The 57,671-nt window shown below is 41.9% G+C and carries 53 protein-coding genes and 5 tRNA genes (2 of these 58 cut by a window edge); 38 read left to right on the top strand and 20 right to left on the bottom strand.

All coding sequences use genetic code 11. The features are described 5' to 3' along the window. Nucleotides 1–1,883, bottom strand: partial view of a YgiQ family radical SAM protein gene (locus tag B6K83_RS09465; protein WP_085284671.1) — the 5' portion only. The gene continues 421 nt to the left of window position 1, outside the view; 1,883 of the gene's 2,304 nt are visible here — the first part of the coding sequence; its start codon is at nt 1,881–1,883; its stop codon lies off the left edge, out of view. 378 nt (nt 1,884–2,261) lie between these two features. On the opposite strand from B6K83_RS09465, the gene B6K83_RS09460 reads away from it, so the two are divergent. Together B6K83_RS09460 and B6K83_RS09455 are read left to right on the top strand one after the other, a co-directional pair. Continuing rightward, nucleotides 2,262–4,727 (top strand): S9 family peptidase, encoded by a 2,466-nt coding sequence (locus B6K83_RS09460; protein WP_085284670.1) that lies wholly within the window; start codon nt 2,262–2,264, stop codon nt 4,725–4,727. A 168-nt stretch (nt 4,728–4,895) separates the two neighbouring features. Continuing rightward, nucleotides 4,896–6,389, top strand: coding sequence for an FMN-binding glutamate synthase family protein (locus B6K83_RS09455; RefSeq protein ID WP_085284669.1), 1,494 nt, complete (start codon nt 4,896–4,898; stop codon nt 6,387–6,389). A gap of 33 nt (nt 6,390–6,422) precedes the next feature. On the opposite strand, the gene rrtA is transcribed toward B6K83_RS09455, so the two are convergent. Then, nucleotides 6,423–7,055 carry a rhombosortase gene (gene rrtA, locus B6K83_RS09450; RefSeq protein ID WP_233143905.1) on the bottom strand — a complete coding sequence of 211 codons (633 nt, stop codon included), beginning with the start codon at nt 7,053–7,055 and terminating at the stop codon, nt 6,423–6,425. A 104-nt stretch (nt 7,056–7,159) separates the two neighbouring features. Continuing rightward, the gene (locus B6K83_RS09445) at nt 7,160–8,179 is read right to left on the bottom strand and encodes a sensor domain-containing diguanylate cyclase (protein ID WP_085284668.1); all 1,020 of its coding nucleotides are present in this window, start codon (nt 8,177–8,179) and stop codon (nt 7,160–7,162) included. A 174-nt stretch (nt 8,180–8,353) separates the two neighbouring features. Between B6K83_RS09445 and B6K83_RS09440 the strand changes: the two genes are divergently transcribed. Then, nucleotides 8,354–9,040 carry a tRNA-uridine aminocarboxypropyltransferase gene (locus B6K83_RS09440; RefSeq protein ID WP_233143903.1) on the top strand — a complete coding sequence of 229 codons (687 nt, stop codon included), beginning with the start codon at nt 8,354–8,356 and terminating at the stop codon, nt 9,038–9,040. Between the two features lie 33 nt (nt 9,041–9,073). Next, nucleotides 9,074–10,831, top strand: a complete 1,758-nt coding sequence (gene ggt / locus B6K83_RS09435) for a gamma-glutamyltransferase (RefSeq protein WP_085284667.1) — start codon at nt 9,074–9,076, stop codon at nt 10,829–10,831. A 162-nt stretch (nt 10,832–10,993) separates the two neighbouring features. Here the strand turns inward: ggt and B6K83_RS09430 are convergent, their stop codons facing one another. Further along, complete coding sequence (locus B6K83_RS09430; protein ID WP_085284666.1) at nt 10,994–11,428, bottom strand: hypothetical protein; 435 nt, start codon at nt 11,426–11,428, stop codon at nt 10,994–10,996. Between the two features lie 142 nt (nt 11,429–11,570). Beyond that, nucleotides 11,571–12,551, bottom strand: a complete 981-nt coding sequence (gene cysK / locus B6K83_RS09425; RefSeq protein ID WP_085284665.1) for a cysteine synthase A — start codon at nt 12,549–12,551, stop codon at nt 11,571–11,573. Nucleotides 12,552–12,874: 323 nt separating this feature from the next. Here cysK and B6K83_RS09420 point away from each other — a divergent pair, with 323 nt between their 5' ends. Next, complete coding sequence (locus B6K83_RS09420; RefSeq protein WP_085284664.1) at nt 12,875–14,074, top strand: RDD family protein; 1,200 nt, start codon at nt 12,875–12,877, stop codon at nt 14,072–14,074. Nucleotides 14,075–14,346: 272 nt separating this feature from the next. Here the strand turns inward: B6K83_RS09420 and B6K83_RS09415 are convergent, their stop codons facing one another. Beyond that, nucleotides 14,347–16,635 carry a carbohydrate binding family 9 domain-containing protein gene (locus B6K83_RS09415; protein ID WP_158088335.1) on the bottom strand — a complete coding sequence of 763 codons (2,289 nt, stop codon included), beginning with the start codon at nt 16,633–16,635 and terminating at the stop codon, nt 14,347–14,349. Between the two features lie 467 nt (nt 16,636–17,102). Here B6K83_RS09415 and B6K83_RS09410 point away from each other — a divergent pair, with 467 nt between their 5' ends. From B6K83_RS09410 to B6K83_RS09330, 17 genes are all read left to right on the top strand, one after another. Beyond that, complete coding sequence (locus B6K83_RS09410; protein ID WP_085284662.1) at nt 17,103–17,867, top strand: DUF599 domain-containing protein; 765 nt, start codon at nt 17,103–17,105, stop codon at nt 17,865–17,867. Between the two features lie 6 nt (nt 17,868–17,873). Continuing rightward, nucleotides 17,874–18,368, top strand: a complete 495-nt coding sequence (locus tag B6K83_RS09405; RefSeq protein ID WP_085284661.1) for a DUF2919 family protein — start codon at nt 17,874–17,876, stop codon at nt 18,366–18,368. 49 nt (nt 18,369–18,417) lie between these two features. Beyond that, nucleotides 18,418–19,146 (top strand): DNA polymerase III subunit epsilon, encoded by a 729-nt coding sequence (dnaQ, locus tag B6K83_RS09400; protein ID WP_233143901.1) that lies wholly within the window; start codon nt 18,418–18,420, stop codon nt 19,144–19,146. Beyond that, nucleotides 19,140–20,465, top strand: coding sequence for a TIGR03503 family protein (locus B6K83_RS09395; protein WP_092251267.1), 1,326 nt, complete (start codon nt 19,140–19,142; stop codon nt 20,463–20,465). The genes dnaQ and B6K83_RS09395 overlap by 7 nt, the downstream gene beginning before the upstream one ends. Nucleotides 20,466–20,636: 171 nt before the next feature. Further along, nucleotides 20,637–20,713: transfer RNA gene (locus tag B6K83_RS09390), tRNA-Asp, on the top strand. Nucleotides 20,714–20,764: 51 nt separating this feature from the next. After that, nucleotides 20,765–20,841: transfer RNA gene (locus B6K83_RS09385), tRNA-Asp, on the top strand. A gap of 67 nt (nt 20,842–20,908) precedes the next feature. Further along, nucleotides 20,909–20,985 (top strand) — tRNA-Asp (locus B6K83_RS09380). Nucleotides 20,986–21,052: 67 nt separating this feature from the next. Next, a tRNA-Asp gene (locus tag B6K83_RS09375) sits at nt 21,053–21,129 on the top strand. Nucleotides 21,130–21,174: 45 nt separating this feature from the next. Next, nucleotides 21,175–21,251, top strand: a tRNA-Asp gene (locus B6K83_RS09370). Nucleotides 21,252–21,465: 214 nt separating this feature from the next. Next, nucleotides 21,466–21,870, top strand: a complete 405-nt coding sequence (locus tag B6K83_RS09365; protein WP_085284660.1) for an MliC family protein — start codon at nt 21,466–21,468, stop codon at nt 21,868–21,870. 93 nt (nt 21,871–21,963) lie between these two features. Next, nucleotides 21,964–22,215 (top strand): DUF3297 family protein, encoded by a 252-nt coding sequence (locus B6K83_RS09360; protein ID WP_085284659.1) that lies wholly within the window; start codon nt 21,964–21,966, stop codon nt 22,213–22,215. A gap of 104 nt (nt 22,216–22,319) precedes the next feature. Then, on the top strand, nt 22,320–22,913 hold the full coding sequence (locus B6K83_RS09355; RefSeq protein WP_085284658.1) for an HD domain-containing protein: 594 nt from the start codon (nt 22,320–22,322) through the stop codon (nt 22,911–22,913). A gap of 300 nt (nt 22,914–23,213) precedes the next feature. Beyond that, a complete protein-coding gene (locus B6K83_RS09350) occupies nt 23,214–23,711 on the top strand; it encodes a hypothetical protein (RefSeq protein WP_233143899.1) in 498 nt (165 codons plus the stop codon). A gap of 28 nt (nt 23,712–23,739) precedes the next feature. Beyond that, nucleotides 23,740–24,114, top strand: coding sequence for a hypothetical protein (locus tag B6K83_RS09345; protein ID WP_085284656.1), 375 nt, complete (start codon nt 23,740–23,742; stop codon nt 24,112–24,114). 84 nt (nt 24,115–24,198) lie between these two features. Next, the gene (locus B6K83_RS09340) at nt 24,199–24,489 is read left to right on the top strand and encodes a hypothetical protein (RefSeq protein ID WP_085284655.1); all 291 of its coding nucleotides are present in this window, start codon (nt 24,199–24,201) and stop codon (nt 24,487–24,489) included. 546 nt (nt 24,490–25,035) lie between these two features. Continuing rightward, entirely contained in the window at nt 25,036–26,856 is a 1,821-nt protein-coding gene (locus B6K83_RS09335) for an acyl-CoA dehydrogenase C-terminal domain-containing protein (protein WP_085284654.1), read from the top strand. A 436-nt stretch (nt 26,857–27,292) separates the two neighbouring features. Further along, entirely contained in the window at nt 27,293–27,691 is a 399-nt protein-coding gene (locus B6K83_RS09330) for a DUF1801 domain-containing protein (protein WP_085284653.1), read from the top strand. 65 nt (nt 27,692–27,756) lie between these two features. Here B6K83_RS09330 and B6K83_RS09325 read toward each other — a convergent pair whose 3' ends face one another. The 4 genes from B6K83_RS09325 to fadE all read right to left on the bottom strand — a co-directional run bounded on the left by B6K83_RS09325 (nt 27,757) and on the right by fadE (nt 33,631). Continuing rightward, on the bottom strand, nt 27,757–28,809 hold the full coding sequence (locus tag B6K83_RS09325; RefSeq protein WP_085284687.1) for an aldo/keto reductase: 1,053 nt from the start codon (nt 28,807–28,809) through the stop codon (nt 27,757–27,759). A gap of 48 nt (nt 28,810–28,857) precedes the next feature. Next, entirely contained in the window at nt 28,858–30,225 is a 1,368-nt protein-coding gene (locus B6K83_RS09320; protein WP_085284652.1) for an aldehyde dehydrogenase family protein, read from the bottom strand. Nucleotides 30,226–30,307: 82 nt separating this feature from the next. Further along, nucleotides 30,308–30,985 (bottom strand): TetR/AcrR family transcriptional regulator, encoded by a 678-nt coding sequence (locus tag B6K83_RS09315; protein WP_085284651.1) that lies wholly within the window; start codon nt 30,983–30,985, stop codon nt 30,308–30,310. Between the two features lie 222 nt (nt 30,986–31,207). Continuing rightward, entirely contained in the window at nt 31,208–33,631 is a 2,424-nt protein-coding gene (gene fadE / locus B6K83_RS09310) for an acyl-CoA dehydrogenase FadE (RefSeq protein ID WP_085284650.1), read from the bottom strand. Nucleotides 33,632–34,094: 463 nt separating this feature from the next. Here fadE and B6K83_RS09305 point away from each other — a divergent pair, with 463 nt between their 5' ends. After that, nucleotides 34,095–34,886: a class II glutamine amidotransferase gene (locus B6K83_RS09305; protein ID WP_085284649.1), complete on the top strand. Its 792-nt coding sequence runs from the start codon at nt 34,095–34,097 to the stop codon at nt 34,884–34,886. 120 nt (nt 34,887–35,006) lie between these two features. On the opposite strand, the gene B6K83_RS09300 is transcribed toward B6K83_RS09305, so the two are convergent. From B6K83_RS09300 to purM, 3 genes are read right to left on the bottom strand one after another with little or no spacing between them, the layout of a single operon-like run. Further along, a complete protein-coding gene (locus B6K83_RS09300) occupies nt 35,007–35,741 on the bottom strand; it encodes a DUF3108 domain-containing protein (protein WP_233143897.1) in 735 nt (244 codons plus the stop codon). A gap of 22 nt (nt 35,742–35,763) precedes the next feature. Further along, nucleotides 35,764–36,411 carry a phosphoribosylglycinamide formyltransferase gene (gene purN, locus B6K83_RS09295; RefSeq protein WP_198951672.1) on the bottom strand — a complete coding sequence of 216 codons (648 nt, stop codon included), beginning with the start codon at nt 36,409–36,411 and terminating at the stop codon, nt 35,764–35,766. Between the two features lie 2 nt (nt 36,412–36,413). Beyond that, entirely contained in the window at nt 36,414–37,460 is a 1,047-nt protein-coding gene (gene purM, locus B6K83_RS09290; protein WP_085284646.1) for a phosphoribosylformylglycinamidine cyclo-ligase, read from the bottom strand. Nucleotides 37,461–37,601: 141 nt separating this feature from the next. Between purM and B6K83_RS09285 the strand changes: the two genes are divergently transcribed. From B6K83_RS09285 to B6K83_RS09275, 3 genes are all read left to right on the top strand, one after another. Then, nucleotides 37,602–38,720, top strand: coding sequence for a DUF2066 domain-containing protein (locus tag B6K83_RS09285; RefSeq protein WP_085284645.1), 1,119 nt, complete (start codon nt 37,602–37,604; stop codon nt 38,718–38,720). Then, nucleotides 38,717–39,427: a DnaA regulatory inactivator Hda gene (gene hda, locus B6K83_RS09280; RefSeq protein ID WP_085284644.1), complete on the top strand. Its 711-nt coding sequence runs from the start codon at nt 38,717–38,719 to the stop codon at nt 39,425–39,427. The genes B6K83_RS09285 and hda overlap by 4 nt, the downstream gene beginning before the upstream one ends. A 218-nt stretch (nt 39,428–39,645) precedes the next feature. Beyond that, complete coding sequence (locus tag B6K83_RS09275; protein ID WP_158088334.1) at nt 39,646–40,500, top strand: multiheme c-type cytochrome; 855 nt, start codon at nt 39,646–39,648, stop codon at nt 40,498–40,500. A 105-nt stretch (nt 40,501–40,605) separates the two neighbouring features. On the opposite strand, the gene B6K83_RS09270 is transcribed toward B6K83_RS09275, so the two are convergent. The 5 genes from B6K83_RS09270 to B6K83_RS09250 all read right to left on the bottom strand — a co-directional run bounded on the left by B6K83_RS09270 (nt 40,606) and on the right by B6K83_RS09250 (nt 45,784). Then, nucleotides 40,606–42,564, bottom strand: coding sequence for a hypothetical protein (locus tag B6K83_RS09270; protein WP_139175521.1), 1,959 nt, complete (start codon nt 42,562–42,564; stop codon nt 40,606–40,608). A 355-nt stretch (nt 42,565–42,919) separates the two neighbouring features. Beyond that, nucleotides 42,920–43,303, bottom strand: coding sequence for a DUF2069 domain-containing protein (locus tag B6K83_RS09265; RefSeq protein ID WP_085284641.1), 384 nt, complete (start codon nt 43,301–43,303; stop codon nt 42,920–42,922). A gap of 6 nt (nt 43,304–43,309) precedes the next feature. Then, nucleotides 43,310–43,660, bottom strand: a complete 351-nt coding sequence (arsC, locus tag B6K83_RS09260; RefSeq protein WP_085284640.1) for an arsenate reductase (glutaredoxin) — start codon at nt 43,658–43,660, stop codon at nt 43,310–43,312. A gap of 52 nt (nt 43,661–43,712) precedes the next feature. Further along, complete coding sequence (gene bepA, locus B6K83_RS09255; RefSeq protein ID WP_085284639.1) at nt 43,713–45,170, bottom strand: beta-barrel assembly-enhancing protease; 1,458 nt, start codon at nt 45,168–45,170, stop codon at nt 43,713–43,715. A gap of 2 nt (nt 45,171–45,172) precedes the next feature. Then, a complete protein-coding gene (locus B6K83_RS09250) occupies nt 45,173–45,784 on the bottom strand; it encodes a hypothetical protein (RefSeq protein WP_085284638.1) in 612 nt (203 codons plus the stop codon). A gap of 109 nt (nt 45,785–45,893) precedes the next feature. Between B6K83_RS09250 and B6K83_RS09245 the strand changes: the two genes are divergently transcribed. The 11 genes from B6K83_RS09245 (at nt 45,894) to B6K83_RS09195 (ending at nt 55,195) form a co-directional block, all read left to right on the top strand. Further along, on the top strand, nt 45,894–46,118 hold the full coding sequence (locus B6K83_RS09245) for a sulfurtransferase TusA family protein (RefSeq protein WP_085284637.1): 225 nt from the start codon (nt 45,894–45,896) through the stop codon (nt 46,116–46,118). A gap of 5 nt (nt 46,119–46,123) precedes the next feature. After that, nucleotides 46,124–47,197, top strand: a complete 1,074-nt coding sequence (locus B6K83_RS09240) for an AI-2E family transporter (protein WP_085284636.1) — start codon at nt 46,124–46,126, stop codon at nt 47,195–47,197. A gap of 363 nt (nt 47,198–47,560) precedes the next feature. Next, a complete protein-coding gene (locus B6K83_RS09235; RefSeq protein ID WP_085284635.1) occupies nt 47,561–47,905 on the top strand; it encodes a c-type cytochrome in 345 nt (114 codons plus the stop codon). Continuing rightward, nucleotides 47,898–49,142 carry a cytochrome D1 domain-containing protein gene (locus B6K83_RS09230; RefSeq protein ID WP_085284634.1) on the top strand — a complete coding sequence of 415 codons (1,245 nt, stop codon included), beginning with the start codon at nt 47,898–47,900 and terminating at the stop codon, nt 49,140–49,142. The genes B6K83_RS09235 and B6K83_RS09230 overlap by 8 nt, the downstream gene beginning before the upstream one ends. A 1-nt stretch (nt 49,143) precedes the next feature. Beyond that, nucleotides 49,144–49,656 (top strand): Lrp/AsnC family transcriptional regulator, encoded by a 513-nt coding sequence (locus tag B6K83_RS09225; RefSeq protein ID WP_085284633.1) that lies wholly within the window; start codon nt 49,144–49,146, stop codon nt 49,654–49,656. Nucleotide 49,657: 1 nt separating this feature from the next. Continuing rightward, a complete protein-coding gene (gene ahbB, locus B6K83_RS09220; protein ID WP_158088333.1) occupies nt 49,658–50,236 on the top strand; it encodes a siroheme decarboxylase subunit beta in 579 nt (192 codons plus the stop codon). Further along, nucleotides 50,229–50,714 (top strand): Lrp/AsnC family transcriptional regulator, encoded by a 486-nt coding sequence (locus B6K83_RS09215; protein ID WP_085284632.1) that lies wholly within the window; start codon nt 50,229–50,231, stop codon nt 50,712–50,714. Before ahbB (B6K83_RS09220) ends, B6K83_RS09215 begins: the two co-directional genes overlap by 8 nt. After that, nucleotides 50,689–51,234: a siroheme decarboxylase subunit beta gene (ahbB, locus tag B6K83_RS09210; RefSeq protein ID WP_085284631.1), complete on the top strand. Its 546-nt coding sequence runs from the start codon at nt 50,689–50,691 to the stop codon at nt 51,232–51,234. Before B6K83_RS09215 ends, ahbB (B6K83_RS09210) begins: the two co-directional genes overlap by 26 nt. A gap of 74 nt (nt 51,235–51,308) precedes the next feature. Beyond that, complete coding sequence (nirJ, locus tag B6K83_RS09205) at nt 51,309–52,505, top strand: heme d1 biosynthesis radical SAM protein NirJ (RefSeq protein WP_085284630.1); 1,197 nt, start codon at nt 51,309–51,311, stop codon at nt 52,503–52,505. Between the two features lie 119 nt (nt 52,506–52,624). Beyond that, nucleotides 52,625–53,497, top strand: a complete 873-nt coding sequence (gene cobA, locus B6K83_RS09200) for a uroporphyrinogen-III C-methyltransferase (protein ID WP_085284629.1) — start codon at nt 52,625–52,627, stop codon at nt 53,495–53,497. A gap of 51 nt (nt 53,498–53,548) precedes the next feature. Further along, entirely contained in the window at nt 53,549–55,195 is a 1,647-nt protein-coding gene (locus B6K83_RS09195; RefSeq protein WP_269844011.1) for a cytochrome D1 domain-containing protein, read from the top strand. A gap of 257 nt (nt 55,196–55,452) precedes the next feature. Here the strand turns inward: B6K83_RS09195 and bcp are convergent, their stop codons facing one another. Beyond that, the gene (bcp, locus tag B6K83_RS09190; RefSeq protein ID WP_408607204.1) at nt 55,453–55,920 is read right to left on the bottom strand and encodes a thioredoxin-dependent thiol peroxidase; all 468 of its coding nucleotides are present in this window, start codon (nt 55,918–55,920) and stop codon (nt 55,453–55,455) included. A 186-nt stretch (nt 55,921–56,106) separates the two neighbouring features. Beyond that, on the bottom strand, nt 56,107–56,634 hold the full coding sequence (locus B6K83_RS09185; RefSeq protein ID WP_085284627.1) for a glycine cleavage system protein R: 528 nt from the start codon (nt 56,632–56,634) through the stop codon (nt 56,107–56,109). Nucleotides 56,635–57,059: 425 nt separating this feature from the next. Between B6K83_RS09185 and bamC the strand changes: the two genes are divergently transcribed. Next, on the top strand, nt 57,060–57,671 hold the 5' portion of the coding sequence (bamC, locus tag B6K83_RS09180) for an outer membrane protein assembly factor BamC (RefSeq protein ID WP_085284626.1). 474 nt of this gene lie beyond the right edge of the window; 612 of the gene's 1,086 nt are visible here — the first part of the coding sequence; its start codon is at nt 57,060–57,062; the stop codon falls past the right edge of the window.

Raw genomic sequence — 57,671 nt, 5'->3', positions numbered from 1 at the left:
GCATTAGCTAAAGGCGAAGGATAAAAGTTCTGTACTTGGTCGAGCTTAAAGTCGTTTGATTTTAGCCAAAGCGCGAGGTTAACCATGTCTAAATCTGTGGTGCCAGGGTGAGCTGAGATAAAGTAAGGGATTAAATACTGCTTTTTGCCAGCAAGTTTTGAATAGTGATCAAACAACTCTTTAAATTTGTCATAACTGCCCATACCCGGCTTCATCATTTTATTTAGCGGGCCTTCTTCGGTATGCTCAGGGGCAATTTTTAAGTAGCCGCCGACATGGTGCGTGGCGAGCTCTTTAATATATTCTGGGTCTTGTATCGCTAAGTCATACCGTACGCCAGAGGCAATTAATATTTTCTTGATGCCTTTTACTTTGCGTGCGCGTCGGTACAAGTTTATGGTCGGGCTATGGTCTGTTTCTAAATGCCCACAAATGGTTGGCCATACGCACGACGGTTTGCGACATGTCGCTTCCGCTTTTTTACTTTTACAGTTCAGTTTGTACATGTTAGCCGTTGGGCCGCCTAGATCAGATATCACACCGGTAAAGCCGGGTACTTTTAACTTAATGTCTTCAATTTCTGCGATAATGGAGTCTTCAGAGCGACTTTGAATTATGCGACCTTCATGCTCAGTAATTGAGCAAAAGGTGCAACCGCCAAAACAGCCACGCATAATGTTAATTGAAGTTTTTATCATCTCATAGGCGGGAATTTTTGCCTTGCCATATGCTGGGTGTGGCACGCGTTGATACGGTAAACCGAAAACACCATCCATTTCTGCTTCAGATAAAGGTTTTGCCGGCGGGTTGAGCCATATCAGGCGACTGCCATGCTTTTGCACTAATGGTTTCGCAGACGTTGGGTTTACTTCTTGGTGAAAAATACGCGAAGCATGAGCGTACAGCACTTTATTTTCTTTGACCTGTTCAAAGGTTGGCAAGTTTATATAGGTTGTTTCCCAAGGCTTTTTCTTTTCCGCCCAGGACTTGTTTCGATGGGCTGTCGCGCGAAACTCACTTATCTGTACAGGTTGTGCGCTTTTTGTCATATCATTTTCAACCACTTTGGCGGCAGCATTGGCGGCTGTAGTGGCACAATCGGGGGAGGTCATATCTTGATATGGACTGAAAATTGGGTCTATTTTGCCAGGCTTATCAATAGAACGTGAGTCTATGCCATGCCAACCTGGTAAGGCCTGATTGGCCAAAAATGCACTGCCACGCACATCTGTGATATTTTTAACATTTTCGCCATTGGCGATTCGGTGCGCAATTTCAATTAACGGTCGCTCAGCATTACCATAAATTAGTAGATCAGCTTTGGAGTCAAATAAGACTGATTGACGCACTTTATCAGACCAATAATCATAATGTGCAATCCGACGCAAACTTGCCTCAATACCACCAATAATAATGGGCACACCCTTATAGGCTTCTTTACATTTTTGTGTATAAGCGGTAACGGCGCGATCAGGACGTTTACCACCTTCATCATTAGGTGTGTAGGCATCATCATGACGTATACGGCGCTCGGCAGTATAACGGTTGATCATTGAGTCCATATTGCCGGCGGTGACACCAAAAAACAGGTTTGGTTTGCCTAGCGCCATAAAGGCTTCTTTATTTCGCCAATCCGGTTGCGCAATAATGCCAACCCGAAAGCCTTGCGCTTCTAGCATACGGCCGATCACCGCCATGCCGAAACTTGGGTGATCGACATACGCATCACCAGTAACAATAATAATGTCGCAGCTATCCCAACCTAATTGCGTCATTTCTGCTCGAGACATAGGTAAAAATGGCGCCGTACCATAACTTTGAGCCCAATATTTAGGGTAGTCGAATAGGTTGGTTGTTACTTGTTGACTTGCTGCTAAATTCATAATACACCTAAATTAAATATTATCGGTTGCTTGTGCTTGCTAGGCATATGCTTGAAGTAAAGCATCAAGCTAAAAATGCGCCTTTAGTGATTATTGTCACATTATTTAGCGCTGTTCGGCGAAGCGCGCGATTATAGCAGAGTTCAACGCTAAGCCCAACTTAACGACTGCTTAGTATAGATATTAGCCCCAAGGCTGGTTTTCACCGTGTAAATTTCGTAATTGGTCGTGTTGTGCACTTGTTTCATTGAAAATCGGCGCATAGCTTAGTATAACTATGGGCTGTGTAATTAGGCGTCAGTAAAATGCAATATTCATTATTAACGCTAGCGCCATTAAATATATTCCAGCCATTTATATAATAAGTACCCATAACCTATGAAAATACAATTAATTGCCCTTGCTATTAGTGTTTCGTTAACCGCATGTGTGTCAACTGCTGAGAAAAAACAAGCACTCGATAGTCAACCCAAGGTTGCGAATGAAATTGCTGCCACCGCAGCGGTTGGTATCGCTAATAATAGTCAGATCACGTTAGAAAAAATCATGTCGGATCCGGACTGGATTGCGCGCTCGCCAGAGTCCTGGTATTGGGGTGATGACAGTAATACGATTTATTATCAACAAAAACGCCAAGGCAATCCATTACGAGATTTAGTGGAAAAGAAATTGACCAACAAGGGCAATGGCGAAGTGGTAAATCTTGCGCACATGCATGTGGTTGCCGATCGTAATGCACAGCGTAATGCGGCTGGCACTCACGAAGTTTACACCTTTGAAGGTAATGTTTTTGTTAAAGATGTTGCTAATCAAAGTGTTCAGCAGCTAACTCATACCTCAGCGGTTGAGTCTGCAGCAATGTTTTTAAATAATGGCAATGTTGCCTATCGGGTTGGCAATATATTTTACGCTCATGATATGCGCAGCCAAAAAATTATAGAACTTGCTAACTTGAAAATGAGCGATGGTGAGCAAAAAAATCAAGCACCGCAAAGTTACTTGGCCAGTGAGCAACAACAGTTGATTGAGTACATTGCGCTACAAAAACGAAATAAAGACTTACGTTCAGAGCAGCAACGCCAGCTTCGAGTAAGCAATAGCACCATAACCCAAACTAATTTCTATTTAGGAAAAGACAATAAGCTTGTACATGCAAGTCTTTCGCCGGCGGGTGATAAACTATTGGTGAGTGTTACCGCTAATAAGCCAAGTCGCAAAAACAGCGATATTATGCCCAATTATATTGCTAATGACGGTGATATTAAGGCAGAAAAAGTTCGAGCGCGAGTGGCGGACAATCGTCAATATCAAGAGCAAGTTTTTCTGTTGGATTTAGCACAAGGCACGAAAGCACAGTTAGATTACAGTAGCTTACCCGGCTTTGATGAAGATGTACTGGCCAGTGTCCGTAAAGAAAATCATGCTCGTGACGGAAAATCTTATCAATCGAAAAAATCAGCACGCCATATCCATGTCATGCAAACCGCTCAGCCTATTCAGTGGCAAAATAATGGTCAGCAAGTCGCAATTATGTTTGAAGCTTGGGACAATAAAGATCGTTGGATTGCTACCGTTGATTTTGCAAAAAAAGCGTTAGTTTCACAGCACAGGTATCATGACGAGGCTTGGGTAAACTACACCTTCAATGAAATGGGTTGGTTGCACCAAAGCGATAGCCTATATTATTTGTCAGAAGAAAGTGGCTATTCACATTTATATCTTAAGCCATTGCAAGGCAAAGCAAGAGCGTTAACGTCAGGCAACTTTGAAGTCAGTGCCTTAACCTTGTCGCAAGATGAGCAAAGCATTTATTTTAAAGCCAATCAAAAGCACCCCGGCATCTACGAAATTTATAAAGTGGATGTTAATTCAGCTGCCATAACCGCACTCACCGATTTAGGTGGAATGACGGATTACGCCTTAAGCCCAGATGAATCAAAACTTTTGCTTGAGCATTCAAAAGTTACTATGCCACCAGAGCTGTATATAAAAGACAATCGCAGTGATAGCCAAGCGATTCGTTTAACGCATACGGTTACGCAAGAATTTCTTGCTATGCCGTGGTCAGCACCAAATGTTGTCGCCATTGATTCGTCACATCAAGACATGCCTATATACTCAAAGGTTTATTTGCCCGCTGGTTATGATTTGTCGAGTGAAAAAAACCGTGCCGTTATGTTTAGTCATGGCGCAGGTTACTTACAAAACTCACATTTAGGTTGGTCAGGCTATTTCAGAGAATTTATGTTTCATAGCATGTTAGTACAACAGGGCTATGTTGTTATTGATATGGATTATCGCGCTTCAAAAGGCTATGGACGTGATTGGCGTACCGCTATTTATCGACACATGGGGAAACCTGAAGTACAAGACATGCGCGATGGTGTTAATTGGTTGGTGGCCAATGCCAATGTCGATCCTAAGCGGGTTGGTACTTATGGCGGCTCTTATGGCGGTTTTTTAACGCTGATGGCTATGTTCACCGATCCTGAGTTATTTCAGTCGGGCTCAGCTTTACGCTTAGTGTCCGATTGGGCGTATTATAATCATGGCTATACGTCAAATATACTCAATACGCCTGGCGATGATGCAATTGCTTACGAGCGTAGTTCACCGATATATTTTGCGGAAGGCTTAAATAAGCCACTATTGATCAATGCCCCTATGGTTGATGACAATGTGTTTTTCCAAGACAGCGTACGCTTAGTGCAACGTTTAATTGAGTTAGAAAAACAAGACTTTGAAACGGCTATCTACCCCGTTGAGCCGCACGGCTTTGTGCAACCTAGCTCATGGTTAGATGAATACCGGAGAATTTATAAACTGTTTGAAAATACTTTATAATTAGTTAAGTTGCTAAATAAAGCCTCATTCGAGGCTTTATTTTTATCCGCTTGTGCGTCATTAAGTGCGCATATACTGGTGCTTATAAGCACCACAGCTGCTATGGTATTGATGTTAAGCTCTTTCGCTACCTAGTCAATCTGAACACAAAAATAAACGAGGTATTTTATGGATGATATGTACACTATGCTAGGCTACCTAGAAAAATTGTCAGCATTATTTATATTATTGTTAGCGATAGTTGTGCTGGCAATTGTCTATATGTATATCGTTGATAAAATGCAAAACAAGCAAGCGATACGACATAATTATCCGGTTATTGGACGCTTTCGCTATTTCTTTGAAAAACAGGGTGAGTTTTTCAGACAATATTTTTTTGCCATGGACAGAGAAGAGTTACCCTTTAACCGCGCTGAGCGCAGCTGGGTTTATCGGGCAGCGAAAAACGTTGATCGTACGGTCGCTTTTGGCTCGACGCGAAATCTCGAGCCAACCGGCACGATTATGTTTATGAATTGTGCTTTCCCAACGCATGCAGAGGATGCTGTGCCCACCAGTAGTTTAACCTTTGGCCCGAATTGTAAAGCGCCCTATACCACCAGCTCTTTATTTAATATATCGGCAATGAGTTTTGGCGCACTTTCAGCGACGGCGGTGAAAGCATTAGCCAATGGTGCGGCAAAAGCTGGTTGCTGGATGAACACAGGTGAGGGGGGAGTAAGTGACTATCATTTGGCCAGTGGTGCAGACTTGGTGTTTCAAATCGGTACTGCAAAGTTTGGTGTTAGAGACGAGCACGGGCAGATGTGCGATCAACAACTCGCTAACTTAGCCGCGAAACCGCAAATAAAAATGTTTGAAATTAAACTTTCGCAAGGGGCTAAACCAGGTAAAGGTGGTATATTACCAGCTAAAAAAGTCACCGAAGAAATTGCCCGTATACGCGGTATCGCGGTGGGAGTTGACGCCATAAGTCCTAACGGTCATCCAGAAATAAAGTCAGTTCAAGATATCCTTGCTATGGTTAATCGTGTGCGCAAGGTTACTGGCAAACCGGTTGGTTTTAAAGCTGTGATCGGTGAGGCGCGTTGGTTAAGCGAGTTAATGCAGGAAATTAACAAACAAGGGCGAGAATTTGCCCCTGACTTTATTACTATCGATAGCGCGGACGGCGGCACTGGCGCGGCGCCACAACCCTTGCTAGATTATGTTGGCTTACCGTTAAAAGAAAGTTTGCCACTGGTGGTTAACTTGTTAATTAAATATGGTTTACGCGATAGAGTAAAGGTGATTTGTGCGGGCAAGTTGATCACGCCGTCTAAGGTGGCATGGGCGCTAGCCATGGGCGCAGATTCGGTAAACTCCGCCCGTGGCTTTATGTTTGCCCTTGGCTGCATTCAAGCCATGCAATGTAATAAAGATACATGCCCAACCGGCATTACCACTCACAACCCTAAGCTTCAACAAGGTTTAGACCCCATTGATAAGGCCGAGCGAGTGGCGAATTATCATAAATATATTCAATACGGTGTCGGCTTGTTAGCACACACTTGTGGCGTGAGTAACGCTAGAGAACTTGCGCGTCACCATATGCGCGTTATACAAGAAAATGGCTTATCTATTGCGCTTGATAAATTACACCCCTATGAAGAAACGCAGTAACAAGTCACACATTTATTAGAGATTAAGTGATTATCACCGCTTACTTGCCTTTAAAATATATAAAACAAAGGCAAGTAAGCCACCAATGGCACCATATAAATGAGCATCCGTGGCTACATTGGCTGCGATAAGCTGCTCAAGATCGGCACTAGCGCCGTATATTTGCTCGTGAATAACTTTGCCGATAACAGCGGCCAGTAATAAATAGCCGGTTTTATCTTTATGCTTAATATCCATTAACGCGCCCCAAATAAATAAGCCATGGAGCACGCCTGATAAGCCCACATATTGTGTTATGTCTAACGACCACCAATGAATACCAGCACTGCAAACGAGTGCACAAATAAGCACTGTAAAAAAGTATGTTTTATGGACATAATACTGGCCATGTAATGCCCAAATAAGCACAACCGCACTGATATTTAGCAGCAAATGGTTGCCATTAGAGTGGAAAAAGTGCCCAGTTAACAAGCGCCAATACTCGCCACTATTGATGAGCTGTCGATCATAAATAAAAAGCCAAGCAATTTGTTCATCAAATAAATAAGCGATAACCGCTAGGATGATCACTAATAAGGCGCCAACGCTATGAATGGCTTGTGTAGGTAGCGGCTTTAATTGCAGCATTACAAACTCTACCGTGCGATAGTGGATACTAAAGCGCACTGTAACAGGCCTTTAAGGTAATATAAACAAGAGTTTAACAAGCTTTACTTACATTGATACGCTTTTTAGTGGCATATGGTTATACATGTTAGCAGCTGAGTGGTTTAAGAATATACTTGATTCCGACCTTTTTGTTTAGAGTGATAAAGTAGCCTATCAACTCGTTGAAATAATGTATTGATAGAATCACCTTCTCGATATTGTGCTACGCCAAAGCTACAAGTAATGGCGCTGGTCATTGAAGTTTGATGCTGGCTAATAAGTTGACGTAACTTTTCACTGGTTTGATGTGCTTGCGTTTTTGTTAATTCTGGAAAAATAATGACAAACTCATCCCCCCCCCAGCGCGCAAATAAGTCTACGTCGCGAATATTGCAAGTGACAAGCTCACACACCCTACACAATATGGCATCACCAACTTTGTGACCATGGATATCATTAATATCTTTAAAATTATCTAAGTCAAACATCACCAAGGTTAACGGGTGATGGTAACGATTAGCACGAATTATTTCTTTTTCTAATTCACACTCGAAAAATTTACGGTTTGCGATTTGTGTTAATGGATCAATATTAGAGATTGATTCAATTTCAATGAGTTTTTGTTCTAAGAGCTTATTTTTTTTAGCTAACTCTTGTGTTTTCTGCTCGACAAGCTGCTCGAGTGATAAATTACCCTCAGTGAGCAATTTGTTTTTTTTAATCAATTCATTTTGTGCAACAATTTTCTGATGCACATCTTGATGAGCGCCAATCATGCGGGCGACAGTGCCGTCAGGGTTTCTTGCGGCGATTATGCCGCGATCAATAATCCATAAGTAACTACCGTCAGACTTTTTACAACGATATTCAACCTCATAAATATTAATTTTTCCGGTGATATAAGCTTCAAATTGATGCATTACTCGCGCGTAATCTTCAGGATGAATAACATTTTCCCAAGTAAAAACATCTTCCCTAAATGCGCCGACGTCATACCCTAACATACGGTACCAACCAGGACTTCGAGTGACTTTCTGACGACAACCATCCCAGTCCCATACGCCTTCATTAATAACGTTTAAAATGGTATTTAAAGTGGTATCGGCATCGACAACGGATTGGTGTTGATAAACATTATACATAGCGCCTCCTTTCCTCGTTAAAGTATGAGTATCTTCCTGAAAATAAAACCCTTAACGTCCTTTTATTTAACTACTTTATAGTGGATAGTCTCGCGTATTACTGCTTATAAATATGTGTTTGTCTCCGAACCGGCACTCTCCTAAAGTGCAAATTTCATTAAGCGCTTAAACTTGGTGATAAAATCTCGTAAACTTAACGGCCATGAAAATTTATCTCAAATAACCACTATGCCTAGAGTCTTATGTCAGCGATGTCAGCGTCCTGAAATAGCTTGTATTTGCGCGTTTGCTATCCAAGTAAATAATCACACACAAGTGTTAATTCTGCAACATCCAAGTGAAGTTAAGCAAGCGAAGGGCACGGTCGCTTTATTACAACAGTCACTAGCTAAATGCCAAGTTATTGTTGGAGAAGACTTTAATCAGCACCAAGCGCTGCGGGATGCGATAACGCGCTATGGTAATAAAATTGCCCTATTGTATCCAAGTGAGCAAGCCGTAACGCTAAGTTTGCCAACAGAGCAAGAGCAAGCCAACCGTGCAACAGCCAAGAGTAATAGCGCGAAACTTAATGATCTTGATTGTATTATTATTCTCGATGGTACTTGGAAAAAAGCTTATCGCATGTACAAGCTAAACTCGTCGTTGCAGCGAATTAAACATATAATGCTGCCGCTGGGTATTAATAGCCTTTATCAAATTAGGAAAACTAAAAAAAACAATGCACTTTCTTCATTAGAAGCTTGCTGCCATGCCTTAGCAAGCATAGAAAATCAGCCAGAAAAATACCAACCTTTGCTGAATAAATTTGTTAAGTTTAATGACTTTCAGCAAAATTTTTCAGTGGCCGCAAAGTCATAGCATAATGTTAAGACAATTATTTTAAGGATTATCATGTCAAACCCTGTCTTAAAAACGTTTTTATCCGTGCTGGTGATCAGTACGAGTTTTTTACTTAATGCCCAACCAGAGCAAAAGCGTCAAGACCGAGAGCCAGAAGCGGCCACCGGCGTGCATGCCAAAGAAATGGTCAGTGCTAAACATGCGATGGTGGCAACCGCCAACCCTTACGCTAGTGCAGCAGGTCTTAATATTCTTAAGCAAGGTGGTAGTGCCGTCGATGCCGCCATTGCAGTGCAATTAGTGCTAACCTTAGTTGAACCGCAATCTTCAGGTATTGGTGGTGGTGCCTTTATGTTGCACTGGTCTGAAAAACAACAACAACTCACCAGTTATGATGGCCGAGAAACTGCGCCGGCGGCAGCTAGCTCAGATATGTTCTTAACAAAAAATGGTCAGGCGATTGCTTGGATTGACGCTGTGGTTGGTGGCCGTGCCGTTGGCGTACCAGGCGTATTAGCTAGCCTCAAAAAAGCGCATGACCAACATGGTCAACTGCCATGGTCAGAGCTATTTCAAGACGCTATTAAGCTTGCAGAAGACGGCTTTGTTGTCTCGCCACGATTAGAGAAGCTAGTGACGATGGCATTTAACCCAGGTATTACGAAATTACCTACCATAAAAGATTATTTTTTTCCTGAAGGTCGAGTGATAAAAGCTGGTCAAGTTTTAAAAAATCCATCATTAGCTAGGGTCTATCGTAGCTTGGCAAAAGAGGGGGTTGCACCATTTTATCAAGGCTGGTTAGCGAAAAAAATTGTCGCGGCGGTGCAAAATGCCATGATTGCACCAGGGCGCTTATCACTCACTGATATGAAAAATTATTCGGCCATTGAACGGCCAGCGTTATGTAGCCCGTATCGACAATATAAAGTTTGCGGTATGGCGCCTCCTAGCTCTGGTGGCGTTGCGGTAATTCAAATATTGGCACAGCTTGAGGGCTTTAATCTTGCAGAGTTATCAATTAGCGATGCAGAATTTGTGCACTTGTTTACCCAAAGCTCACGTTTAGCGTTTGCCGATCGCCAGCGTTATATTGCTGATGATAATTTTGTTGCTGTACCAACGCAAGGCTTGATCGCAAAACCTTATTTGGCTGAACGGGCCCGTTTAATAAATCGAGATAAAGATATGGGACTGGCGTTGGCAGGTAAACCTTTAGCTGCGCCGACGCAGGCCGATGATAATGCTTATGAGCTGCCCTCAACTAGCCATATATCGATTGTCGATCAGAACGGTAATGCTGTTTCCATGACCACGAGTGTTGAAATGGCGTTTGGCTCGGCTGTGATGGTGGAAGGTTTTATTCTTAACAATCAACTTACCGACTTTTCATTAGCACCGAAGCAAAATGGGCTTTGGGTTGCTAACCGAGTTGAAGCGGGTAAACGGCCGAGAAGCTCGATGGCACCAATGATAGTTTTCAATGCCGACAATACATTGAAACTCGTGATTGGCTCACCAGGTGGAAGCCGTATTATCAATTATGTAGCTCAAACCATGATCGCGATTTTAGATTGGCAACTTGATGTTCAAACCGCAATAAATCAGCCACGAATTACCAACCGCAATAAAGTAACCACCCTAGAAAAAGGCACCAATATCGTGGCGTTAGCGCCAGAACTTATCGCTAAAGGTCATCAGGTTGTGGTGCGAGATTTAAATAGTGGCATTCAAGCCATAGAGGTAGATAATGGCGAGTTAAAAGGCGCAGCAGATCCGCGGCGAGAGGGAGTTGCTGTTGGCTTTTAATATGATGAAAAACTAAGATAAACTTAAGATCGGTTTAAGAAAATGGCGTCATTATGACGCCGTTTTTGATCATATTGTTGACCATGATAAAAGTCGTAAATAAACTTGAAAAACTTTGCGTAATTTTCCTGAGCTAAATGTTTTTCAAAATACGCTAACGGCCTAAAACGGATCTTTTAAAATTTTATCAATAACCCATTTATTATCGAGTTGAATGAGCGACAAGCGTTTCACGTCTTTATGAGGTTCACCATGATATTGACCATTAAAAAATACCGTGATCACGGCCGAGTTTTTAAATTGTTCTCTGACTTTGACGCCACTGCTATCAGGCTTAACCTCTACGGTGTCAAAGGACATGTTAAATAAATGACGTGCTACTGCATTGGTGGACTGGTAATGCAATATGATCCGAGATAATTGTGGGCTGCAAACCGAAGCCGCTTTTTTTATGTTCTTTTCATTATATAAAGCATTAAAAAACGCAATCGCCACAAGTTCTGGATTGTCAACATCGCTGATTTTATCAGTGTTTTTTTCGCCACACGCCACTAATAAAACAACGAAACACAGGCTAAAAAATTTAAAAAACTTCATAAGATAATAATATCGTTAAAATAAGGTTTGATTTAAGCTCATACTACCTTATATCTCATCGTTAAATCTAATGTTTTCAAAAACAAAAGGCGTGTCTTTGATAAGACACGCCTTTTTATGATCTCAGCGTTTAATGCTAGCTTTATGGCGTTAAGTCTTCTTCGCTAAAAGTGTCAGCAAATAAGGCGCTGGACAGGTAACGTTCCGCCGAGCTCGGTAGAATAACCACAATATGCTTACCGGCATTTGCTGGGTTTTCTGCGATGCGTTTAGCGGCAACAACAGCAGCACCAGATGAGATACCCGCAAGTATGCCTTCCTCTTTCATCAGGCGATGACTCATAGCAATAGCATCTTCATTTGATACTTGCTCAACACTGTCGACTAGGCTTAGGTCTAAATTACCAGGAATAAAGCCAGCACCTATACCTTGAATTTTATGTGGACCGGGTTTTAGTTCTTCACCCGCCATCGCTTGGGTAATAACTGGAGAGTCAGTGGGCTCAACCGCAACCGAGGTGATTTTATGCTCGGCAACGCTTTTAAGGTAACGACTAGTACCAGTAATTGTGCCGCCAGTACCCACGCCAGCCACAAAGAAATCAACCTGACCTTTAGTGTCTTGCCAAATTTCTGGACCTGTTGTTTGTTCATGAATTTCAGGGTTTGCTGGGTTGTCAAACTGGCCTAATAAAACAATATTGTCAGGGTCGGCATCTTTTATTTCTTGTGCTTTTGCTATAGCGCCACCCATACCTTTTGCGCCATCAGTTAACACAAGCTTTGCCCCTAAGGCTTTTAGCAGCTTTCTGCGCTCTAAACTCATGGTATTTGGCATAGTTAATGTGATGTCGTAACCACGCGCGGCAGCAACAAAAGCTAAGGCAATACCGGTATTACCACTGGTGGGCTCTACAATCGATTTGCCTGCGCTAAGTAAGCCCTTTTTTTCAGCATCCCAAATCATATTGGCACCTATGCGGCATTTGACGCTAAAGCTTGGATTACGTGCCTCGATTTTGGCATAGACATTGGCGGCATTTTCGCCAGCGATGACCCGGTTTAGTTTGACTAACGGCGTATTACCAATTGCCGTAGAGTTATCTTGAAAAATGGTAGACATATTTTTTATCCTGTATTTACATGAATGACAATTATGCCATTAGCTTATTTATACCAATTGTAGCTAGAGTAACGCTTTATCACAGAAAAAGAAGTGATATTTCGGTATCTTATATGCAAAAAAGGAATAGATACCCAACAATTAGCTATTAAAATAATAAACAGTGACATATTACTGTAGCTGATGTGCGTTATTTCGCCTAAATAAAGCGGTTGAACAATACCTAATCTCTTGATACCGTTTGCTTTATTTCAATACTAGCATCGACCGATAACACTGCTAGCGAAACCAAGGCGTATCACGCATATAAGGATAATCTGGGTATGGATGGCGACGATAAAATAGTGAATAAACCCGCCACAGCAGTGAACGCTATGCCTCTGTCGGCCAAAGAAACCCGCGAAATATTAACGCCATTTGCCTTTAAAATAGATCAATCCTTGTTTGGCATTGCACTTGCGGCGCCGTGGCGTCGTGGGCTGGCGTTATTAATAGATTTGTTGCTAGTAGCGATTTTAAGCGGTGCCCCAGGGGAGCTATTAGCGATACTGATAGCGATAACCTTATTTAACATCAGCAGTAAAAAGCGCGCCGCCAAGTTAGATAAAAAATCTGGGCTAAAAAATAAAATGTTAGCAAGTGTTGGCGCGATTATTATTTTTCTGGTCTTAATTGATACATTACCCTTGTTGTTTGCAAAATTAGATAGTTTCAATCGTCAAGTCGAGTATGCCGGGCAACAACAAACACCGCGAGCAAATGTGCAACAATCAGCAGCGCAAAATAAGGAACAAAAGGTTATTAGAGGCACCTTAAGTCTTGCCTCTATGTTTGCCATTAGCCAAAGCGAATGTCTAAGCTATCAATGTTGGCAGCGTTTAAGTGCAGAGCTGCTTACTATTTACGTTAAACAGGGGCCATCAAACGAAGAAGCTCAGCAATATATTATGCTGTTGCTCGAACAAATTGCAGAAAATAGCCACATAGCGCCAGCGCAACAGGAAACATTATCGCAACATTTAAAGCAACTGAATTTGCAGATGTTAGCGCCGACGAAAGCGTCTGCTGCTAGCAGTGTTAGTCAGCAAACAGAGCCAGCGTTAACGCCCTTAAACGCTGAAGAACAAGGCGTTACCACTACTGAGCAATCCACTAATAATACGGTTTACAAGGGCTTTGCTTGGCTTAAAGGCTTAGTGGAGGAGCTTGGTATCGGCTTTGGTTGGGCCGCCTTTTATTTTACTATGTTTACCTCGGTTTGGTTTGGGCAAACGCCGGGCAAAAAGCTTTGTCGTATTCGGGTGCTGCAATTAGATGGCACGCGTTTGTCATTGTGGGATAGTTTTGGTCGTTATGGCGGCTACGGCGCGGGAGTTGCAACGGGCTTGCTTGGCTTTGCACAAATTTACTGGGATCCGAACCGACAGGCAATTCATGATAAAATATCGGCCACCATAGTTGTCGATGACAGCAAAGCTAATAGCGTCGAGCACCTTACTGATGACCGTAATACCCTCAACTAACGACAGCTTCTTATCGTGGTAAACCTGTGGTTATCTAGCATATAAATTTTCTTGTTGGCACATCCTTGCACCAGCTTTTGTAATCATAAATCGCTGGCGCCATGTAAGGCGTGCTATTTCTCGATAAAATACCGTGCAACTTAAGGTCGGGTTAATATCAGCGACTTTGAGTGCGCGGCTAAATTGGCTAAGTATCAGCGCTGATAACAAGTTTGTATTTCTTAGCCGGCAGCCGCGCTTGGTTTTAGAATGCTAGCAAAGCGCTATATAATTTATGGCAACCAAGCATAACTAATTTTGCTATAAATGGTGCGTTGGTTGCGTTCGAGGTTCTTTAAACGATTATCTTGATAGCTATTATCTGAGTAGCCTAAATAAAACACTGTTTGTGGGTTAATTTTATAAGCGTAGATCAACTGTGTAGATAAGGTATTATCTTGCTCTGAATACGCGCTTGGGTTATTCGCTAAGTTAAAGTCAATATCAGTGTAAACAACATTAAACTTTAAATAACTGTTGATATTAAATTGATAAGAAACCCGCAGTTCGGTTAAATTTTCGGTAAATACGTTAGCGTTATTGGCATCTAAGTCGCTATATGTGTGTGATAACTCAAACTCTAAGTGCTTATTGACGTTATAACTGACATTGGCATAAACGGCGATATAATCACCTAATCGATTATTGTCATAATCTATTTTGTCACCTAGTGTTAGTTCAAGTTCTGTAGCGAGTTGGGTACTAGGTTGCGCAGTGGCATAAATAATGGCTTGATTTTCTTGAAAACGAGATGTGTTTCCGTCAATACTGTTGTCAATCGGCAAGTTGTAGTCTAATTCATGACGGCGCAGGCCAACTTTATCTGCTCCAACAAGCATCACATCTAGCATAGACAGCATTGGGCCGTCGATGGTGAAACTACCGGCGATTGAGCGCTCTAATAGCTCGCCATTTTCGTTATGTAGTATTTGCCACTGCCCCGAAAACTTCATTTCTTGCCAAGCACTGTCTGGCTCACCATACATTAAACGGTCTATTAATACCTTGCTCTTTTGATAATCTGCTCTTGGCATAAAACCTAAATCTGCTCGAAACTGTTTTCCTATTGCTTGATGCTCAGCATTTAACTGCCAGTATTCAGAGTTATGTTGATAGGCTAATTTATAGGCATGATCAGAAAAGCTTTCTTCTTGACCACTAATGGTCATGTTAGCCGCATCTTGGGTATCGGCAAATAGCACTTGTGCTTGAATAGTATTCGAGTCGTTCAATCGATACTTGGAGTCTACACCGGAAACAAAATTATGGTAATTATCGGTTTGGCGTAGGGTATTGATGACACCAAAGGATAAGTTGTCATTTACATCGTAACGATATTTAATTGCACCCGATTCACTTTTTTCGCTGAGGGAAATTAAACGCGAGCCAGTATTGCCAGGTAAAATAATTGTGGTTTGTGTATCATTAGTCAAGAATGCCCCGTAACTATGATTGCCATATGTGCCGGTTAGCTTAGCGCCATATTCAGGATCAGCGATGTTTCGCGTATAAACTAAGTCAAAATTACTGGAAAAGTATTCTGAATTTTCAACAAAAAACGGCCGTTTTTCATCATAAAATAATGAAAATGTTTTGTTAACACTGAGTTGCCCCGCGTCAGACTCTACGTTAGAAAAGTCAGGATTTACCGTAATATTGAGTAAGGTATTGGCGTTGATGCCCCAGCGCGCGTCTAAACCCGCATCAAAATCATTTTCACTTTGCCAATCTGCTGCTGGCGTAAATATATCACGAGTTTCGCTTTTGCTAGCCACTAAAGTGGGGGTTAGCATGAGGTTTTTACTGGCCTTTGCGGCTTTAAAACCTTTAATTTCCGGAATTTGACATAACCAACAGGCATCATCACGATCAAGTTCAATGTGGGAAATACGCAAGCGTGAATCGCGCGGATATAGGCGTATTAGCTCTATGGCCCAAGTTTTAACCTCATCGTTGTCATCAAAATTTAAAATATGATACGGAATGGCAATTTCAACTTGATAGCCGTCACGGGTGACTTTGCCGGCCGACGCCCAAATTCCATCCCATGCCGAGTCTGAATTTCCCGTCATTTCATTGGCGATACTGTCGTGTTGCACGCCATAAGGGTTGACAAAAAATTCGTAATTTAGTCGCCTATTGTTGTAGGTGTCGAGTTTAAAGCCAACTAAATCATCACCCCAACGGGTGTCTCTATCACCAAGAAAACCTTGTATCAATTCAGGGTTTGGATCTTGGGCGATAAAAGCCACATAAAGATAATCGCCGTTCTCCACAACTTTTGCTAAGGTTTTAACGGGACTCGGTTTGTTATTCCATGGGCTATTGACAATTTCTAAAGGCACGTCAAGTGCGTGTTGCCAAATTGTATCGTTTAACTCGCCATCTAGCTCAAGTTCTAACTTAGCGTGCGGTATTTCTAACGGTGTTAATTGACCATGTTGTTCTTGTGCAATACTTGCAGGTAGGATCAGGTTGAGTGCGATGGTTAAGAAAGATAAACCACGAATACTAAACTTCAATGTAACCACTCCAATCTTATAATAATTATTTTTAACGTAACTTATTAAAGGCTAACGATAATTGCTTGACGTAAAGTGTTACAAATTTGCCAACAAATGACAATAATTTGTTCAGATAGTGGGAAAAACAACCATGATGTTACTTTATGTAACTTTTCAGCGACTTGCTGCATTCTTTGATTTACAACGACTGAGCTTGATCTAAGCATGAGGTTTTAGCCCGGCTGCAAAAAAGTTAAGTAACCACGAATTTGACTATCGTTGTTATATTGATGTGTAGTTTACAAAGTTAAATGCCATTTTATAACGCCACCATAACTCAGCAAAGGTTTACAATATTAGATTAGCAGTGATTGACGCGTCATAAAAAATTCATCTAAATGCCGAGAATAAGGTCTCGAATCTTAAAAAATTCTAGCGCATAATAAGCTTAATGTTATTTCTTCTCGTAGGCTGCTGTTTAAATTATGCCATTTTCTGTACTTGATGTGGTTGCGCTTAGCTGTTATGTCGTGCTTTGGGTTGGTTATACCGAATTTGCCCGTAAGCGAGCTAAAACAACCAACTGTGTTGCCCGCTGTTTACATCAACATCGAATCCACTGGATGTATGAAGTTATCGGCCGAGATATCCGTGTCGGAGAAGCCGCATTATTAGCAAACTTAGAAAGAAACATCGCTTTTTTTGCATCGTCGACCTTACTGATACTCGCGGGGGTGCTAACGTTATTTGCCCAAGTTGAACGTTTAGAATCCGTTATTGCTTCAATTCCTTATACTGAGCAACCCAATCACGCTATGATCCAAGTAAAGTTAAGCGTATTAGCATTGATATTTGTTATGGCATTTTTTCAATTTACTTGGTCAATGCGCCAATATGGTTTTGTTAATGTCATGATAGGTGCCTGTCCATTTGATAATTCGGGGCAAAACAATAACCTGTTACGTTATGCCGAGCAAATGGCGATAGTGCAAGATAGAGCCGCACACTCTTATAATTATGGTTTACGATCTTATTATTTTTCTATCGCTGCCTTATGTTGGTTTTTTCACCCGTTAATGTTAATTGTTGCGAGTTTTGTTGTGGTTTACACCTTGCACCGTCGTGAATTTAATTCAAAAGCGGTTCAGGCCATTACAGCGGGTCAACAGTATTTGGAAAGTGAGCGCGCCAAACGCTATGCGGCAAAAGAGCACAACAGGGATATTGAGCACAAGGTTGGAGCAAAATAACAACCTATGACAGACTCTCGTTATTACGCGCAACTATCACCTAAAGATTTTGATAGTTTTGATTGTGTTAAATTAGCGCCGGGCATATATCTGATTTTATTATTTGTGCTGCGCGCTTATATTATTTGGCTGTTGTCTGTGACAAATATGCGTGATCATGTGGCCACTATTCAATGGCTTTATCCAGAACGTGCACTGTTTTATTTAAATTTAGTGTCAGGGGCAATAGCACTTTTTATTGTATTGGTGCTCAGTTTACGGCGGCCAGATGCAAAACCTTGGGTTCGCAATTGCTGGCAGCAATGCAAAATATTACTGATTGTTGCATTGGCATTTGACTTGCTAGTAGCAACGCTGGGATATTTTATATGGCATTTACAGTCGATAACTTGGCTGTTTGGGCATGGGGTTATTGTCTTACTCGCAGTTAGCTATATTTTGCGTAGCAAAAGATTTACCATAAACATAGCGGAATTTCCGGCCACTATACCTGAGAAATAATGTGACGGTTCGCACTATTTGCAGGCAAAGTTAATTAAAGGGCGCAACATTGATTGATGAAAATACGCAAGATGAACGGCTGATCATACTTGATACAGAAACCACAGGCATAAATCCGAGAGAAGGCCATCGTATAGTTGAAATTGGTTGTGTCGAAATGATCAACCGACAATTAACTGGCCGTAATTATCATGTTTACGTCAAGCCTATGGCGCACGGTATGCAAATGGTTATGGAGCAGGAGGTTATTGATGTTCATGGCTTAACGGATGAGTTTTTGCAGGACAAGCCAACGTTTGAAGAAATAGGGCAAGAATTTGTTGATTTCATTAAAGGCGCACGGTTAGTTATCCATAATGCGAAATTTGACGTTGGCTTTATGGATCACGAGTTTTCTATGGTACCCGGCCTACCCAAAACGGCCGATATTTGCCGTATTACTGATACCTTAAAAGTCTCAAAGGACGAGTTTGGCTCACCAAAAACCTTAGACTTTCTAGCTCGCCATTATCGCGTTGATAAGCTAATAGATCGTACCTACCACGGTGCTTTAATTGATGCTCAGTTGCTGGCATTTGTTTATATTGAAATGACCCGCAAACAGGCAACATTGAATTTGCAATCTGGCGATAGCAAAGGCGAAGACGCGAATGTTATTCGCAGACTAAGTAGCACACGAGCGCCATTAAAAGTTCTGGCGGCCAGCAGTGAAGAGTTAAAAGCACATGAAGAGCGACTGTCAATAATCGCCGCTGAAGGGACGACACCACTATGGTAAAAATAGCGACAGGTTACCAAGTGCTTATGATGCCTTTAGTTAAAAAATTATCAACGCTTATTGTGATTTTAATGGCACTTTGGCAAAGCCAGGCTTTAAAAGCACAACAAATACCCAGTGAAATTGAATTCTATAAGTCAGATGAAAAAAGTAATCAAATTCCTTATTTTGATAATCGTTTTCGTATTGACGCTGAGCTCGATGAAATTACCTTGCTATTTTACCGCGTCAGTGGCGCACCGCCGGTTATTCTTGTGAGACCAGATGGCTCGAAATTGAAAATCAATGATGTAGCGAAAGATAAAGTGCAGTGGTTTGACGATCTAACTTATGATTTGATCAAAATAAAATCACCTATGGTAGGACCATGGCAAGTTATTGGTCAAGTGAAGCCAGAAAGTAAAATTATGGTGGTTTCAGAAATTATGCTGGAGGTTAACCCATTACCTGAGATTGTTTTGCAAGGTGAAACCTTAAAAATGCACGGCCGAATATTTAACGGTGGTTTAGCAATAGATAACCCGTCATTTCAGCAAGTGCTGGAGCTTGATGTAGACTTTTTTAGTACTAACAATTCAGTGTACGATAATTTTGGTGCTGAGCCGGTTAGGTTAAGCCCTTTTCGAGATGATGGCCGAGATTTAGACGAGCGTGCCAATGATGCTATTTTTACTGGTGAATTTTTATTAGATTTTGCGCCAGGCGAATGGCAGCCCATTTACCTAGTCAAAATGCCAATGGCAACAAGAGAGTTGCGACAACCGCCAATTATAGTGCAAAAAAATCCCATCAAAATTACGGTTAATGCGAGTCAAGATGATGATAAGCCCCATGAGTTAACTTTTGCGATTGATGATAGCTATGTTAACGCAGACAGCATTCTACTGCAGGGAAAAATAACCTATCCAGACAAGCAAGAGCAGCCTTTCTCTATTATGCAAGGGCAGGGTAAAGAGCGCCGGTATAGTATTGATTTTACTGAGCCGGGCATTTTTAGAGTAAACAGCCGTGTGTTTGGTGAAACGATTCATGGCCGGGAGTTTAGAGCTCGTGTTGTCGAGTTTAGCTTTAATGTTGAGCGCCCTGATGGCCCGCTGGTACCGACCCTTACCGAAAATGCCGAGCAGCTAAGTGCTGCACAAGAAAAGCAGGCAGCAGCACAGCGCGCTGAGCAATTGCAACAAGCACAAGCGAAACAACAAGCAGCGCTTGCCAAGCAAGAAAAACTAACCCTTTGGTATATTGTTGCGGGAAATACGATTGTCGTGGTGGTGGCTATGTTGATATTCTTCTTTATCCGTCGCAAAAAAAGTATTTAAGCAATGAATCGACGTTGAGAGTTGCGATAACTTGTCGAGAAAAACGGCGTATTGTTCAGCAATTAGACATATAGACAAATGAATGAAAAAAACAGGTTGACGGCATCGAATCTTAACCGTATTATTCCCGCCGCATTCAACGAGTTGTGTTCGATGCAGAGATTAATGTTTGGAGTGGTAGTTCAGTTGGTTAGAATACCGGCCTGTCACGCCGGGGGTCGCGGGTTCGAGTCCCGTCCACTCCGCCAATTAATCAAAAGGATTTAAAACCTTTAAAAAATTAAAGAAAGCAATATCGCGGAGTGGTAGTTCAGTTGGTTAGAATACCGGCCTGTCACGCCGGGGGTCGCGGGTTCGAGTCCCGTCCACTCCGCCACTTGTTTTCAAAAGGTTGAATATCCTTTTAAAATATTCAGAAACAAAGCATTGCGTAAGTAATATGCGGAGTGGTAGTTCAGTTGGTTAGAATACCGGCCTGTCACGCCGGGGGTCGCGGGTTCGAGTCCCGTCCACTCCGCCACTTGTTTCAAAAGGTTGAATATCCTTTAAAAAATATTGTGCAGCGATAGATTACGAAAGTAATATGCGGAGTGGTAGTTCAGTTGGTTAGAATACCGGCCTGTCACGCCGGGGGTCGCGGGTTCGAGTCCCGTCCACTCCGCCAATTGCCTGCAAAGAAGGAGTTCTTAAAACTCAACAATAAATACGCGGAGTGGTAGTTCAGTTGGTTAGAATACCGGCCTGTCACGCCGGGGGTCGCGGGTTCGAGTCCCGTCCACTCCGCCAATTTATTAAACCTTCAATCGGGCCCTAGCAATTGTTGAAGCCTGTCTTTCACCATTTTTATATTCGTTTAATGGTCGTTAAAAAATACCAAGTATTTCACCGTAATAGTTTGTCTTAATCATCATAATAAACCCTGATATTTTTCATATTTTGCCAATTGGATAAAATAACTTGCTAATATTGTGGTTGTATTAGCTAAAGGAGTACTAAAACTATGCGCGAGACTTTGCGTTTATTAACCCATGAGTTGACTAAGCCACAGATCAGGTTTTTGTTGCTTTTAAGTCCTTTGTTACTTACTGCATGCGGTAATGTATCTGATGAAAAAAAGCCAATATCAATAGTTAAGCCGACAGTGGCAAGCGTTAATAATTACTACTGTGAAAGCGGCGAATCCATTAAGGTAAGCTACCCGACAAATGACATTGCGATAGTACAATACCAAGGCATGCAATATAAGATGAAGATAGCAGTTGCAGCCAGTGGCGCTCGCTATGTTAATGATACGTTTGAGTGGTGGAGTAAAGGGGTTACAAGTGGCGCTGAAGGCGTGCTTTTTAAGCGCTTAACGAACGAGCCGTCAGCGAGCATTATCGAGCGCTGTAATAAACAATCCTGATTGAAAAATATCTGCACATTATTTTCGCAAGCGCTTGAGCCTGTTTAGCTTTTTACCTACAATGACGCACTTTTTATAATATAGGTTGTTTACATGACGCAAGATAAAAGTTCGCTTCCTGAATTACCAGATCGTCTCTCAGTTAATCCTCGCAGCCCACATTATGTCGCGAAAATTTTTGAGCATAATGTTGGTATATTGCTCAATGGTAAAGAGCGCAATGATGTAGAAGAGTATTGTATTAGCCAAGGTTGGATAAAAGTTGCGTCAGCAAAAGCCTTAGATCGCCGTGGTCAACCTTTGCTGATGACTGTAAAGGGCACCGTAACTGCTTTTTATAAATAATTCACTGCACCAACAGTATGTGATTTTCTGTAGTCAATAAAGGTGGTAGCAATTGGGCGTAACGTAAAACTAGCGTGTTAATTTGGGCTTTTTAGGGAGCAGCTATGACAGCATTAGAGCAGCAATTAAATTTTATTATCGAGTTAGACAAGCTAAAAAGTATTTACCGGCAAGCTTTGATTAAGTCTGACCATAATCGCTTTGAAAATAGTGCCGAGCATAGTTGGCACGCTGCTATGTTAGCGCCAATATTGCAACAATACGCTATTGCAGAGATAAATATTTCTCGGGTTATGACCATGTTACTGATACACGATATTGTCGAAATCGATGCTGGTGATATGTTTGCCTTTGCTGATAATAATGCGCTGCTTGTACAAACTGAAAAAGAAATGGCAGCGGCAAAGCGTATTTTTGGCTTATTGCCTGAGTCGCAAGCTAGTAGCTTTATGCAATTATGGTCAGAGTTCGAACTTGCGCAAACATTAGATGCGAAATTTGCTAATGCCATGGATTGTTTATTGCCTTTACTGCAAAACATGAATAATAGTGGTGGCAGCTGGGCAAGGCATACCGTGACAAAGTCACAGGTGCTAAAACGCAACCAGCACCTAGAACATTTAGCGCCAAAACTGTGGCAATACGTTAACACGCAAGTCACTGTGGCATTACAAAAAGGCTGGCTAATTGATGACTAATGCTTTAGCAGCAAACGTGAGTGGCACAAATATGTTTTAAGCAAAAGTCTACCATGTGTAGTAGAGAAGTTGTGCCACACTTGTAAAACTTATATAACTTACTTCGCTTGCTTCGGCGTAATCACGCAAGCTAGCCAAAAATTCCTGCACCTTTTTACCTGTCTGCATGCATTTTAAATACAGTGTTCAACCAAGATTAATGATAATATTGGCTTGCTAGTCAACTGATTTTAAAAATAAAGTGTGGTATAAATTGCTAGGGAATTTAAAAAGTAAATTAAAACATTAAAAGGAATTATTGTGTATAAACACATGGCAGTTTTATCTCTGCTCTCACTCGCTTGTTTAGTACCTGTGAAAGCTAACGAATACAGCGTTGGTTTAGGTGTTGGCGCTATGTACAGCGGTTTAGGTACTAACGTCGCACTCGTATCAAAAACAGATCTCAAGTATCTTTCAGCTGGCTGTGTCAAATATAGTACGTTTAGCGGTGCCACTTGTGGTGTTGGAGCAGGTTGGGTCGTGACAGATTTATTTAGCGCTAATACTAATAAACACGGGCTAGGAGTTTACGCCAGTATTGTCGACAGCGAGCGCTATTTCAGCCATACCAGCTCAGTTCAAGGCACTAAGTCTTATCGACATGACAGTGATGTTTATGGTCTAGGGTTGAGTTATAACTACTTTCTCAATGGCATAGATAAGTCAGGCTTTAATCTAGGTTTATCTGTCCATGTTACCAATGCAGACGTTGTTGATAATGTTGGTGGTTTTTTTCAGCTTGGCTATCAATTTTAGTCTCAGGTGCTTGTTATATGGAGATGACATGAAGTTAATAACTATTTTGTTTGCATTTAGCCTAGTTGGCTGCTCGTCGCTAAACCTAAACTCTAACGCCGGTAGTTATCTAAGCAATAACATTGAAAACAATCTGCGAAAAAATGCAGTGAAAACTTATACACCGTATAAAGTTTGGAAAATGGGCGGGGTGCGACTTGGTTTCGTTGAGGCTGGATATTGCCAACAAAAAGCGCGTGATCATAGTATAAGTAAAGCTAGCTTAGTGTCTTTGCTTAAAGTTAAAACTCAAAAGCTTGGCGGTAATGCGTTAGTGCTTGATTCGTGTTCGCTAAGCAGTACCATGACGAATTGCCATCGCTATACGCAATGCCAAGGGCATGGCTATAATATTGCTTACTAACTTTAGCTCGAATTATTTCATATGAACTTTTTCAGGTTTTGCTTACTGAACACTTCCCGTAATAAAAAGCAGCTTGGCAACCCGATGATATTGCTGGTGCTATTACTCAATAGTCATCATGCACAAGCAGAGCGCAGCGCGTTTATTTCCAAAGCTGAGTTTTTACAATATAAGGATGTTGGCGAGTTTATTGATGCTGCGCCCAAAGTGACCATAGTGGTGCCAGCACAGCCGAGTGATGTTAAAGAGTATGGCCCTGGTGTGGTTAAAACACTCACCGGCTCAGACTGCGATCGAGACGGGAAAATGGACGATAATCAAAGCTGTAACGCTATTTTTTATAAGCTTTGGCTGCAATATCGCTTGCATAAATAAAGTAGGTTAAGCCTTAGTTTCGCAGTTATTAGCGGTAAGTCTTGCTGCTAAGTTTCAATGCGCTTAGCTTATATGGCATAGGCTAGTTCACAACAGCCGGCAGGTTAAATAACAAATTTAACAGCCATTCTAGTTATAGGTTTGGCTAGCTTATAACGGCAGCAAAGCATTAACACTATTAAGGTGCATGTCACTTCTAACCTAAAATTTAAAACTTAAGTTTGATGCTAGGGCAACCAATACACAGCGCCTAATAGCCATTCTGGCAAGCTCACTTATACCACTTCATCATGCTTCCACTAACGATAAACTCCGATGATATCGTTAAATTAGCACATAAAAACTGATCAAATTATCGAGTGTTACTGTGAATTCTCGTTGTTATTGTTGATTATCTTATTGTTTTATATCAAATAAATATTAAATGCTGATAAGTTTAATCGCTAGTTGAAATTAGTGGTTGGACCAGTGGGTAAATCTGTGTATACTCGATAGCACTTAAGCAGTAATGCAAAAAATTATTATTAAAAGTGTTAGGAGTTAATCATGCTAAGTTATAAAGCGCCGATAGCAGACATCAAATTTTTGTTTGAAGATGTATTTAATTATTACGGTCACTATCAAAAACATCCTGAGTTTGCAGAAGCGACACCCGATTTAGTGGAAGCTATTTTTGAAGAGTGTGCAAAATTTAGTGAAAATGAATTACTACCACTTAATCAAAGCGGTGACCAAGAAGGCTGTGGCTTTGATAATGGCCAAGTAACGACCCCTAAAGGCTTTAAAGAAGCATATCAAAAGTATGTTGAAGGGGGCTGGCCTAGCCTATCTCACCATGTTGACCATGGTGGACAAGGCTTACCATCATCGCTAGGCATGGTAGTGTCAGAAATGATCGGCACAGCAAACTGGTCTTGGGCTATGTACCCAGGCTTAAGTCATGGTGCTATGAATACCATAGATACCCATGGCACGGAGCAACAAAAATCTTTGTATTTAACGCGGCTGATAGAAGGGTCGTGGACAGGCACCATGTGTCTAACTGAGCCACAATGTGGTACCGATTTAGGGCAAGTTAAAACCAAGGCAGAGCCTAACGGTGATGGTACTTATAATATCTCAGGTACGAAAATTTTTATCTCTGCTGGTGAACATGACTTAACCGAAAATATTATCCATATCGTATTAGCAAGATTGCCTGGTGCCCCAGAGGGAACAAAAGGCATTTCTTTGTTTATCGTGCCTAAAATGCAAACCGATGAGCAGGGGAATATTGGCGAATTCAATAACGTTTCTTGTGGCTCAATTGAACATAAAATGGGTATTAAAGGCTCAGCAACTGCGGTATTAAACTTCGATAATGCTAAAGGTGTGCTGATCGGTCCTGAAAATAAAGGGCTAGAGTGTATGTTCACCTTTATGAATACGGCACGTGTTGGTACCGCACTACAGGGCGTTTGCGCTGCTGAACTTGCTTATCAAAACTCATTAAACTATGCCAAAGAGCGTTTGTCGATGCGCTCACTCTCTGGCACTAAGCACCCGGATAAAGTGGCGGATCCAATTATTTGCCACCCTGATGTGCGTAAAATGTTGATGACACAAAAAGCCATTAGTGAAGGTGGTCGTGCCATGATTTACTATACCGCTAAATTAGTTGATCAAGTAGAAAATGCTAAAACTGAAGAAGCGCGTAAAAAAGCAGATAACCGTTTAGGTTTTATCACTCCAATTTTAAAAGCTTTTTTAACTGAATTAGGTCAAGAAAGTGCGAACCATGGTTTGCAAATTTTTGGTGGACACGGCTTTATAAAAGAGTGGGGCATGGAGCAAATTGTGCGTGATACTCGGATATCTACCTTGTATGAAGGTACAACAGGCATTCAGGCACTTGACTTATTAGGGCGCAAAATTTTAATGACTCGTGGTAAATCTTTAAATGATTTTGCCAAAGAAGTGCTGATTTTCTGTAAAGACAAAAGTATGTTATCGAGTAGCCCACATAAACGTCAAATGAACAAATTTATTTGGCCATTAAGTACTACCGTAGCGAAATGGCAACAATACACTATTCGTTTAGGACTGAAAGCGAAAAAAGATCGCGATGTAATTGGCTCGGCGTCAGTCGACTTTTTAATGTACTCTGGTTATGTGGTGATGGCGTATTTCTGGGCACAAATGGCACAAGCCGCCTATGAAAAATTAGCAACTGATGTTGAAAATAGAGACTTTTACCGCGCAAAAATTAAAACCGCAGAGTTCTACTTTGAGCGCTTATTACCACGAACCAAGTCATTAGCCGTTACCATGATGGCGGATCCAAAAACCCTTATGCAATTGGATGAAGACTTACTGTCATTTTTGTAAGCGTTTAGTCTAGCGTTTTTATTGTCGCTTAAAAACTCGTTTAAAGGCCATACTGCACTGCAAGTATGGCCTTTTTTATTAGGGTCTGATGATCTTTCAGGGTTAACACATTTTCAATGTCAAGCGGGTTTAATCGCGGCGCGAGCATTGAATAATAATTACCTTATTTAATAAGCGAGCAACAAAGCCACCATGCGTTTTAAATGAAGCTAAAGGTCGCACATGTGTGAAATTTATACGGCGTTATCGCCTGTTTGTGTCGCGAGCTAGACGTTATAGACTCTGCCTTGCCTAAATAGCAAATAAGTCGCGGTAAAAGTCATCGCGAAAGATCAACAGAATACAGCCACGGCGATAGCATTTATTTTGCAATTTCAGCTGTGATCATCAATAGTCACTACTAAGCGTAAGTGTCGCGCAAAAGAGGCGGGATTGAATGGATAATTTAACAAGGTTTATTAATGCCATTGAGCACAAAGTTAAACAAAGCGATAGTCAAGCACTGGTAAAACTATTAACACAAGCGTCGGGCTATAAGCCTTATTTAGATGGCAGTATAATAGGTTTTGGTCGTTATCATTATCAATATGCGAGTGGCCGCTCAGGACAAGCTTCAGTGATCGCTTTTTCACCGCGCAAGCAAAATATCGCCATTTATATTATGCCAGGTTTTAGCCAATATCAGTCGCAGTTATCGCGCTTGGGTAAATATAAACTGGGTAAGTCGTGTTTGTATATTAATAAGTTAGCGGATGTTGACCTAGCGGTGTTAGCAGACATTGCCGCCTTATCGGTTAAAGAAATGCAAAATAAATATCGCTGTAGCGCGTCCTAGCGCCAACAGGTACTACCAATTTTGCTTAAGTGGCATGTTACCAAGTTGGCGCGGTAAGGCTTATATTAAAAAGGTGACGGATATTGACGCAGAGTTTGATTAATTTCTTGTTTTAGCTCTGCAGTTAGGGGTTGTTGAAATGCAGCAATATTTTCTGTTAATTGTGCCATGCTAGTTGCACCTATAATAGTGGATGTGACGCCGTCAACCTGTGCACACCATGCTAGTGCCATTTGCGCTGGTGAAATATTATGGCGTTTGGCAAGATTTACATAGGCGTGCACTGCTGCATTTGATGACTTGGTATCTCTAAACAGGCCGTGACGCTGCGCCAAAGTTAATCGACTGCCTTGTGGGCGCTGGCCATTAAGGTATTTACCGGTAAGCAAACCTGTGGCAAGCGGCGACCAAGGTAAGTACGCCATATTTTCATGTACACACTGTTCGATTAAATAGGGCCAATCTTTGGTATGTAGTAAGCTAAACTCGTTTTGTATCGATACCATGCGCGGCAGATTATGCTCTGCACTTAAGCGTAAGTATTGGCTAATTCCCCAAGGGCTATCATCAGAGAGCCCACAATAACGGATTTTTCCGGCTTGAACACAACTGGCTAGCCCTTGCAAAATATCTAGCATTGCGGCTTTTTCTTGCTCGCACTCAAGTTGGCTGTGCTGTATGTCATTTGGCCAATGTTGACCAAAATGTACAGATTGCCGATTTGGCCAGTGTAATTGATATAAATCGATATGATCAGTTTGCAAACGTTTTAAAGAGCTGTCGACAGCGGCAATAACGTTTGCGCCCGTTATGTTGCTACCATCACGAATATAGGAAAACCCCGGACCAGCTATTTTTGTAGCTAAAACAATGTCTTTGCGGCGCGCAGCGTTGCGACTAAGCCAGTTGCCTATAATGGATTCTGTTTTACCATAGCTTTCAGCCGTTGGAGGTATGGCGTACATTTCGGCAGTATCGATAAAGTTAATACCTTGTGCAAGGGCGTAATCAAGCTGGGCATCGGCATCGTTTTGGTTATTTTGCACGCCCCACGTCATGCTGCCTAAGCAAACTTGAGACACGGTTAAATTACTACTGCCTAATTTTACATACTTCATCATGTTATTTTTATCTCTTTAAAAGTATTTAATGGACGGGCTTTCTATTTAACGTAGCCAGCGCAGGATTTTAAATTTTATTTTACCATAGGGAGCAAACCGAATTGGTAAGTCTTTGATAAACGGCCTTGCTAGCACAGACTTTAAATGGCTAAAGTTATCAAATCCTGCTTGGCCACTATACTGACCAATACCGCTTGGCCCTACGCCACCAAAAGGAAGCTCAGGTACGGCATTAAACATGATAACATCATTAATGCCTTGATTACCGGCCCTTACGTCATGCACCCAAGCTTGGCATTGGTGTTTGTTTTTTGAAAAAATATACGCGGCAAGCGGTTTATCACGCATGGTGACAAAGGCTTTCGCCTGTGCAAAATCTTCAATGGCGATAATGGGTAGTATTGGGCCAAAAATCTCTTCGCTCATTAGGCTACTATCTCGTGCGGGATTAATGACAATGGTGGGCGCGATATAACGGTTTTCTAGATCAAACTCGCCGCCGACGGCAATGTCTTGATCAGCTAAATAATCGCTAATGCGTTTGGTATGGCGTTGATTAACAATGCGCCCGTAACTTTTGCTTTGCTTTGGCTCTTGACCAAACATGTTAATAATTTGTGCTTTTAATGCTGTGGTTAATGGCGTAACTAGGCGTTTTGAACACAGTATATAATCGGGGGCTATACAGGTTTGGCCGGCATTCATCCACTTGCCCCAGGCGATTCTTTGCGCGGTAATGTTCAGATCGGCACTGTCATCAACATAAACAGGGCTTTTGCCGCCGAGTTCTAAAGTGACGGGTGTTAAGTGCTTGGCTGCTGCTGCCATCACGATGCGTGCAACCTGGCCATTGCCCGTGTACATAATATGATCAAAAGGCAGTGCCAATAATGCGGTTGTTTCGTCTGCGCCCCCCTCAACAACTGATACCGCGTTTTTGTCTAAATATTGTGGAATAAGTTTAGCTAACAGCGCAGAGGTTGTTGGTGCAAGTTCAGAAGGCTTAACCAGAGCGCAGTTGCCGGCAGCTATTACTGCCACTAAAGGTGCTAATATCAGTTGTAAAGGGTAATTCCATGCACCAATAATAAGCACTGTCCCTTGCGGCTCAGGTTGAATATAGGAGCGGCCAGGTTGTGCCACCAGCGGCGTGCTCACCGAACGCTTTTTTGCCCAGCGATGAAGGCGTTTACAGGTATGATCAACATCGCTGGCGACGTATGAGGTTTCTGTCATCCATGCTTCTTGTGCGGGCTTGCCTAAGTCAGTTGCCAGTGCCGATAAAAATGCACTTTCATTGTCGACAACTAAACGTTTTATTTGCTGTAGTTGCTGCTTACGCCATGCTAAATCGCGAGTTTTATTATGAGAAAAGTATTGCTGAAGTTGGGTAAATTTCGCAGTAAAGTCCACTAAAATACCTTAAATAACTGTTTTGGTCCGATGACTTAATCTAACTGATTTGTTATTGGAGTACAAAGCTTTAAGTTGCCAATTAGGGTGACTTTAGAGACAGTGCCATGGCTAAGGGCACTTGCAGCCATGCCCGAGCTTGCGTTGTATTGACTTGCGCAGGCGAAAATAGCAAGTGTCGATATTCTAGGTGTTGAATTTGTGTCATTAATATTTCTGCCTTAGTGCTAGTTTGCGCTGAATCAGCACTGAAATACTGACATAAAGCAAGGCAGGGTTTAAGGCAAGCTTGATAATGCTGTTGTGTCAATGCTTGTAATGATGGCGACACTAGTGCTTCGGTTAATAGTAGCTGCTCGACGACTTGCTGATGACGATGATTTTGAGCCGTGTCTTCCAATGCTGCCAATAATAAATCGGTTAATTGCTCAAGCAGTGCTCGCCGCTGTTTGACGGTGCGCAAGGCTGCTTTAGGTATCGTTGTTATTACAGCTAACATGGCTTGCCAGCGCTGGATTCTTGCAGTGAGTAAATACTGGCAATTAGAGGAAAAAGCTTGTTGTATTAACGCTTGGATATCCTTGAAGTAATAAGTGGTTAATGAGAGCTGAAGCTTGGCTTGTTCTGCAATGGCTCTGTGTGTTGTGCCTTTTACCCCGTGCTGGGCAAGCACAATAATCGCTGATTCTAAAATCAGGTTTTTTGTTTGCTCACCTTTACGGCGGCGCTTGACTGGTACAGAGGGCGTGTTTGTTAACATTTTTTATATTACTTATTTTCTTTCAATCAGCTGAAAAAGGAAAAATATTGTTAATTTTATGTTAACGTAATGTGTCTTGGTTGTGTAGTCTTAGTTGTATTTTTACTTGTAATTGAAATTAAGCGAATGAGATTTTAGTTCACGAGTACAGAAAAAAGCCCCTTGCCGTTTTTCAGCAGGGGGCTTGTTTGTTGTGACAGGGTATTAATTTAATTTTTCAGTTTAACACTGACCGGCTTTTAAATAGTTTGAGTCAAAGTCATCAACATTGATGGTGGCCTTTCGGGCACTTTCTGTTTTGGTCAGTAACTCAGCTTCTTCTGCACTGATTATTTTCGCTTCTAAGCCTTTTTGCGCGACTAAGTCCAGTTGATAAAACGGCAAACGCTGACCTAGCTCACGGCAAATCTTTTCAAAAATAGGCTCACAGGCAATGATATCCTCTAATGTTTGCTCAAGCTGGCCTAAGACATTTTCAGGCTCGCGGGTTAAGTATTGGCCTTGGCCTATGCGTGAGCGTGTATCGTTCGGATATTGTAATAAAGCTGCGACTTTATGGTCAGTACGATCAGAAGGTTTTTCTAACCAACAGCCTAGCGGTAAAATAATAAGCCTTAACATTTTAGCAACTATGCGGTTAGGGAAGTTATTGATTAACTCATCAATGGCTTGTTGCACTTGATAGAGGCTATCTTCTACAGCCCATTGAACTAGCGGCAAATCAGCGCTTTGTCGACCTTCATCGTTGTAACGCTTTAAGGTTGCCGAGGCTAGGTATAGGTAGCTTAAAATATCGCCAAGGCGCGCTGAAATGCGTTCTCTGCGCTTTAAATCACCTCCTAAGGTTAACATAGCAATATCAGAGAGCATGGCTAAATTAGAGCTAAAGCGCGTCATCAATTGATAGTAGCGACGGGTTTGATCAGGGTAAGGTGCAGTTAACAAGTAGCTACCGGTAAATGAAAACCATACACTGCGGCAAATATTACTGATGGCAAAGCCAATATGGCCGAAGAGGGCATGGTCAAAATCATTTAGCGCTTGTCGCTGGTCTTGATTGTTGGCAGCGGACAATTCCGCTAATACGTAGGGGTGACATCGAATAGCCCCTTGGCCATAAATAATCATGCTGCGAGTCAGTATATTTGCCCCTTCTACCGTTATAGCGACGGGGGCACCTTGGTAGCCACGAGCGAGGTAATTGCTGGGTCCCATACAAATGCCTTTACCACCATGAATATCCATCGCATCAGCAACGCAATTACGCATTTTTTCGGTTAAGTGATATTTTGCAATTGCAGAAATAACGCTGGGCTTTTCACCCATATCAATCGCGCCAGTTGACATAGTTGTTACGGCATCCATCAAATAGGCATTGCCACCAATACGTGCAAGTGCTTCTTCAACGCCTTCCATTTTACCGATAGCAATTTTAAATTGACGACGAATACGACTATAAGCGCCCGTTGCTAATGCGAGTGACTTGATACCGCCCGTACTGTTCGAAGGTAAGGTGATTGCGCGACCTACAGATAAGCACTCAACTAGCATACGCCAACCTTGTCCAGCCATTTCTGGGCCGCCAATGATAAAGCTCAATGGCACAAATACATCTTCACCTTGTGTTGGACCATTTTGAAAAGGCACATTCAAAGGAAAATGACGGCGGCCAGTGATCACGCCATCGATGTCGGTTGGTATTAACGCACAAGTAATACCTAAGTCTTCTTCTTCGCCTAATAAATGATCAGGATCTTGTAGTTTAAATGCTAAACCTAACACAGTCGCAATAGGTGCTAAGGTAATGTAGCGTTTATTCCAGGTTAAACGCATGCCCAGTACTTCTTCACCATTAAACTTACCATGACAGACAATACCATAATCCGGTATAGCGCCGGCATCTGAGCCAGCTTCTGGGCTCGTTAAAGCAAAACAAGGGATTTCTTCACCTTTTACCAGGCGAGGTAAATAATAGTCTTGCTGCTCTTGGGTTCCATAATGTTGTAATAGTTCGCCGGGTCCTAGCGAGTTAGGCACACCAACGGTTGATGATAAAACCGTACTGACACTCGACAGTTTTTGTAACACGCGAGATTGAGCATAGGCAGAAAACTCTAAGCCACCATATTGCTTTTTAATGATCATGGCAAAAAACTTGTTATCTTTAAGAAACTGCCAAACCTCAGGGCTCAAGTCAGCCAGTTCATGCGTTGTTTGCCAGTCGTCTGTCATACGACAAACTTCCTCAACAGGGCCGTCTAAAAAGGCTTGTTCTTCGCTGCTAAGCGTTGGCTTTGGATAATTATGCAATTTTTTCCAATCTGGCGTGCCACGAAACAATTCTGCTTCAAACCATGTGGTCCCTGCGTCAATAGCTTCTTTTTCTGTTCGCGACATTTCGGGCATGATATTACGAAACATCGCCAGTAACGGGCTGGAAATATATTTCTTTCTTAAGTCCGCAACATTTAATGGGATTGCAATTATGGCAAACAGCAACCAACTGAAAAATGATAGGATTTGCAAAGATGTTCCTAAGATCATCAATAAAGTAAATGCGATAGTAAAAGTGCCGAGAGAAGCACGTGAGTACGCCATAAACCCGCATAATGCGATAGCAATGAGTAGCCAAGTTAAGTAGTCCACATTCTTTCCTTAATTGTAAAATGCTTGAATATTAATATCAGGTCTGACCAGATTATTGATTTAAGCTTAATGGGTCTTGTGCATAAATTCAATTGATTTGTGCTTTACTGATGCTGTGAATAAATTTATTGCTCCTTAACGTTAAAATCAGTGTTAATTAGCATTAATATCAGCGTAATATAGGCTGAACAAGCTCATCGTCTAGCGGTTGCTTCTGCGCAGTGAACGCAAGCTAAGAAACCGCTAGCAATATGGATCGCTGCTCATTGAGTATAAGCAATTAACTAAGGTTGCGTGTTTTTCGCTGCAAAATAATTTTGTTGGTGCTACACGATGAGTAAATAGGCATTGTTTATGGTGTGATGTCTTGATGTTATTGTTTAGTCGAGCATTACCAAGGCCATTGGCCATGATTACTATGGCGTAGTCTTCATTTTATTAATTTATTTTATCGGTTTTAATTATGTGTGAATTACTGGCCATGAGTGCCAACGTCCCGACAGATATTTGTTTTAGTTTTAGTGGTTTAATGCAGCGAGGTGGAAATACGGGGCCGCACAAAGACGGCTGGGGCATCACTTTTTATGAAGGCAAGGGCTGTCGAAGCTTTAAAGACCCATTACCAAGCGCCCAATCACCTATCGCGCAATTAGTGACTGATTATCCAATAAAAAGTGAAACTGTGGTTTGTCATATTCGCCAAGCAAACTCAGGTAAAGTGTCATTGGTTAATACCCATCCGTTTATTCGTCCTATGTGGGGGAAAAACTGGACCTACGCGCATAATGGTCAATTGGCTGGCTTTTTAGCGCAGTTGCCGATTAAATATCACCTGCCGATTGGGGAAACCGATAGCGAACACGCATTTTGTTGGATTCTAGAGCAATTATTTAATAAATTTAACGGTAACGAACCCGATATCGAGCGATTGTTTCATTATATTGTATCACTCTGTCACACCATCAATAAATTAGGGGTATTTAATTTATTACTGACCAATGGCGATTTTTTATTAGTCTATTGTAGTAATAATTTACATTGGTTAACGCGACGTGCACCCTTTGGTAAAGCCAGTTTAATTGATGCGGAAATGGTAGTTAATTTTGAACAGGTTACCACTGAAAACGATATTGTTACTGTGATCGCCACGCAACCATTAACCGATGATGAAACCTGGCAACAAATGCAGCCAGGTGAAGGGTTGTTATTTTGTCAGGGTGAGCTTATTTACGAAAGTAAAGCACAGCCGGCATAATGAAATTTTAAGGTGCGGTTGAACAAACCAGTTGCCATGTTTATCACATGGCTTATGAGCCGAGCAAGGTCGGTAGGTGATAATGCACTTTTAACCTGTAAATGTCAGCGCATAAATGCGTTAATTAGAAGTGCCATTGACGGATTTTAATTGTGCCTCAAATTGCTCAACATCACCTTTTATTTGCTGGAGTTTGACCAGCAAATAATCTAACTCAGGCGCAAACCAAGCGTAGGTTATGCGTTTTTTTTCAATGACTTCACGTTTTAATTTAATGGTTTTTACTAAACCATAGGGTAGCATTAGCTCTTCCTCACCATCATATTGATAAACATAGTTTTTGATAGAGCCAGACGTTTTTACAACTGGATAAACATAATGTTTTTGTTCTGGGTTGGTGAGCATATTTAGGCGATGCTGTAAATGATAGCTGAGTGGATCCTGAATGTTTACCGGAAAGTCGATGCTTTTGCTACGATCTTTAAGCTCATTATAGGCGCTATTATTGGCAATATCATAGCGCCATTTATAATGTTTATCTGAGCCAGTACCTTCGCGTTTGTATTCATAACGCATCGGTGTCACTTTATTACCGTCAATTTTGAGTTGGGATATTTCATCTCGGGTATCAGAAAATATTAACCACTCGATGTCGGTATGGTAGCTATATTGTGCCAGACCATTGTCTAAATAGCTGAGCTTGCGCGTTGCAGTACCGACAGCTTTTGACTTATGCAGTATGGTGTATTCGGCACTAAATGCCGGCACCATTACCCTAGCTGTGCCACTTTCCACCTCATTAGCCAATGTAAAACAAGATAGAAATAATGCAATATAGGGTAATGATTTCAACATGGTAAGTTCTCTAATATCAAGGCTATTCGTCGTTAGCATACCCTGAAACGGGAAGAATTACACCATCAAAAACAGCCTTTTCGGCTTGCATGATTACGCGTTTTGAGCAGCACCAATTTACCACTAGTGGATAAATGCGGTGTTCCTGTTGATGCACTCGCTGTGCAAGATCTTCTGCATTATCTTCTGGGAAAATTGGCACTTTCGCTTGTAAAATTACGGGACCGCCGTCCAGTTCTTCAGTGACAAAGTGCACACTTACCCCATGTACCGTATCGCCAGCATCAATGGCTCTTTGATGCGTATTCAAACCTTGATACTTAGGCAGTAGCGAGGGATGAATATTGATCAAGCGGCCTTGGAACTTTTGCACAAACTTTGCGGTAAGAATGCGCATAAAGCCAGCCAAAACGACAAGATCGGGCTGATATTGATTGATTTTCTCAATCAAGGCAGTGTCGTAGTCTTCTCTAGTATCAAAGTCTTTATGTGATAATACAGCAGTGGCAATGTTAGCATCTTGAGCACGGGTTAATCCGTAGGCGTCGGCATTATTCGATACTACAGCAACGACGTCGCCGCTGTAGTTATCTTGTTTACTGGCATCAATGATCGCCTGTAAATTTGTGCCGCTGCCGGAAATGAGGACTACAATTCGGCTTCGCATCACTATTAACCTTTATTGATCAATACTTGCTCTTGGCCTGCAGGCAAGTCTGCAATGGCGCCGATATGCCAAGCGTTTTCGCCTTCAGCATTGAGTATTTCGATACTTTCAGCTAATTGCTCTGCTGGGACTACAATGATCATGCCGACACCACAATTGAAAGTGCGGTACATTTCATGCTCACTGATATTGCCATGTTGTTGTAACCAGTTAAATATTGCTGGCCACTGCCAACTGTCGCCGTCAATAATCGCTTGTGCGCTTGCTGGCAATACTCGGGGAATATTTTCCCAAAAGCCACCACCGGTAATGTGCGACAGTGCGTGCACGTCAACATGTTTAAGTAACTCTAGTACTGACTTAACATAAATTTTTGTTGGTGCTAATAGATGTTCAGCTAGTGGTTTACCATCGAGTAAATCATTAGTGTCTGTGTTATTCACTTCTAACACTTTACGAATAAGTGAATAGCCGTTTGAGTGGGCACCTGAAGAGCCAAGGGCAATAAGCTGATCGCCGGCCGCCACTTTGCTGCCGTCAAGTAAACGTGATTTTTCCGCTACACCGACACAAAAGCCAGCAATATCGTAGTCGCCTTTATGGTACATGCCTGGCATTTCAGCGGTTTCACCACCCACTAAAGCACAACCGGCTTGTACACAACCTTCGGCAATACCTTCAACTACGGCTGAAGCTACCTCAACATCAAGCTTAGCTGTGGCGTAGTAGTCTAGGAAAAATAAAGGCTCAGCGCCTTGTACGATAAGATCGTTAACACACATAGCGACTAAATCTATACCAACACTATCATGCTTTGCTAAGTCTATGGCTAAACGTAATTTAGTGCCGACACCATCGGTACCTGCAACCAATACTGGCTCTTTGTAGCCAGTGGGTAGTTGACAGACAGAGCCAAAACCACCTAGGCCCCCCATAACTTCTGGACGAGTAGTGCGCTTTACAGCACCTTTAATATTTTCAACTAGGGCATTACCTGCATCTATATCAACGCCAGCATCTTTATAACTTAAAGACTGTTTTTCTTCGCTCACGGGGAAACCTCAATTATGTTGTTTATTTGCTTAGACAATAAAGGCGCATATTCTATCAGTGCTGAGACGCGCTGAAAATCTTTAAAATAAATTATTTTTATAACTAATAAAAATCAGTAACATTATGATAAGATCTTCATTATGAAACACTTGTTAATGCACTTTATGTTCAGAAATTATCTGATATTCCTATTTATTGTACTGCCGTTTAAAATTAACGCTATAGAAGTCGTAAATTTGTATAGCGCAGAAGTGGTTGTGGCATCACAATCTGCTAGTGATCGTAACCAAGCGCTGCAAAGTGCATTACGAGCCGTGTTCATCAAAGTTGGCGGAAAAGAAATTAACCACCCTTTGTTTAATCAAGCAATAAAGAATTACCAGAAATACGTTACCAAATATCAATTTATACGAAAAAACAATAAACCGTTATTGAAAGTGGCTTTTGATGAAGGCAAAGTTAATCGATTATTTCAAGACAGTGACCTAGCTATATGGGGACGACTTAGACCCCAAGTGATGGTGTGGCTTGTAGAAGAAGATGGCTTAAATCGTCGTATTATTGCCTCAAGTTCGCACTCTCCTTTACCTGAGCTCATAAATAATTTTTCCCAGTCGCGAGGCTTACCGGTGGTAATGCCACTCATGGATTTAACTGATATAAATGCCATTACCTTATCGGATATATGGGGGCGCTTTCCACAAGCGATTGCTCAGGCGTCAGTGCGTTACGGCGCTGAAGCCGCTGTGGTGATCAGGGTGTCAAATAGCAGCATTATTGCCAATGAAGCACTAACTGCCGATTGCCCCTTATGTCAACAAAACCCCTTAGCATTAGATTGGAGTTTAATGACAGACGTCCAAAATGAGCACAGACAAACTTTTAGCGCCCAATATCAAGGTGACAATGCGAGCAAGTTACTGACTTCAGCGTTAAATGACATCACAGATATCATTTATCAACAGTACGCTCTGTCAACAACGAAAAGTAATGAGTTTGACATTGAAGTCGCCAATATTACCACTCTAGAGACACTAATGGCTGTAACTCAGTTTTTACAAGAGCTGTCGGCGGTACAATCGGTACAATTAGTCAGTGCACAAGGCAATAGCCGACGTTTTAAACTGTCGCTGATTGGCTCTAAACAAGCATTTTTCGATTCATTAAAATTAAGTGGTCAACTTAATCGCTATATAGACCCTTTGTCAGCCCCGCTAAGTTTAGCGCAATTACCGGTTTTCTACTGGGGTAAAAAGTGAAGAAAATCTCGCAATTAACCCTTTCGGTACAACTACCCGATGATGAAACGTTTGCTAGCTTTCAAAGTAAAAGTAATACTATGGTGGTTAAGCAATTACGGCACTTTTTAGAGCAAATTCTAGATGAAAACAAGCCTGTGCATAGTTTGTATTTATTTGGCCTAACAGGGGTAGGTAAAAGCCATTTATTACATGCCAGTTGCGCTTTTGCCGACACTTTAGGTATTAGCTCGCTATGTTTATCTTTTTCAGAACTAACGCAGTTATCCGTTGACGTATTAGATGGGCTGGAAAATATTGATTTAGTATGCCTTGATGATATTCAATTAATCGCAGGTAATAAGCAGTGGCAGCAAGGGGTGTTTGATTTATATAACCGCATGGTTGAGCAAAATAAGTGCCTGATAATTACAGGTGATCAAAGTGTGGGTCAGTTAAATATCAGTTTGCCAGATTTAGTATCACGGTTAAATTGGGGCTTAACGTTACAGGTTAAACCTTTATCTGATGCTGAAAAGTCAATAGCACTTCAGTATCGAGCCCAGCAACGCGGCTTATTTATCAGTGATGATGTTGCTAGCTTCCTTATCAAACGGCTATCTCGTGATATGGCCAGTTTACTTGCTGCACTTGAGCAGCTAGACCAAGCATCCATTAGAGAGCAGCGTCGTATTACCATTCCTTTTATTAAAGAAGTGCTATTTTAAAAACTAGGTCAATCTCTTAATTTAAGCTGCGTCTGTTACCGAGCCCTATCACTACTGTTTGTGGTTTAGGTGGTCGCCAAAGTGTTACGCATCCGCAGTTTGCTCACCCGCCATAACATCCTCGTTTTTTGTGCCTGATCAAAGCGTTATTAACCTAACGCCTTATAATTAGCCATTACATACGCTTTCCAATGTCAAGTGATGGAGCATTAGTTGTTATGAGATGGACTTATTTTATTGTCTTGCAAATTGCGGTTATTTCACTGGTGGTAGTGCTGGTTTATAAACACCAAAGTAAAGTCGCACTTGTCAAGTTGCCTCCACCAGCTTTGGCGCAGTGGTACAAACCCGAAAACAAACGTCAAGTGTGGCTGCATAATATGTTTAAACTGCGCCGAGAACTTCAAGCGGTGCAATTTTATGCTCAGCAACAAAATAGTACATATCTAAAACCATGGAGTGAAGAGCTTGCAGCTCATTACCTTAAAATAGGTGAAATGGTGCCTAGTTGGCAGCATAAGTTAGACAAGGCAGCAATTGCAGCGATAACCACGGGTGTTAATAACCAAAACTATGACGCTGTATTATCTGCCATAAACTCCTTACAGCGAAGTTGTGATGCTTGTCATGACGACTATCGTGCCGTCACAGCGTTAACTTATCGGAGCGCAGATTTTTCTAATATTACTATTGAGGCTGCACAGCCATTTAATCGCCACATGGCCAGTTTGAGCAAACAGGTAAATCAAATAAAAATTGCCTCGCAAGATAATATGCCTGAGCTTGCGATCTCTTCTCTACAGGAACTTAAACTAGGCATGAACGCGCTTGGGCAAACTTGTCGTCATTGTCATAAAAATGAGCGTAAAAATTACCCAAATGAGGCGATGCAACAAACATTGATTAATCTCGAGCAGAGCTTAAACTCAGGGACGATTAAAGAGCAGGCGAGAGCGCTTGGCACACTTGCCGTGCAGGCTTGCGCGCGCTGTCACGGCACGCACAGGGTAAGCGCAGATAGCAAAAAGTTGCTTTTAAAGCAGCCCACATTACTTGAGCTGTTAAGGCATTAGAGACAGTTTCGATCCTGTCATTGGACTGCTCAGGTTATATGTAAAATATTGATGCGCTTATTAATGTCCATTTATGTTAGCAAAAGTAGTGTAACAAAGTGCGCGCTATTGACGCTCTGGCATAGGTTTTTCATAAAATATGACTTGATTGCTGTTTAACTTACCTGCGTCGACACTGTTTATGGTGAGTTTGCGGGCGTTAATATTTGCCATGTTTTCGGTATCTAGGCTAGGACTGATGCCGAGGTTTTGTGTCCACGAACTTCCTACTTTCATAGCTATTGGTTCGGGTAAGTTGTTGATAATACTAGCGGCATAAGTAAATTCTGGCAATATCCGGCGGGTGACATATTCTACTCTGGGCTTGATATGTTGCTCGCCAATGCGGCCGCGCTGCCCCCAAGTGACTATGTAGTCTTCACCACTACTTTGCGGTTTATTTGTAACTGCAATGTCTCGGTCAACATCATAGCGCGCTTTCATCATAAGTGCGTCGAATAACATGGCGTAGTCTTCACGCTTACTTGAGTAATTGTAAAAGTGTGGCGCGTGTTCTGGACTAAAGAATAGTGCAACATCACTTGGCGTATAGTTTTTTTCATTTTCAGTCGCGGCTTCGCCATGAAAGCGTACTTGCGCTAAACGATACATTTCTTCGCCATGCAGTGGCAAAGCAGAGCTTAATTTATCTGACTCTATGCCACTCATAGCAAGCCTTTGATTGACGTTATCCAAGATACGTTCATTGCGATTTATTGAATGCCAAACGCTGGCTGGAAAATAATCATTGGCGTGGGCTAATTCGTGATACATCAAGGCAGCAAGTTGATAAACAAGGTCGTCGGCATCACGCGTTAACCTTAGCTGCTCAGGGTAGTGGTTAGTGCTATATTGATTGTTTTTAACATAGCGCCATGGCATAACAAAGTTGAGTGACTCTCCAAAGTTGCTGCGAAAGTCGGGCGCTTGATTGATGGTGTCTCTTTCATCAGGGGTTAACCATAAATTATTGGCATCTAAGTGTATAGCGCCGGTTACAGCCCAATAATACGATGGCCGGATATCATATGAAATAACAATTGCCGTGGTTGCACGCAGTAAATTTTTAAAATCATTATTTTGATCTGCATTTTGTAAAAACTCGGCAAACCTTTGTCCCATCCAATGGTGGGATACGAGCACCCGATCCATAATATCATTCACGCTAGGGGTTGTGGTATCTTGAGCAATCAGGGGCAGTTCATTGAATCGGCAACTGTTGTCAAAAGTAATACGGTTACTGTACACACAATCGACTAAAACATCTGCATAAGGTGAATTAGCATGATAAGGAAAAACCTTAGCAAGTCGAGATGGGTAGGCTGTGTTGTCACCACTGGTTATAGGGTCTGCACTTTCGATCAGTAATGCAACCGTATCTTGATATGCTTGACTGCCATTGCTGGCACTGACGGTAAAGCTAATTATACTGTCGGCACTGACGTCTGGTGCGGTAAAAAATACTGATTCTTTACCGGTACTTGTTTCGCTAAAGGTAACCTTTGGGCCTGATGTTTGTTGCCAGGTTATGCTATCACTGATTAGCTCAGCGTTGTCTAGGTATGCGCGCAGCGAAACTTTGCTGCCTTCTAGAGCTGCATGACCTAAGCGTACTGAGAGTTGGTTTACTTGTTCAGCTACCGATAGCGTGTGTGATAAATTTTCATTAACACCGTTACGGGTAAAACTGACTTGAAAACTATAATCACCCGCTTGGCTTGGTGTAAACGCGATCACTTTGCTGTGTTTAGCATGAAAAACGACCTCATGCCCTGCAGTTTGCTGCCATTCTATGTTGCTAAGCGTATCGTTTGGGTAATAAAGGATTAACTCGTGAGGTTGCGCTAGGCTGCTGTCTTGGTCAAGGGTAATGATACCGGTTTTTGTGACAACTGGGGTAAAGTCATCATCCGCTGAACTTTGGCTATTGTCTGAGCCACCGCCACAACCGACTAACATTATAGTGAGAAAAAATGTAAGCCGTAATGAACGGCTACTTGAAAATCCTTTTGAGCTAAGCTTCATAGTATATTTTCCATGATAATCATGTTTCATTAAACCAATAGACCAAGCCAAGCTTATACCACTTTCAATGCCTTTGTGAACCAGTAGCGATGAGGAAAATATAAAAACGTGTTAGCAAACGACCATCTAGGTATTGTTGCCATGAAAGCTGAGCTTTTAGATTCTCATGCCATATGTCAAAGGTGGTCGTGCAGGTCCAAGGTAGTGGCGGGCATTACTGATAGCTAAGGTATTATCTACAGGTTATTGCTCAGTAACAAGGTGGTGATGTCAAAGGCTAGCACTCACAAGGGGCTTTACTTAGAGTGCTAGTTTTATTGCGAACGAGCGGTTAGCTCTTGCTTTGTTCAGCTTTCTATTTACGTATGCTAAGACCCAGTTCTTGCCCACGATATTTAGCATAATAGCTAGCGGCAATAAACATGATAGTGGCTAGCAGTAACTCTGCCAATGCCCAGAGCTTTTCATCGGCTGATACCCAAAGCGTAGTTAAACTGTGTAAAAAGTAAATCATTACAATAAAATTTGACCAAGCATAGGTATAAGGGTTGCCTTGTACTAAACCTTTGATAGGCAGTAATAAAGGCAGTACAAACATAATAAGCGTTAACGGCGCAGACAATGCACTGCTATCACTGAGCACGATTAACCAAAGCGGCATATAAATCAGTAACGAAAAATAGGCCACTAAAGTAATTTTTTTTAGTGTTTTAGTAGATACTTTTTGAGTGTTGTTCATGTGTTGCTACTTTGCGCCAGAGATAAGTGTAAGCACGTTCTCGGGAGGGCGACCAATTACCGCACGCGTGCTATCGGTTACGATTGGGCGTTCCATCAGCTTTGGTGTTGCTACCATAGCAGCAATCAAGGTTTCATCGTCAGCCGCTGCTAGGTTTTGCTCTTTAAATTCACTTTCTTTGGTGCGCATCATCTCTACAGGAGAGAGCTTAAGTAAGCTTGCCAGTTCGGTAATTTGCGCTGCATTTAGTGGCGTTTTTAAGTACTCTACTACAGTCACGTCTTGATTGTGCTCTTCAAGCAGAGCTAAAGTTTGGCGGCTTTTTGAACAACGAGGGTTGTGGTAAATTGTAAGCATATCGTTCTCTTAAGTTAATATAAATGACTAAATAAATTAAATGTTTGCTCAATTATAAGCGTTTAAGTCTTGCTTGTTGTGCTTGTAATTGCAATATGCGGCCTTGCATGCGTTTTTTCAATAACCGATTATCTTGTGCATAGTTATAGCCGGTTTGTAATTCGTCTATTGCTTTAGGATAAGCGCCTAATAAGGCATAAACCTCGGCTTTAGTGGCGTGCATTAATGCTAGCTTATTTTGTTTTCGATACACAGTTGTTAATAAATCATTGGCAATGAAGTTTTGTGGGTTAAGGGTTAAATAATCCTGGAGCAGCATTTCGGCTTCACTATATTGCTTGGCCTCGGTCAATGCATTGGCATAATTGAGCGTTACTACCTGATTGTTAGGCATTAATAGGTTTAACTCTGCCAACATGTCTATGGCTTTTGAATAAGCTTTGACTGCAATATAGGCGTCGGTCAGCGCATCGGCATAAAACAGGTTCTTTTTGTCATTATGAAACAGGCTTTCCAGTTGCGTTATGGCCCGTTGGTACTCTTTATTTTCATAAAGGGCAAGCGCAAGACCATACTGGGCCGCGGCTTTTATCGCATAGCGTTGCTTGTCAATCTGTTGTTGATAATGTTGAATATTATCTTGCGCGTTGCCTTCATATCGGGCGCTAATGCGCGCTTTTGCCAATTCAAACTGTAAGCTTGGCGCTAATGGTCGCGGAAAATAGTTTTGTGCTCTGACTCTGGCGTCTGAAATCCTTGACTCAGGCAGAGGATGGGTTAATAACATCGCTGGGGGCTTCGAGGTATAGCGATACTTTTCCGCCATAATACTAAAAAAATCAGGGGCGCCTTGGGGGTTAAAGCCGCTATTGGCAAGTAACTCAATGCCTACTCGGTCGGCTTCTTTTTCGTTACCTCGGGTATAATTTATCCCCGCTTGTTGTGATGCTGCTATGGTGGTATTTAACGCCGCCATACCAACACTGGGGTTGATTAAAGTCAGTAACACGCCCGAGACTAAACCGGCCATGGTTAGTGGTTGAGCTCTGTTTTGCTCTTCTAGTCTTCGTGCTAGGTGACGTTGTGTTACATGCGATATTTCATGGGCAACGACAGAGGCGAGTTCACTTTCGGTGTTAGCTGTGGTGATTAAGCCGCTATGAATAGCAATATGACCGCCAAAAAACGCAAAGGCGTTTAATTCTTGGTTTTTTATGACAAAAAACTCAAAGCTATAATTTACGTCTTTCGCATGTCTTACTAAGCGGTTGCCTAAATCATTGATGTACTCTGTTAATACCGGGTCGTGTAATATTGGTTGTGAGGCGCGGATTTGACGCATCATTTCGCTACCAATTTGCCGCTCTTTTTCTATGGATAAGACACTAAAGCCCGCCGAGCCGATTTCAGGGAGTTTATTTCTATTGCTTTGTTCATTTGCTGCGAGGGCATAACTCGCCGTGGTACTAGCTAAAACAATAGCGATCAGTGCGGGTGCTAATTTAAACAAAGCTAACTTCCCATCGGCTTAGGTGGGTTAGTCGGGTCGGTTTTTTGTTCATGCTTTCGGTGGATCTCTTGACAAAACTCTGCAATTGAATAACCTTTTATTTCAACTATATCAAATGACTGCGTAAGTAAGTTAATTAACTCTTCGACGCGCTGATGTGTAAAGCGCAGCAGGGCATAATCTGCTTTATCGCCTTTTTGAAAGGTGTAGACAATAAAAGGGATCAAGGAGTTCAATCTAAACAACATTTGCATTGTTTTCGGTAACCATTGAATAAATGGGCACTGTGGATTATTAACTTGTACTTGTGAGACCGGCTCGTTATTTATGATTGGGTAGCAATGTAATTCATAGTCTTGCTCACTGTAATCATGATATAACATGATTTTCGGCTTCAATGATGGCTCGGCGTGGTTGTCATAATAGGCTTTATTCCAATTGTTTTTATCAAGCAATTGCTTATATGGGCTATCAAAGCCATGCGTCATTAGACTATCCATATCGCTAATTGCACTCATGGCCAATTGGTAGATACTTGGAATTTCGCCCCAATTAAGCTTTTTTTTGTAGGCGTTGATTTCTTTTAAACTGGGATTAACGGCAAGTTCACTCATTTAAGCTCTTTATCTTATTAAAAAATATCAAAAAGAATATCGCAATAGCATTGTAATCAATTGTCGCAAATTAGATAATTAAACTAAAGCTCTGACCCTATTTTTATTTATGATTTATAAGTACGATGCGACGCAAGATAAATGCCCAGTGCCTTTGGTAAATTTAAGGCTGATGCTGAGGAAGCTTACCAGTGCAGATCGTTGTTTAATACGTATTTGTGATAGCGGCTCAAAACAAGATATCCCTAAATTGCTCGCAAAAAAAGGCTTTTATTTTGAGCAGCGCAATATAGATAAAGATGTTGTTGAATTAATCATCACCACGGAAAAGTAATAATTATGGTTTCTCTGTTTAGCGATTGGTACAAAAGAAATTTCTCCGACCCAAGTGCTGTGACCTTGTTGGTGATCTTAATCTGTACCTTTTTATTTGTTTACTTCTTTAGTAATTTATTAATGCCAGTTTTTGTCGCGGTTGCGATCGCATTTTTACTTGATTTGCCGGTTAACAAGCTGACGCAGCTTGGTGCCTCGCGCGCATTTTCGGTGATGGTTGTGGTTTCTGCATTTGTCGGTTTATCCTTGTTGGGGATTTTAGGTTTAATGCCCGTTATATGGCAGCAAAGCAGCAACTTTCTGCAAGAAGTGCCCCATATGGTTGGGCAAGGGCATACCTATTTATTAACGCTACCGGAGCAATACCCTGAGTTAGTGAGCGCTGAGCACATTAGTCACGTTATAACCTTAGTCAATGACAAACTGATCGAGTGGGGACAGTTAGCGTTAAAAGCGTCACTTAATTCTATTTCTAATGTGGTGGCATTATTAATCTATCTTATCTTAGTGCCGTTAATGGTGTTTTTTTTCTTAAAAGATAAGCAAATTTTGTTCGATAGTGTACGCCAGTTTTTACCAAAAGATCGCCGAATGGCGAAGCAAGTTGGTATCGAAATGAACCAACAAATCATGAATTATATTCGTGGTAAATTAATCGAAATCATCATTATTGGTGCCGCGTCAACCATTGCCTTTATGTCTTTAGGGCTTAATTACCCCGTGCTACTAGGGGTATTGGTGGGGTTATCCGTATTAGTCCCTTATGTTGGGGCAACAATTGTTACCTTACCGGTAATGCTGGTGGCATTTTTTCAGTTTGGTGCCAGCGCCGAATTTGGTTATGTGATGTTAGCCTATGGCATTATTCAAGCCTTAGACGGTAACTTGCTCGTGCCACTTTTGTTTTCCGAAGCTGTCAACTTGCATCCGGTAACCATTATTATTGCCGTGATCTTGTTTGGTGGTTTATGGGGCTTTTGGGGGGTGTTTTTTGCGATACCCTTAGCCACCCTAGTCAAAGCGGTACTTAATGCTTGGTCAACCACTACCGGTCACGAAATAACCCCGAAACCTTAATTATTTAACTAAAGCCCAGATAAGGGCTTTAGTTTTTTATGCGGTCAAGATTAGTAATAGCCAATTTATTAAGGCTTAGCGTGCCAAGCTAATCATTATCCATTTTTATCATAAAACTCATGACCATTGCGGTTGTTTAATTAACTAACCGCAACCCACCTCGTTGTTATCTAGCGCAATATTCTGTTTGTATAAATTAATATTTTCTCAGACTTAGCCAAGCATCTAGCGACAGCTTTGCTTGTCGCAATCTGCCATTACTTAGTCCATTCAAACCTAACCATAGTGTGATTTAAATCAAAGCAAATAATTATTGCTATGCGAAAATTAACGGGCAATTAAGGTGTTGATAAGGGCATTAAAATGAAAGTTATACGAGGGGGCTTAACGGTATTTGTCAGTATAGCAAGCATACTGCTTTGTAGCGTTAAGGTGACTGCCGCTGAATTAACAGCAGATAGAGAGGCGCAGCTTGTCCATTTGTTGAAACAAGATTGTGGCTCGTGTCATGGCATGAGTTTAAAAGGCGGTTTAGGGCCACCGCTACTTGCCAGCGATATGCATAAACTACCAGTAGATGTAATTAAAAATACCATTTTATTTGGCCGTCCCGGTACAGCAATGCCGCCGTGGCAAAACATGTTAACAGAGCAAGAAGCATTATGGCTCAGCAAACAATTACAACAAGGTGTTAAAACTCATGATTAGTCTTAATAAGGTGCTTAAGGTAACATTTTTACTGTTAGTAACCAGTGCATGCTCTCAGTCAGTATCTGATTTACAGTCGCAAGCCCAATCAAAGCCAGCTACGACACTGCGCGCTACCGGTGATCTGGGTGTAGTCATCGAGCGAGCCACTTCACAAGTGCAAATTGTTAATCACACCCATAACAGTTCACTCAGTGTCATTGATGGCTTAGGTGATTTATCTCACGCGTCGATTGTTTATTCACGTGATCAGCGTTTTGCTTACATTTTTGCTCGTGATGGCGGCTTAACAAAGATTGATTTACTTAAAGATAAAATTACTAAGCGTATAATTCAATCGGGTAACAGTATTGGCGGGGCGATCAGCCAAGACGGTAAATTAATCGCCGTTTCAAACTATAGCCCAGGTGGCGTGAAAGTTTTTGATAGTGAAACGTTAGATCTCGTAGCCACTATTGATAGCACTGAATTAACCCATAAAAGCAAAAATGCCGATGGTAGCTATGTACGCTCTAAGGTGGTGGGTTTAGTTGACGCCCCAGGCCAAAAATTTGTCTTTAGTTTATTTGACAGTAATGAAATTTGGATTGCAGATTTTTCTCAGCCTGAAATGACCTTAAGCAAATTTGACAATATAGGTAAAGCGCCTTATGACGCGCTAATTAGCCCAGATGGTCGCTATTATATCGCTGGTTTGTTTGGTGAAGACGGCTTAGCCATGCTTGATTTATGGCATACAGAACGCGGTGTGCAACGTATCTTACCCAATTATGGTAAAGGCAATAAAAAACTGCCGGTTTATAAAATGCCACACTTAGAAGGCTGGGCGATGGCAGGTGATTATGCGTTTTTACCAGCAGTTGGTCAGCATAAAGTGCTAGTGGTGGATACTAAAACTTGGCAACAAGTGGATGAGATTAACGTGCATAGCCAGCCGATATTTGTTATGGCACAACCAGATAACCGTCAAATTTGGGTCAACTTTGCTTACCCCGACAATAACACCATTCAAGTCTTTAATACCCAAAGCTTTGCGCTTGTAAAAACACTAACCCCAGGGCCGGCGGTATTGCATATGGAGTTTACGCCGCGCGGTGAGCATGTTTGGTTGTCGGTGCGTGATAGCAATGAGGTGCATGTTTATGATACTGCAACACAAAATTTAGTGGAAAAACTGCCGGTTACTAGCCCAAGTGGTATTTTCTTTACTAATCGTGCCCACCAAATAGGGTTGTAATATGTCGCTGATATTAACCGAATTACAACAAAATATTATTAATGCCTACCAAAAAGGTTTTCCCTTGGTGGCACGACCCTATCAAGTACTCGCTGAGCAGTTTAATAGCAGCGAAGCACAAGTGCTTGCCGCAATTCGCCAGTTAGATGAAGCCGGTGCATTATCCAGAGTTGGGGCTGTATTTAACCATAAAAAAGCCGGCGCTAGTACCTTGGCCGCGCTTGCCGTACCAGCGGCTGAGCTTGATAGGGTAGCGGAAATTGTTAATCAGTTTGATGAGGTTAACCATAATTATGAGCGCGAGCATAGTTACAACCTTTGGTTTGTGGTAACCGCTTATGATGAAAATGCACTAGCACAAGTGCTAACAAAAATAAGTGAGTTAACCGGTTTACCCGTACTTAAGCTACCGATGGAAGCCGCGTACCATATCGATTTAGCCTTTTCCATAAATTTTGCCACACCGTCATTTAGCACTAGCACGGCACATGCGCAAATTAGCCAAGGTCATTAATATGAGTCAGTTAGCCAATGTTTTAAACATTACCAAGGCGCCACAGCCAAGTTGCCAAGCGCAACGCTTAACAGCAAGCAAGTCGTTATCAGCGAGGCAACAGCAAGAACTGCGCGCCATTTTAGAGCAAGGGTTACCTCAGGTGGCCCAGCCTTATTTAGCCATTGCCGAGCAAATTAACGCAAGCCCTGACCAGGTGCTAGCGCAAATCGCACTTTGGCAAGAGCAAGGCTTAATTAAACGCTTTGGTTTAGTGGTCAAGCATCGTCAATTAGGGTTTAAAGCCAATGCTATGGTGGTGTGGGATATAGCCGATGAACAGGTAGATGCGGTAGCCAAGTTATTGTCAAGCTGCCCTGAAGTTTCATTGTGTTATCGTCGGCCGCGCCGCTTGCCTGATTGGCGCTATAACTTGTTCTGTATGATCCATGGCACAGATCGGGCAATCGTAGAGGCACAAATTGCTGCCATTGTTGACAAGTTTGCGCTGCAAGCGGTTAACAAAGATATTTTGTTTAGCGTGAAAGCCTACAAGCAACAAGGGGCGCGTTACACAAAAAAAGGAAATTGTCATGGATAAACAATCGCGACAGGCAACAACGCCAGTGGCTGAGTTAACGGCGTTAGACAAGCGCATTATTAATTTATTACAGCGTGGTTTGCCAGTTGTTGAACGACCATTTTTAGAAATAGCCCAGCAACTTGGTTGCCATGAAGACGAGGTGCTGGAGCGTTTAAACCACTTAATGACCAATAAAGTATTAACACGCTTTGGTCCTATGTTTGACGCTGTTTGTTTAGGTGGTGCCTTTACTTTAGCTGCGTTAGCTGTGCCAGAGCCTGAGTTTGAACGCGTGACTGAACAAGTGAACAGTTTTGATGAAGTTGCTCATAACTATCGCCGAAGTCACGACTTTAACATGTGGTTTGTGGTGGGTGCTGAGTCAGCTGAACAAGTCAATAATGTGATCAATGACATTGAAAGTAAAACGGGCTTACCCGTGCTTAATACGCCAAAATTAGAAGAATTTTATGTGCAATTATACCTGCCCGCCTAAGGCGAAGTTAACCGAACTTGAGCGCCAATATGTATTGTTAACGCAATCCGGTTTACCAATTGTTGCTCAGCCATATCATTTTATCGCTGAGCGACTACACATCTCAGTGGCTGATGTGCTGGCGATGACAAAGGATTTAAAGGCGCGCGGCGTCATTCGTCGCATTGCCGCGGTGCCAAATCATTATAAATTGGGTTATCGCTATAACGGCATGACAGTATGGGACGTGCAAGATGAGCATGTTCAAGCGTTTGGTCAGGCAGTGGGCCGCTTACCTTTTGTGAGTCATTGTTACTTACGCCCACGGCATTTACCGCGTTGGAACTATAACTTATTTGCCATGGTGCATGGTAAAACCGCCGAACAAGTGCAGCAATATCGAATCCAAATCAAAGATTTACTCGAAAATGTTTTGCAGCTTAGAAACGATGACATAGATCAAGCAAGGTCATATCAAAGCAATGATATCTTAATCAGCACAGAGATATTAAAAAAAACGGGCTTGCGATTAAAGCGCTAGCACTTATACAACACTCAATTTGTTTGGCTTTGCGATAAGGTTTAAGCAAGTTACCCTGAAAAGGATCAATGCAGATGTTTAGAATTTCACAACTATTAAAAACATTTCACCAAGACTTACCGGCAAATAAAGCTCATAAAATGCCAGGCCCTGTGGTTATTTGGAACTTGATCCGCCGCTGTAATCTCCGTTGCCAGCATTGTTATTCAACGTCGCTAGATATTGACTTCAAAGACGAGTTAAGCACAGCGCAAGTAAAAGCCACCATTGATGATTTAAAAGTAGCGCAAGTGCCGGTATTAATATTTTCAGGTGGCGAACCCTTATTACGGCCTGATATTTTCGAAATTACCGCCTACGCAAAAGCAAAAGGCTTTTATGTTGCATTATCGACCAATGGTACCTTAATCAATGAAGATAATATCGAGCAAATAAAAGCCGCTGATTATCAATACGTTGGCATCAGTATTGACGGTTTAGAAGATTTTCATGATGAGTTTCGTCGCCAAAAAGGCTGTTTTCAAGAGTCGATGAAAGCCATTGATTTATGTAAAGCCGCCGGCATTAAAATTGGCATGCGCTTATGTTTAACTCGTGATAATTTTGCCGACTTGCCGAAAGTACTGGATTTAATGGAAGAGAAAAAAGTCGATAAGTTTTATTTGTCCCATTTAAATTACTCTGGTCGTGGTAAGCGCAGCGCCGAAAACGATGCCATGTTTAAAATGACTAAAGCGGCAATGGAAATGCTATTTCAACGCGCTTGGTCACACATTACTCAAGGAATAGAGACGGATTTTGTGACGGGTAATAATGATGCTGATGGTCCGTTTCTGTTGCAATGGGTTAAGCGCGAATTTGGCGATAAATACGCTGGGCGCATCGCAAATTTAGAGCAGCGCTTAATCAATTGGGGGGGGAACGCCAGTGGCGTTAACGTCGCGAATATTGATAACACGGGCACAATTCACCCCGATACTTATTGGTGGGGGCACGCACTTGGCAATGTAAAAAATGACAAGTTTTCTGAAATATGGAAAAACACGCAAGATCCTCTCATGCTCGGTTTTAGAGAGCAGCCAAGGCCAGTAAAAGGGCGTTGTCGGGCTTGCCAATATTTAGCCATTTGTGGTGGCAATACCCGCACCCGCGCGTTTGCACAAACCGGCGATGTTTGGGCCGAAGACCCAGGTTGTTACTTAACCGACGCGGAAATAGGCGTCGAGACAAAACAACAATCCGCTGAGCATATTCCATGCGTAGCGCTGTAGCGCAAGTTAGCACAGTAAACAAACTTAGCTCAATTATGACTAAGTTATTTAAATAAAATTTTATAAGGTTGAAGGTTTTAATTCTATAATGGAATAAAGAGCCTTAAGGTAGTCTAGACATGAACCAGTTAACAAATATAAATCAAAATAGCGCAAGCGTATTACAAAACATGAAACGACAAGCACACTTAGCACCAGGTGAAGTTGCGCTTGTTGGCGCTGGCCCTGGCGACCCTGAGTTACTTACTATTCGTGCTTTGCGCTTTATTGAGCAAGCAGACGTGGCAATTTATGATCGCTTAGTCAGTGACGAAATCATGGCGTTGTTACCCGCCGATTGCGAACGTTTTTATGTGGGCAAAGAGCAGGCTAAACATTGTGTACCGCAAGGCAAAATAAATGAATTACTGGTGCAATATGCACAACAAGGCAAAAAGGTGCTTAGGCTCAAAGGTGGTGACCCCTTTATCTTCGGGCGTGGCGGTGAAGAAGCCGAGTTTTTGCTGCAACATGGGGTAAGTTGCCACCTATGCCCAGGCATTACTGCAGCGTCAGGTTGCACCACCTATGCCGGTATCCCATTAACACACCGAGGCGTAGCGCAAGGTTGTACCTTTATTACGGGTCACATGCAAAATGATGGACAATTAAACTTACCTTGGCAAAGCTTAAGTTGCAGCAGCCAAACCGTGGTGTTTTATATGGGAATTAACACCTTAGCAAGCATAACTGAGCAATTGATCAAACACGGTCGCGATGCCAAGACACCAGCAGCGCTGATCCGCAAGGGGACACAACCTGAGCAGCAAATTTTTCGCGGCGATATTGCTTCACTGTCAGCGCTAGTTGAGCAACATAAAATCACGCCACCAACCCTGATTATTATTGGTGATGTGGTTAATCAGTTGACCGATACCACCTTGACTAAGCCTGGATTTTTAGATGCTGCGCATTATCAAGCACAAATGCAACTCGCGGCAAAAGTGGGTTAATTAAACCGCACTAGTTTTCAGCTTAGAATTATTTGTCAGGTGTAATATTTTATGAAAACCAAGATCAAACCAGCAAAACGGTTATGTGGTGCGCTTAAGTCAGGCTTGCTGATGTCGTTATTACTTGTCCCAACAAGTGCAAGCCTAGCGTCAAACAATGACGTAGTCACGCTACGCAATGGCGCAACAAACACCCATGCTAAACAACTTTATCAACAACACTGTCAAAGTTGCCATGGCGTTGATCGTATGGGAGCTATGGGGCCCGCTTTATTTCCAGAAAACTTATCACGCTTGCGGAAAAATAAAGCCATTGATGTTATTCAATATGGTCGACCTGCCACGCAAATGCCCGGCTTTAGTGAGCAACTTAATAGCGCACAAACGCAGCAACTAGTTGACTACATTTACACTCAACCTAAAGAGCAACCGCAATGGTCTTTGGCAGATATTAAAGCCAGTAACATTCAGCATTATCAGCAGAGTAAACTTGGTAATAAACCATTATTTTCCGCTGATTTAATGAATTTATTTATTGTCGTTGAGCTTGGCGATCATTCCGCGACGTTATTAAATGGCGATACCTTCACGCCAATAACACGCTTTAAAACTCGCTATGCTTTGCATGGCGGGCCAAAGTACTCCCCTGATGGGCGTTATGTCTATTTTGCTTCTCGTGATGGCTGGATAAGTAAATACGATATTTATAATATGAAAATCGTTTCAGAAGTGCGTGCCGGCATAAATACGCGAAACCTCGCGGTATCATCAGACGGTAAATACGCCATTGTCGGTAACTATCTACCACATAATATTGTGATTTTAGACACCAAAGACTTATCGCCGATCAAAACTATCGCCACGATTGACAGTGAAGGCGTCAGCTCACGGGTAAGCGCTGTTTATAATGCGCCACCACGTCATAGCTTTATTGTCGCATTAAAAGATGTCAAAGAAGTGTGGGAAATTCCTTATAGCGCTGAAGGCGGTGTTGAGGTTTATAAGGGCTGGGCGCACGATTACCGTAAAGATAGCGGCGAAGGTAAAGTTGAAGATTGGCAAGTAACAGAAAGTTTTCCGATACGGCGTATTCGCACCGCTGACTTTTTAGATGACTTCTTTTTTGACCCTGAATATATTCATTTGATCGGCGCGTCTCGTGACAGCCATAACGGTCAGGTGATTAATTTAGACGCCAAGAAAAAAGTTGCCACTATTGCCATGGCAGGCATGCCGCATTTAGGCTCTGGTATTACTTGGGACTATCAAGGTAAAAGCGTTTTTGCGTCACCTAATATCAAAGAAGGGCGAGTTTCAGTCATTGACATGCACAGTTGGCAAGTGATCAAAGAAATTGAAACCCTAGGGCCGGGCTTTTTTATGCGCAGCCACAGTAACTCGCCTTATGCTTGGGTTGACGTATTTTTTGGCCCTAACAAAGATAAAGTGCATGTGATTAATAAAAGCACCTTAGAGATAGTAAAAACCTTGACGCCTGTGCCGGGTAAAACCGCCGCTCACGTCGAATTTACCAAAGATGGTCAATATGTGCTGCTCAGCATTTGGGATAATGATGGCGCATTAATAGTCTATGACGCCAACACCTTGACAGAAGTTAAACGTTTACCTATGAAAAAGCCGTCAGGCAAATATAACGTTTATAATAAAATCAACTATGAAAAGGGTACAAGTCACTAGCCTTGCTTGATTTAGCTTGCCATAACGTGCTGCAATAAAAAGGCTTAACAGTTTTTTGTTAAGCCTTTTGGGGCATTTTTTAACGGACAGTCGCTGACTTTACTTGGTGGCGTTTTATCGACAACGGACTTATCAACTCGCCCGTTTAGGTCGTCTAACTCTATTTACAGCCACTTGTAGCATAATCAAACTAAGTGGTAAATCCGCAGCCAATGCTAGCTCAGCTATTGGTTTATCTATGCGTAACGTTAAAGCCATTACTGGCTTTGTAAAAAATCTAATACCACTTCATGATGATTTTTGGTTTTAAACTTGTTGAATACATGCTCAATATTGCCACTTTCATCAACAAGGAAGCTAGTGCGAACTACTCCCATATTTTCTCGGCCCATGAACTTTTTCAACTGCCAAACCTGGTACTTCTCACAAACAAGATGGTCTTCATCTGCCAGTAAGGTAAAGTTAAGCTCTTGCTTATTTGTAAAGTTTGTGAGTTTTTTTGGGGTATCAGGGCTAATACCCAGCACAACCACATTCAGTGCATCTAACTCAGCCTTAGTGTCTCGTAACCCTTGCGCTTGTACAGTGCAACCTGGTGTGCTTGCGCGTGGGTAAAAATAAACCAACACCTTTTTACCTTTAAATTCAGATAAGGTTACAGGGTTAGAGTTTTGATCTAAGAGGGTAAAGTCAGGGGCTACTTGGCCAACTTCGATTGCCATAATGTTTTTCCTTTTGTTGATCAGCTGTTGAATGCTTTTGACCTGCTCGGCCAGCGCAACTTACGCTTTTGCATTAAACGTAAACGATATGTTTTATTATAAAAACCTGCCAGCGTGAGCTTTCACTTTGGTAAAGGTGTTAAAAAAAAACGCCGTGTCGCGAATAACTAGTACTTTTATATCGCGCTGCTAAAATAAATTGGTTTGAATTTTTTTTATGCAGCCTTGCACGTCAAATTGCTCACATAATTGTAAAAAATCACTCTCAAGTTGCTCGATACTGGTTTCTTCCATCAGCGCAATTTGTATTGCTGCGCTCATGTGGTTATCTTTTTGATTAATTTCCGACTTTAACGAAGAGATATCAATATTACGGGTGGCAAAAAATGCGGTAACGGCTTTTAGTATGCCGGGTTGGTCTATACCGGCATACTCCACCTGGTAATGATGAACAAAGTCTTGCTCTTTATAGCCAGTGGTGCGCTTCATCATGGTAATAAGCTCTAACTCATGTGCTACCGCAGGCAACTTAGACTCTAAGTGATGAATGGCTTTGTTGGTACCGTTAAGTAACATAATTAAGGTAAAATCTACACCATATAGCGCCATTTTGCTGTCAATAATGTTACAGTCGCATTCACTGGCTAGCTTGATTAAGTCACTGACACTGCCTGTGCGATCTGGCCCCATAGCCGTTAATATTAAATATTCGCTCATCAATAAACCTAACTATCAAAAAATAAAGCGCTATTGTAACGCATCACTGGGCAGTAAAGCTAATTTGCCATCGTTAAGGATTTTTCGGTAAATTAGCAGGAAAAACGCGTGGTGAAAATTCGTGCAAGTTCCAGCATTTAAATGAGAAATATCGCGCATTTTCTTGTGTTTGCATTTTCAGGCAAGTACCATGGTGCGCTGCTGTATTTAAGCTAATGTTGCGCCTTTTAGGTGTAGGAAAATTAAATCAGATGATGCAGGGAACTTTCACCTAAATTCACTAATCAAACAGCGTTATTATTAAGAACAGCTTGCACGTTATCACGATGGTTTATTCAGTTATTTAAGCGCATGGTGCTAACGATAAAAATTAAACAAGCAAAATTAAATTGATAAGATTCAGATTTGTATCCTTGGGAGTGTTAATGAATCGCAAAATATTATATTTTTCATTATTAAGTGTTGCTATTACAGGTTGCAGCGCCGTCAATAATAAGCGAGCGGTAGGCGATTTTGATTACGCGCAACAGCAACAAGCGCCAGCGCTAAAGATCCCCGCAGGGCTGCAAAAACCAAAAACATCAGACACTTACTTTGTTAGCGATCAGATAAACCATCAAGGACCCATTGGCGCCGATGTAGACGTACGCGCACCATCTTTGGTATTGCCGATTGCTGCGTCAACAAGAGCAGAAAACAACTCAGCAGCAGCGCGAGTTTGGTTTGACCAAGTACTGGATAACGAAGATTTAAAAACCTTTATTAGCCAAGCCATGAAAAGCCAATTAGCGTCAGACAATGTTGAACTGCGCCAAGTGGATAGCGAAGGCTTTGTTTATGAGTCAGACTGGTACCATCATGACGCGGAAATAGGGACTTGGCCATTTAAAGATATGGTGCGCATAGAAAGCATGCGTTTTCGTTTTACACTTGAAAGCAAAGCGCACGGTCGCAGTGTCGCATTAGCCGTCGAGCTTATTGATTATCAAAAAGGCCAGCAAGCAGGGACTAGCAAAGATATTGATATCATTGACCAA

The sequence above is a fragment of the Colwellia chukchiensis genome (genome assembly GCF_002104455.1).
GTDB classification, from domain to species: domain Bacteria; phylum Pseudomonadota; class Gammaproteobacteria; order Enterobacterales; family Alteromonadaceae; genus Cognaticolwellia; species Cognaticolwellia chukchiensis.
This window is presented reverse-complemented; position numbering and strand designations above follow the sequence as displayed.

Bases quoted from the DNA above. Each gene is read 5' to 3' on its own strand.
- B6K83_RS09275 (WP_158088334.1), top strand. From the start codon at position 39,646: ATGAGATGGACTTATTTTATTGTCTTGCAAATTGCGGTTATTTCACTG.
- B6K83_RS09185 (WP_085284627.1), bottom strand. From the start codon at position 56,634: ATGAGCGAATATTTAATATTAACGGCTATGGGGCCAGATCGCACAGGC.
- B6K83_RS09345 (WP_085284656.1), top strand. From the start codon at position 23,740: ATGAAGTTAATAACTATTTTGTTTGCATTTAGCCTAGTTGGCTGCTCG.
- B6K83_RS09445 (WP_085284668.1), bottom strand. From the start codon at position 8,179: ATGTATAATGTTTATCAACACCAATCCGTTGTCGATGCCGATACCACT.
- B6K83_RS09265 (WP_085284641.1), bottom strand. From the start codon at position 43,303: ATGAACAACACTCAAAAAGTATCTACTAAAACACTAAAAAAAATTACT.
- arsC (WP_085284640.1), bottom strand. From the start codon at position 43,660: ATGCTTACAATTTACCACAACCCTCGTTGTTCAAAAAGCCGCCAAACT.
- B6K83_RS09365 (WP_085284660.1), top strand. From the start codon at position 21,466: ATGCGCGAGACTTTGCGTTTATTAACCCATGAGTTGACTAAGCCACAG.
- ahbB (WP_158088333.1), top strand. From the start codon at position 49,658: ATGAGTCAGTTAGCCAATGTTTTAAACATTACCAAGGCGCCACAGCCA.
- B6K83_RS09355 (WP_085284658.1), top strand. From the start codon at position 22,320: ATGACAGCATTAGAGCAGCAATTAAATTTTATTATCGAGTTAGACAAG.
- B6K83_RS09315 (WP_085284651.1), bottom strand. From the start codon at position 30,985: ATGTTAACAAACACGCCCTCTGTACCAGTCAAGCGCCGCCGTAAAGGT.
- B6K83_RS09460 (WP_085284670.1), top strand. From the start codon at position 2,262: ATGAAAATACAATTAATTGCCCTTGCTATTAGTGTTTCGTTAACCGCA.
- B6K83_RS09230 (WP_085284634.1), top strand. From the start codon at position 47,898: ATGATTAGTCTTAATAAGGTGCTTAAGGTAACATTTTTACTGTTAGTA.
- B6K83_RS09405 (WP_085284661.1), top strand. From the start codon at position 17,874: ATGACAGACTCTCGTTATTACGCGCAACTATCACCTAAAGATTTTGAT.
- nirJ (WP_085284630.1), top strand. From the start codon at position 51,309: ATGTTTAGAATTTCACAACTATTAAAAACATTTCACCAAGACTTACCG.
- B6K83_RS09360 (WP_085284659.1), top strand. From the start codon at position 21,964: ATGACGCAAGATAAAAGTTCGCTTCCTGAATTACCAGATCGTCTCTCA.
- B6K83_RS09285 (WP_085284645.1), top strand. From the start codon at position 37,602: ATGAAACACTTGTTAATGCACTTTATGTTCAGAAATTATCTGATATTC.
- cobA (WP_085284629.1), top strand. From the start codon at position 52,625: ATGAACCAGTTAACAAATATAAATCAAAATAGCGCAAGCGTATTACAA.
- ggt (WP_085284667.1), top strand. From the start codon at position 9,074: ATGTCAAACCCTGTCTTAAAAACGTTTTTATCCGTGCTGGTGATCAGT.
- B6K83_RS09340 (WP_085284655.1), top strand. From the start codon at position 24,199: ATGATATTGCTGGTGCTATTACTCAATAGTCATCATGCACAAGCAGAG.
- B6K83_RS09335 (WP_085284654.1), top strand. From the start codon at position 25,036: ATGCTAAGTTATAAAGCGCCGATAGCAGACATCAAATTTTTGTTTGAA.
- B6K83_RS09215 (WP_085284632.1), top strand. From the start codon at position 50,229: ATGGATAAACAATCGCGACAGGCAACAACGCCAGTGGCTGAGTTAACG.
- cysK (WP_085284665.1), bottom strand. From the start codon at position 12,551: ATGTCTACCATTTTTCAAGATAACTCTACGGCAATTGGTAATACGCCG.
- B6K83_RS09455 (WP_085284669.1), top strand. From the start codon at position 4,896: ATGGATGATATGTACACTATGCTAGGCTACCTAGAAAAATTGTCAGCA.
- B6K83_RS09250 (WP_085284638.1), bottom strand. From the start codon at position 45,784: ATGAGTGAACTTGCCGTTAATCCCAGTTTAAAAGAAATCAACGCCTAC.
- B6K83_RS09225 (WP_085284633.1), top strand. From the start codon at position 49,144: ATGTCGCTGATATTAACCGAATTACAACAAAATATTATTAATGCCTAC.
- B6K83_RS09240 (WP_085284636.1), top strand. From the start codon at position 46,124: ATGGTTTCTCTGTTTAGCGATTGGTACAAAAGAAATTTCTCCGACCCA.
- B6K83_RS09305 (WP_085284649.1), top strand. From the start codon at position 34,095: ATGTGTGAATTACTGGCCATGAGTGCCAACGTCCCGACAGATATTTGT.
- B6K83_RS09235 (WP_085284635.1), top strand. From the start codon at position 47,561: ATGAAAGTTATACGAGGGGGCTTAACGGTATTTGTCAGTATAGCAAGC.
- B6K83_RS09330 (WP_085284653.1), top strand. From the start codon at position 27,293: ATGGATAATTTAACAAGGTTTATTAATGCCATTGAGCACAAAGTTAAA.
- B6K83_RS09420 (WP_085284664.1), top strand. From the start codon at position 12,875: ATGGATGGCGACGATAAAATAGTGAATAAACCCGCCACAGCAGTGAAC.
- B6K83_RS09300 (WP_233143897.1), bottom strand. From the start codon at position 35,741: ATGTTGAAATCATTACCCTATATTGCATTATTTCTATCTTGTTTTACA.
- B6K83_RS09270 (WP_139175521.1), bottom strand. From the start codon at position 42,564: ATGAAGCTTAGCTCAAAAGGATTTTCAAGTAGCCGTTCATTACGGCTT.
- ahbB (WP_085284631.1), top strand. From the start codon at position 50,689: ATGTGCAATTATACCTGCCCGCCTAAGGCGAAGTTAACCGAACTTGAG.
- B6K83_RS09245 (WP_085284637.1), top strand. From the start codon at position 45,894: ATGATTTATAAGTACGATGCGACGCAAGATAAATGCCCAGTGCCTTTG.
- B6K83_RS09430 (WP_085284666.1), bottom strand. From the start codon at position 11,428: ATGAAGTTTTTTAAATTTTTTAGCCTGTGTTTCGTTGTTTTATTAGTG.
- B6K83_RS09395 (WP_092251267.1), top strand. From the start codon at position 19,140: ATGGTAAAAATAGCGACAGGTTACCAAGTGCTTATGATGCCTTTAGTT.
- B6K83_RS09195 (WP_269844011.1), top strand. From the start codon at position 53,549: ATGAAAACCAAGATCAAACCAGCAAAACGGTTATGTGGTGCGCTTAAG.
- B6K83_RS09410 (WP_085284662.1), top strand. From the start codon at position 17,103: ATGCCATTTTCTGTACTTGATGTGGTTGCGCTTAGCTGTTATGTCGTG.
- B6K83_RS09325 (WP_085284687.1), bottom strand. From the start codon at position 28,809: ATGAAGTATGTAAAATTAGGCAGTAGTAATTTAACCGTGTCTCAAGTT.